Below are 54,926 nucleotides of genomic sequence, written 5' to 3' on the forward strand. Positions count from 1 at the left end.
GCTGGCGCGTGTCATTCGGGCTGCTCAGGCACGTCGTCGATCTCTGAAGTCGCCGGCTCCGCCGGGGGGGCGGGGGGGCGGGGTTGCTCGGACGGTTACTTCAATGGCCAGGAGCGTTTCGGGCGCAATGAATACGGCGGTCGCCGAGAACAGATGCGGCCGGCTGCGACCGATCTCTGCCGCGAGGCCGAGCAGGCTCGGCTCGGCCTCGAGCTGCTGGCGCAAGCGCTCAGGGTCGAGGCTTCGGCAGTCGCAACCGTGGTTGATCGCAGTGGCCAAGTCGAGCGCACCAACCTGCCGGGTGAAGCTGAAATCGGCTGAGTCCATGCCCATGCTCACTGCGCGGCTTCAAGGCGCAAATACGCCCGGCTCACGTTCCCCCGATGCAACTCTTCGTAGTTGGCGAGGCGGGCGGCCCTGGTTCGTCACGAGAGCTTCACTCTGTCCTTACATGCTCGCCTCTACGTTTCAAGAGTTCTATAAGTATCATTATAATTGCTTCCGATGCGCTCGTCGGTTCGTAGGTGATGCTGCTGATCTGCTGGATGGTGATGCCGCCCCGTCACGATGCCGCCTAGGTGGGGCCCTGAGCGGCGCCCTGAGCGATGGACCCGGAGAACAAAATATGGAAAAGAACGCCGCACTGCCGATCTTCGAGGCCCTGTCCTCGGGCATCCGCCTGGACGTCTTCCGCCTGCTCGTGCGAGTCGGCCCTGCGGGCATGGTGGCGGGCGAGCTGTCGGCCGCGCTCGACGTCCCGCCCACGAATCTGTCCTTCCACCTCAAGACGCTGACCCACGCCGGCCTGGTGTCGGCGGAACAGGAGGGCCGCTTCCAGCGCTACCGCGCCAACATGGCGCTGATGCGCGAACTGATCGCCTACCTCACCGAAGAGTGCTGCACCGGCATGCCCGAGCTGTGCGGCGTCGATGCCTGTGCTTCGGGACTGAATTGCTGAGCTGAACGATCGCCCAGCCCGGGCTCATAACGACAGATAGGCCTCCAATGTCCGACAAGATCTACAACGTGCTCTTTCTGCGCTCGGCCAAGCCGCGCCGGTCCCCACTTGACCATATCGGCCAGACGCCGACAGAGGGCTGAGATGGGGCTGTTCGAACGTTACCTGACGGTCTGGGTCGGGCTGGGGATTCTCGCCGGCGTCGGCCTGGGGCTGGTCGCGCCGGGCGCGTTCCAAGCCATCGCCGGCCTCGAGTTCGCCCAGGTCAATCTGGTGGTGGCCGTGTTCATCTGGGTGATGATCTACCCGATGATGATCCAGATCGACTGGCATGCGGTGAAGGACGTCGGCAAGAAGCCGCAGGGCCTGCTCCTGACCCTGGTGGTCAATTGGCTGATCAAGCCCTTCACGATGGCGGCGCTCGGCGTGCTGTTCTTCCAGCATCTGTTCGCGCCCTGGGTCGATCCGGCTTCGGCCAGCGAGTACATCGCCGGCATGATCCTGCTCGGCGTGGCGCCGTGCACCGCGATGGTGTTCGTGTGGAGCCAGCTGGTGAAGGGCGACCCCAACTACACCCTGGTGCAGGTGTCGGTGAACGACCTCATCATGGTGTTCGCCTTCGCCCCGATTGCCGCCTTCCTGCTCGGTGTCACCGATCTCACCGTGCCGTGGGAGACACTGCTGCTGTCGACGGTGCTCTACGTGGTACTGCCGCTCGTGGCCGGCATGGCGACCCGGCACGTGCTCGAACGCCGCTCGTCACAGGCGGTCGCTGAATTCGTCGGCCGGCTGAAGCCCTGGTCCATCGTCGGCCTGATCGCCACCGTAGTGCTGCTGTTCGGTTTCCAGGCGGGTACGATCGTGGCGCAACCACTGGTGATCGGCCTGATCGCGGTGCCACTGCTGGTGCAAAGCTACGGCATCTTCCTGATCGCCTATGTCGCCGCGAAGGCGATGAAGCTGCCGCACAACGTCGCAGGGCCGGCCTGCCTGATCGGCACGTCGAATTTCTTCGAGTTGGCGGTGGCGGTGGCGATCTCGCTCTTCGGCCTGAACTCAGGCGCGGCGCTGGCAACGGTGGTCGGCGTGCTGGTGGAAGTGCCGGTGATGCTGTCGCTGGTGGCCATCGTCAACCGCACCCGATACTGGTTTCCGGTGCCGCCGAGGCGCGCCGCAACTGAACAAGGACAGAAATGAGCGATATCACGATCTACCACAACCCGCGCTGTGGCACTTCGCGTAACACCCTGGCGATGATCCGCAACAGCGGGGCTGAGCCGGAGGTCATTGAGTACCTCAAGACGCCGCCCACCCGTGAAACGCTGGTTGCGCTGATCGCGGCTGCCGGTCTCGGCGTGCGCGGCATCATGCGCGCCAAGGAGACGCTCTTCACCGAACTCGGCCTTGACGACCCGGCGAAGACCGAGGACGAGCTGATCGATGCGATGATCGCCCACCCCATTCTGATCAACCGCCCGATCGTCGTCACCCCGCTCGGCACGTGCCTTTGCCGGCCCTCCGAAGTCGTGCTCGACATCCTGCCGCAGCCGCAGCCGCAGCCGCAGTGCGGCGCCTTTGCCAAGGAGGACGGCGAGCAGGTGATCGATGCGGAGGGGCGTCGTGTCTGAGTCGCTGCCCGGCACTTCCCTCCCTGATCTGTCCAACATCGAGGCCGCGCTGTTCCGCGTGCCAGATCCCGCGCGATTGCAGGTTCAGCAACCGTCCGTCCATCCGCCACGTATCGCGCTGCTCTACGGTTCGCTACGCGCACGCTCTTTCAGCCGCCTGCTGACCATCCCCAACCAGTCGTCAGTCGCCAAGGCCTTCCTCGAGTTCGACGACCACGGCCGCATGAAGCCCTCGGCCTACTACGACCGCGTTGTGGACGTGATGGAGGAACTGGTGAAGTTCACGCTGCTGACGCGCGACATCGCGCCTTACCTGGTCGATCGCTACAGCGAGCGCAAGGAGAGCGCGGCCGAGTTGTCGGCGCGGGTGAATCAGAAGTCGATCTGACGATGCCAGGAGCGCACGCGTGACGGTCCCACGCTTGCTTGAGGCTTGGTCGGCGCATGAAGCCGAGCTCTTGCGCTACCTGCGGCATCGCCCCTGCCAGCCGGCCGAGGCCGAGGATGTGCTGCATGGTCGGCGGCGGTGGAGTGGCTGATCAGGTATCGCCTGTGGGTCGAGTCGAGCGGATATCAGGTTGCAGGATTCCTTGCTGGAGCGGGTGAAATGGACATGGTGCTTTCCTGGGTGATGCCCGTCCTGTACGGCGGTACGGGTAACCTTGCCGCCTATCTCGCAGCGCATGTTCTGCTCTGCCTGCTGCCCGCGTTCTTCATCGCCGGCGCGATGTCTGCGCTGATTCCCAAAGAGACGGTTACCCGCTTCCTCGGTCGCAACTCCAGCAAGGCGGTGTCGTATCCCGCTGCAGCTGCCGCCGGGTCCTTGCTTGCGGTGCTGAGCCACATCGTCCGTCACCGTCTGAACGAGGACGAGCTGCGCGACTGGCTGTGGGAGTCCTGGCGCTTCGTGAAGCAGATCTTTCCGCTGCTGGTCGTGGGCGTGTTCATCGTCGGCATGATCCGAGTGCTGATCCGCCCCGAATGGATCCAGATGCTGGCGGGCACCAACTCGCTCACCGGCAACATGGCGGGCGTGGTGTTCGGCGTGTTCATGTACTTCCCGACCCTGGTCGAGGTGCCGATCGCCAAGATGTTCCTCGAGCTCGGCATGCATCGCGGCACGCTGCTCGCCTACCTGATGTCCGACCCCGAGCTGTCGCTGCAGAGCATTCTGATCATCTCGGCGATCATCGGTCGCAAGAAGACCTTTACCTACGTCGGGCTGGTGGCGCTCTTCAGTGCCGCCGCCGGCCTCATCTACGGCGCCTGGATCGACGGCGCCTCACTGCTCATGCTCGCGCTCTACCTCGCGGGCTTCATCGCGCTGCTGGCGGTGCTGCTGTCGGTCGCAAGCCGCCACGCGTCCTCACTGAAAGGAGTCTGATCATGCTCGAAATCAAGGTGCTCGGCCCTGGCTGCGCCAACTGCCGCAAGCTGGAAGAACTCGTCCGCGAAGCCCTTGCCACGACGGGGACCGAAGCCAAAGTCCTGAAGGTCACCGCCATGGACGAGATCCTCGCCCATGACGTGCTCAAGACCCCGGGGCTGGTGATCGGTGGCAAGCTAGTTTCGTCAGGGCGGATTCCGACGACGGCGACGATTGCGGAGTGGATACGGGCAGCCTGAAATCGACCGACCGCAACAAACGCGGAGTGATATATGGGCCCCGCTTGACAACTCTTGCCATGTCTCCTGCTCCGATAATGAGGAGACAGGTGTAGCTACCTCTGATCGATTGCAGCAAAAATGCAGCAAAAAAGTCGATCAAACCGGGTCAAGCCCGATGGCGCTACGCAAGTCGTTGTTTTTTAATGGTGCCCGGGACGGGACTCGAACCCGTAAGGCTTGCGCCGGCGGATTTTAAGTCCGCTATGGTTACCAATTTCATCACCCGGGCGCCCGTTGCTTAGCGGTTCTGCTCCGGCAGCACGATGTTGACCTCGAGCACGTCCATGTTGTCCTGCTTGTCGAGTTGGACCTTGATGTCGTCCGGGTTGACGGCGACGTACTTCGAGATGACTTCGATCAGCTCGCGCTGCAGAGCGGGGAGGAAGTCGACGGTTGGCGTGCCGCCGGCGCGTTCGTGGGCGATGAGCAGGGAGAGGCGGTTCTTCGCAATCTCAGCGGTCTTCTTCTTTTCGCCGAAGAGTTTGGAAAGGAAGGACATGTCACTTCCCTCCGAACAGGCGCTTCATCAGGCCGGGCTTCTCGTAGTTGACGAAGCGCAGCGAGCGGTCCTCGCCCAGGAAGCGGCTGACCACGTCCGCGTAGGCCTCGGCGACATCGGTGCCCTTGAGGTGGATGGCCGGCGTGCCTTGGTTGGATGCGTGCAGGACGGATTCGGACTCGGGAATGACGCCGATCAACTGCACGCGCAGCAGTTCCTGCACGTCCTTGTACGACAGCATCTCGCCTTCCTCGACGCGCTTGGGCGAATAACGGGTGATGAGCAGGTGCTCCTTGACCGGCTCGCCGCCGTCGCGCGCGCGCTTCGACTTGCTCTGCAGGATGCCGAGGATGCGGTCGGAGTCGCGTACCGAGGACACCTCGGGGTTGGTGGTGACGATCGCCTCGTCGGCGAAGGTCAGTGCCATCACGGCACCGCGCTCGATGCCGGCGGGGGAGTCGCACACCACGTAGTCGAAGCCCATGTGCTCGAGTTCCTGCAGCACCTTCTCCACGCCTTCCTCGGTCAGCGCGTCCTTGTCGCGCGTCTGCGAGGCGGGGAGGATGAAGAGGTTTTCGCAGTGCTTGTCCTTGATCAGGGCCTGGTTGAGGCGGGCTTCGCCATTGACCACGTTGACCAGATCGTAGACCACGCGGCGCTCGCAACCCATGATCAGGTCGAGGTTGCGCAGACCGACGTCGAAATCGATGACCGCGGTCTTGAAGCCGCGCAGGGCGAGGCCGGATGCGAAGGCTGCGCTGGTGGTGGTCTTGCCGACGCCACCTTTGCCGGACGTAACGACGATGACTCTCACGGTTTCCCCTTGTGGATATGGTGCAGCTGGCTCAGTCGAGCTTCAGCGCTTCGAGGTTGAGTGTATGCTCGGCGCCGGTCAGTCGCACCAGGGTGGGTCTGCCGGCGAAGGTTTCCGGGATGCCGCGCTCGAATGTGCGGTACACCCCCGCGATCGACACCAGCTCCGGGCCGAAATTGCTGCTCATAATGCGCGTCGCATGGTCGCCCTGCGCGCCTGCGATCGCGCGGCCGCGCAACGGACCGTAGCAGTGGATGCTGCCGTCGGCAATGACTTCTGCGCCCGGGCTTACGCCGCCGAGCAGCACGAGATCGGTGCCGCGGGCATAGATCTGCTGCCCGGAGCGCAGGGGGCGGTCGATGAACATCGTGGCGGTCGGGGCGGGCTGCGCAGCGGGTGCCGGGGCCGGCGCATCGGCTACCGGCCTGGGTGTGGGTGCCGGGGCGGTGCTGTTCTCGGCGGGGGGCCGGGCGCCGCTCAGGGCGCCGTCGAGCAGTGCCAGGCCGGCGCGGCGGGCGTCGTCGTGATGCGCTTCGGCCAGTCGCGTCACGCCGATCGGTTGCAGGCGGTAGCGGCGCAGCAGCGATTGCAGGCCGGGCCAGTCGAGGCGCTGGGTCGTGCTGGCGAGACCGCCGCAGTCGAGCACCACGGCTTCGCCATTGAAGAAATCGGGCATTCCGCCAAGCATCTTGTGCAGGGCATCTGCAAGCTCGGCAGGCTCGGCGGCCTGCAGCACTGCGACGGTGACGCCCAGCGTGGTGTTACGGAATTCGATGGGGCGGGTGCTTGCGCTGGCGGCCATGGGTCGGGAGGGCTACAAAATCATGCGAGTGTACTGACCAGCCGGGTTTCGGGCAAGGCGCGCAACGGTGGCGCACAATCGCCGCGCGCATGCAGCGCGGCGCCGGGAGATCGGGGCGGGCGAGAGGCGTAGGGGCAGGGCAGGGGCGAAGCCGCGGGTGCAGGCGTGTTCGCCGCGCGTCCGACCGGGTGGGGGCTGGCGTAGCTGCTCAGTCGCCGTCGATCAGCAACTCTCCGTCCGGCCCCCTGCGGACCTTGGTGATGCCGGGGGATTCCGCCTTGAGCCCGCGCAGTTCGAGCTCCTGCGGGCTGATGCGTCGGGGCATGAGGTTACCTCGGAATGCGCACGAAGACCTGCAGTTGGGGCAGGTTCTCGGCCTCGGCATAGTCGGCGATCTGGCGGATGATGCCGCGTGTGAGCGTGAAGTCCGCGGCCAGCATCAGATAGCCTTGTCTGGACATCAGGTCGCGCGTCAGCACCATGCCCGGCTCGAGCATGTCCACGTTGAGCGCGCGCTCTTCAGTGTTGCTTGCAGGCGCTTCCACGGCGCTGGTGACGGCCAGGAAGGCCTCCACCACGTCCGGGTCGTAGCGCTTGCCGCTGTAGTCGACGATGAGCCGGGTCGCGGCCTCTGCGCTCATGCGGCGCGGGGCGATGGTGCCGATCTGCAGGCTGTCGAAATCGTTGGCGACCGACAGGATGCGCGCGCCGATCGGGATGAACTCGCCGAGAAGGCCGTCAGGAAAGCCCTTGCCGTCGAAGCGTTCATGATGCCCGCGCACCAGCTTCGCCGCGCCGTGCAGGTCTTCCAGCGCCATCAGTGCCTGCTCACCCGTTACAGGGTGCTTCCGATAGAGGTGCGTATCCTCGCCGTTCATGTCGGTCACCGAGCGCGCGAGCAGGGTGTCGGGGAGCCCGATCTTGCCGATGTCGTGGAGCAGGCTGGCGAGGAAGATGTCCTGCACGACCTGCCCCTCCAGCCCCATGTGGCGCGCGATCCGGCGTGCAAGGTCGGCCACCCGGCGCGAATGGCCGACCAGCGGGCCGCCGCGTAGCTCCATGAGGTTGGTGAACACCTTGATCGAGGTGAGGAAGCTTGCCTTCACGCGCTCGTTGGCCTCTCGCAGCGCCTCGGTGCGCTCGATTACGCGTGCTTCCAGGGTGGCGTTGATCTCGCGCAACGCCTCGTTCTGGCGGGTGGTGAGCGCTTCCAGGCGCAGCTTCTCACGCGCAAGCGCCTTGTGTTCCAGCGCCTGGCGCACGGTCATCAGCAGGTCTTCGTCGTTCCACGGCTTGCTGATGTAGCGGAAGATCTGTCCCTTGTTGACCGCGTCGATCGTGGACGTGATGTCCGCGTAGCCGGTGAGCAGGATGCGCATGGTGTCGGGCCAGCGCTGGTGTACCTGCTCGAGGAACTGCGCGCCGTTCATCTCGGGCATGCGCATGTCGGAGATGACGAGGTCGAACGCCTGCGCTTCGAGTGCGGCGAGGCCTTCGGCGCCGCTGTGGGCGATCACGATCGCGTAGCCATGCGGGCGGAACAGGCGGCGCAGCGCCGAGAGGATGTTGGCCTCGTCGTCCACGCACAGTACACGCCACACCTCGGTGGCGAGGGGGATTCCTTCCGCTGCGGCTTCGCTCATTCGCCTTGTTCCTCCCGTGGCTGCGATACCGGGAGGATGACGCGGAAGGTGGTGCCTGCGCCCGGTGCGCTCTCCAGCTCGATGCGTCCGTGGTGCTTCTGCACGATACCGTAGGACAGTGACAACCCGAGGCCGGTCCCCTTGCCGATGGGCTTGGTGGTGAAGAAGGGGTCGAAGATCCGCTTCTGGATGTCCTTGGGGATGCCGCAGCCGTTGTCGCTGACCTCGACGGCCACGTGCGCTTCATCCACGCTGCGGCTGCTGATCCGGATCGTACCCCGGTCGTCGCCCATCGCGTGTGCGGCATTGACCAGCAGGTTCATGAACACCTGGTTGAGTTGGGACGGCAGGCACTCGATGTCGGGAATCGGCCCCAACTCGCGGATCACATCGGCCTTGTACTTGATCTCGTTGTTGACGATGTTCAGCGTGGATTCGATGCCCTTGCGGATATCGACGAACTGCCACTCCTGTGTCACGTCGGCATGGGAGAAGTCCTTCAGGTCCTGCACGATCTTGCGCACGCGGGTGATGCCTTCCTTGGACTCGTGCATCAGGGAGGGAATGTCCTCCTTGAGGAATTCGATATCGACCTCCGCCTTCAGCGCCGCGAGCTGGGCCCGGCGCTCGGGCGAGGCGATGTCGGCCTCGGCGGCCTCGTAGGCATCGAGAAGGCGGAAGAGATCTTCCACGTAGTTGTCCAATGAGCCGATGTTGGAGTGCACATAGCCGATCGGGTTGTTGATCTCGTGCGCCACCCCTGCGGCAAGCTGGCCGATGGAGGCCATCTTCTCGGACTGCACAAGCTGTTCGCTGGTGGATTCGAGCTGCGCAGTGCGCTCCGCGACGAGGCGCTCGAGATCCTGCTGGTGCGCCCGCAGTGCGTCCTCGGCCTGATGGCGGGGGGTGACGTCCTGCAGGGTTTCGACCGCGCCGAGCAGGCGTCCACGGAGGTCGCGGATGGGCGCGGCGGTGAAGTAGAACCAGCGCCCGCCTCCACGCATGCTCGGAAAGTAACCCTCGGCCTCGTAGGCATCTGGAATCAAGCCGGACCGGACCACCCTGTTCTCATAGAGGCTCTCGAACTGCTCTTCCACCACGCCATCGATGATCAGGTCCGCGAGCAATGGACGCTCGCGGTCGTAGATTGGTTGCCAGTGACGGCTGGTGCCGATGACCTCCTGCTTGGGCATGCCGGTGATGGCCTCGCAGGCCTTGTTCCAGTAGGTAACCTGGTGATTCTGATCGATCACCATGATCGGCACGGGGGTCAGATCCACGATCTGGTCGAGCAGGCTGAGAAGGAAGCGCTCGCGCTTTTCAGCCTTGCGACGCATGGTCAGGTCGTACAGGAAGCCAATGATGATCTGCTCGTTTCCGATCTGTACCCGTGTCGCCTGCAGCTCTACCTGACGGACCTCGCCGGTGGTTGATGCGATCCGGATCTCGTACGCGTCGGGGACAGCCGCGCCCCGCAGGCGCGCCGCGGCGCGCGATTGCCAGATTTCGGCATCCTCGTCCACGGCCAGGGCATGAAAAGGCATACCGAGCAGCGTTTCGCGCTTGCGGCCCGTGAGCTTTTCCATCGCTGCATTGGCATAGAGGATGGTGTCGTCGCGGTAGGCCAGCATTGGCGACCCCACGGTGTCGAGCAGCCTGAGCTGGGCGGCGAGCCCGGAGGTGCCCTCGGTGGGATCGGGGTCCGAAACTGCAGACGTTTCTGCTGTCATCATGGCGCGCTCCGGCTCAATGGACCGAGAAGATCTCGCCGTTGGCGGTGATCTGGTCCTGAATGGTTCTGCAAATCGCAAGCGCCTCGGGTTCGGGGGGCATCAGGCGGCGCCAGGCGTCCTCGTCGGGGGGCGCGGCAAACAGCGCGTGCTCGGGCTGAGGTTCGATGACGGCAGCGAGGATGTCGGCGAGGTGGACGCAGGCGGCAAGCGCATCCTGGCCGATGGCGTCCGCATCGTGGTGTCCCCCGATCGCTGCCACCAGCGGCGCGGGGAAGCGCCAATGACCCGTGATGATGCGGCCGAAGTCGGCGTGATCCAGGCCAAGGATCTGCTGCTCTGCTTCGTAGCAAAGGCAGGGCACCTCGGCCATGTGCTGCTGTACGGCCGCGCTGTGTTCCGGGTAGGCGTTGGCGAGGATCAGCCGGCCGATGTCGTGCAGCAGGCCGGCAATGAAGGCCAGATCGGCGGGAAGCCGGTTGCGCCGCGCGAGCTCCTGGGCAGCGATGGCGGTTGCGGTGGAATGGCGCCAGAAGTGCTGCAATGAGAGCCCGGGGCACTCCCTTGGCAGCGCGCCCGACAGGCTGGCGGCGATGGCCAGCGAGCGCACGCCGCGCAGGCCGATCAGCATGATCGCATCGCGGATCGAGTGGATCCGGCCCGGCATGCCATAGAAGGAGGAGTTGGCGATGCGCAGCAGGCGCGCCACCAGGGTCTGGTCGCGCGAGATGATCTCGGCCAGTGACTCGGCGTCCGCCTCCTCCGCATCGAGCGAGGTGATCAGTTCCACCACCACGCTGGGCAGGGCGGGCAGGCGGGCTGCGGCTGCGCGCAGGCTGTCGGTGTCGAGTGGGGGCAGGGGCGCATTCATGGCTCGGCCCCACAGTGCAGCGCCAAGGCGATGCGGTGCAGTTGCACGGCGGCCGGGCCGTCGCCGGCGAGCTGCAGCACGGCCTCGACCTGGCGCCGGGCCGCTTCGCGGCGGGCGGCGGCCTCCTCGGGCGAGATCGCTTCGGCCGGGCGGTGCACGGTCACGTGCGTGACTCCGCGGCGGGCGAGACTGCTCAGGTTGGATTCGGTGAGGGTGGTGCCGTCGGGCAACAGCACGGCGCCGCGCGCATCGGTGACGGGCCGGGCGAGGATGGCGCCCGCTGTGAGCGTATCCAGCGCAAGCTCGATCGTGTCGGATGGAGAAGACATGAGCGCACTATTCCTTCAGCAGGATGATCAGATGCCCCCGTACTGCGCCATGCCTGCCCATGGCGCGGCAGTCGGCACGAAACGCGCCGCCATCCAGCGTCAGCCTTGTGGAGGCGGGATCGGTGCCCCGCATGAGCGGTTGCAGGGGGGCAGGTAGCGCCTCGGCGGCCATGCTGCAGAGCAGGGGTTGGTTGGCCGACAGCAAGCGCTCGGCATGTGCGTTCACGAACACGATCATGCCTTCAGTGTCGACGCCGATGATACCCGCGGGAACTGCGTGCAGCACTTCTCGGGCGACATCGAGCGCGGCATTGTCAATCACCAGTTCATGCTCCTTGGTGGTAAGCAAGGCTTCCAAGCGTGCGTTCGCGGCAGCCAACTCTGCATTCGAGACCCGCAGTGCTTCGGTGAGGCGATGGTTCTCCTGGGCCAGTTCCCTCAGCTTGAAGGCCTCGGCGATGTTCGTACGCAGTTGCTCATCGTCCCAGGGCTTGGTCAGGAACTTGTAGATCGCGCCTTCGTTGATGGCATCGGTGATCGACTTGAGCTCGGTGTAGCCCGACAGCACGATGCGCACCGTGTCCGGGTGTGCCTTTCGCGCCTCGCGCAGGAACTCCACCCCGGTCATGCCCGGCATTCGCTGGTCCGACACGATGACGTCCACCGATTGCTCTGCCAGCCGGGCCAGCCCCTCCGCCCCGGAGTTCGCCGTGAGGATGTCGTAGCGGTCGCGACGCAGCGCGCGCTTCAGTGCCGCGAGGATGTTCTCCTCGTCATCGACCAGGAGCAGGGTGCGGCGGCGTGTCTCCACTGCAGTTGGGGCGGCTTGCTCAGGACGAGTAAGGGTGGACATCTTGCGGCTCCCGGGGATGTGCGGGCGTGGTGGAATCCGTTTCGGCAGACTCCAGGGGTAGTTCGATGCAGACCCGGGTGCCGGCGCCGGGTTGGCTGTCGACGAGGATCTGGCCGCCGTGGTCGCGCACGACGCTCCACGACACACTCATGCCCAGGCCGGTGCCCTTGCCGACGGGTTTGGTGGTGAAGAAGGGTTCGAACACGCGCTCCAGGTCTTCGCTCGCCATGCCGACACCGTTGTCTCCGATCTCGATCCAGGCCCATGGCCCACGGGTACCGGTGCGTACGGTGATGAGTCCGTGTGTCTGGATGGCTTGTGCGGCGTTGACCAGTACGTTGGTGAACACCTGATTGAGTTCGGACGGGCTGCACACCAGGGGCGGGACGATGCCGTATTCGCGGCGCACTTCAGCCTTTTCGAGGACGATGTGCCCGACCAGCCCGAGTGTGCTGTCGATCTCGTCGTGGATGTCCACCGTAAGCCGGCCCTGGCTGCCCGGGCGGGCGTAGTCGAGCAGATTGCGCACGATGCGGGTGATGCGCTGCAGCCCGTCGTCGGACTCGTCGAGCAGCGTGGTCAAGTCTTCGCGGATGAAGGACAGGTCGCGGTCGGCGCATAGCTTGCGCAGTGCCGCCTGTGTCTCGGGAGCCTGAGCAAGGAGCGGCTCGGCCTTGGCGTAGGCGTCGACGATCTCCAGCAGATCGCAGGCGTAGTCACGCAGGGTACTCAGGTTCGAGCGCACGAAGCCGGCCGGGTTGTTGATCTCGTGTGCGACGCCCGCAGCAAGCTGGCCGGCTGCGGCCATCCTCTCGCTGTGCATGAGCCGCGCCTGCGTATCGCTCAGGTCGTGCAGGGCAGCCTCGAGCGCGCGCTTCTCTTCCTGGAGGCGCGCGTTTGCCTGTGCCAGCTCCTGGGTGCGTCGCTGCACCTGCTCTTCCAGGCCCTGGTTGGTTGCGGAGAGTGAGTCGTAGAGATTGTGGATGACATCGAGCAGGGTGCGGACCATGAAGCCGGACTGGTCAGGGTCGGAGGATGCATTGGCGCTCGCTGCAGCCCCATTACCCGAAAGCAGTGGCTTGTCCTCCTGCAGGATGTGGTAGGTGAGCCATGACAGCGTGAAGCGATGGATGGCCTTGAGCTTCTCCCGGTTGGGCAGGGCGGCGCGCCGGATGCGATCAAGGTCGGTGCCGAAGCTTGCGTGACGTGCGTGATGATGTGCGACGGCGCGCGGCGTCACGCCCGCCCGCGTCATGCACGCCTCCTCGTCGGCGAAGTGCTCGAGGGCGTAGCGCTCGAGTTCCGCGCAGAAGTGGCCGCAGCGGGACTCGTCCTTCTCCACGATCGCATCGCCGAGCTCGTTGGCAAGCTCGATCAGGCGCCGGTGTTGGGCATCCACGCTGGCTACCCCCGTTTCGAAATGTTCGCTCCATTCAATGATGCGGGCGGGCATGGGCAGATCCTCAGGAAAGGTGCGGCGAAGGGAGGTGGTCGTTGAAACGGTCGAAGGCCATGCGCACCTCCTGGCGCAGCTCTTCGGGGTTCCACGGTTTGGTCAGGTAGCGGAACACTTCGCCACGGTTGATCGCGCCGGTCACGGAGTCGATGTCGGCGTAGCCTGATAGCACTATGCGCACGACGTCCGGGTAGAGCTTGCGTGCGCGCTGCAGGAACTCGACCCCGGTCATGCGCGGCATGCGCTGGTCGGCGATCAGCACGCCCACCGGGTTGCGCGCGAGCAGGGCAAAGGCCTCGTCCGGATCGGTCGTCGCCAGGATGCGGTAGCCGCTGCGGCGGAGCACGCGATGCAGGGCATTGAGGATTTCCTGCTCGTCGTCGAGCAGCAGCAGGGTGGGGCGGTGTTCTCCGTCGTCCGGGGCGGACTCTGACAGTGCGGCGGCATCGCAGAGGTATTGCGTAGCCTGCGCGGCAGGCAGGGGGCGGCTGACCAGATAGCCTTGGATCTCGTCGCACAGATGCTTGCGCAGGTAGTCGCGCTGGGCTTCTGTCTCCACGCCCTCGGCGATGGCGCGCAGCCCCAGGCTGTGCGCCATGGCGATGATCGCGAGCGAGAGCGAGGCATCACCCGGATCGTTCACCAGGTTCTGGATGAAGCTGCGGTCGATCTTCAAAGTGTTGAACGGCAGGCGGCGCAGATAGCTCAGGCTCGCGTGCCCGGTGCCGAAGTCGTCCAGTGCTAGTGAAACACCCAGCGCGCTGATCTGCTCGAGAATGGCACTTGCACGGTCGATATCGTCCATGACCGCCGACTCGGTGAGCTCGAGCTCGAGCCAACTGGCCGGCAGTGCGTGCCGCGCCAGCGCCGCGGCGACCGCATCGGCCAGCCCGGCTGTCCGGAGTTGGTGGGCGGAGACGTTGATCGCGACGCGGATCGGCGGCAATCCGGCGTCCATCCATTCGCGCGCCTGGCGGCAGGCTTCGTTCAACACCCATTCACCCATGGGCTGCACGAGGCCGAGGGTTTCGGCCAGGGGAATGAACTCGCCCGGCGGCACCAGCCCGCGCTCGGGGTGTTGCCAGCGCACCAGGGCCTCCACACCGCAGATGCTTCCATCGTGCAGATTCAGCTTCGGCTGGTAGTGGAGAACGAATTGTTCGCGCCGCAGCGCATGGTGGAGTTCGTTCTCCTGCGCGAGCAACTGGTGCGAGCGGCGGTCGGAGTCGGGGGAAAAGCAGCAGAACCCGTTGCCGCCGCTGCGCTTGATGCGGTGCATGGCGAGGTGCGCGTTGCGCATCAGGTCGTCCGGGGTCACGCCGTCGTGCGGGTGCACGGCTACCCCGATGCTGGCGGTGAGGAAATACTCGACCTGATTGACCCGGAAGGGCTTTGCGAGCGTGCGCAGTACGGCGTGGGTCGGACGGGTCGGGTCGTCACCCGGACGCAGTCCGTCCAGCACGATGGCGAACTCGTCATCACCCAGGCGCGCAACGGTATCGCCCTCGCGCACGCATTCGCGCAGGCGCTGACCGAACTCGATCAGCAGCTTGTTGCCGGCGAAGTTGCCGAGTTCGTCGTTGATGAGCTTGAAGCGGTCGATGTCGATCAACACCACGGCTGCATGCAGGTCCTGCCGGTCCGAGCGGGTCATGGTCTGCGAAAGCCGGTCGATGAGCAGCGAACGGTTGGCCAGCCCGGTCAGGCGGTCGTGCGTGGCGAGGTAGCTCAGCTGCTCGGACTGTTCGATCCGATCGGTGACGTCGGTCAGGATGCTGACGAAGTGACTGACCGTTCCCGTGTCGTCGTGGACCGGAGCGATGTTCAGGTCGGCCCAGAACAGCCCGCCATCCTTGCGCTGGAAGCGCAGCAGCACCGCGGCGGTCTGCCCCCGGCGCAAGGCGTCGCGCAGCTGGGTGAGGGCGGGCTGGTCGGGGTCGTGGGCGACCAGGAAACGGGCGTTGCGGCCGACAACCTCTGCCGTGCTGTAGCCGGTGATGCGGGTGAACGCGGGGTTGGTGAAGATGATCGGCCGGTCCCCGGCGGTCGAGTCGGAGATCATGATCGCGCTCGCCGACGACAGGACGGCAGTGCGATACATGCGGGCGAGCGTCTCACCGTCGGCACCCCCGTCGGGGTGCGCGATGGTGTTTCGCAAGGCCGTGTTACCTGTCATTACGCTAACCCTTGTGTTCTTGGGCCTGCGTGGCGGTCTTGCGCGAGCGCCTGGACACAGAGCCGGATCGTCCGGCAGATGCTAGGTCGTACGCCCGATCATTGCAGTGGTGGATTTCACGGATGGGGTGAGATCGTGCGGGAGCGGACAGCGGTGGCTCAGTGCAGCGTGGGCGGGCGAAACAGGGCGTCGACGTCGTCTGCGTCGAAACGGTAGGTGTGGTTCGAGAGGTCGTCATGGACCACCACTTCGCCATGTTCGTCGAGGATCGCTCGGACCTCGTCCTCGCCCAGCGCGCGCAGCATGGCCGTGACTTTGTCCGGGTCGGCAGGCCAGTCGTGCGTGACCGGGCGGGCGTCGAAGAGGCGAACGTTTTCTTCCGCGAACAGGCGGCGCAGGATCTCGGCGGCGTCCAGGCCGAGCAGTTCGTCGTCGCGTATGGTGTTTGCGAGCTGCTGAATACGGGACCAGCCGTCCAGATCCTTGAGGTCGGCGCCCGGCAGCTTCTGCACGAAAAGCGCGACTGCGGCGTTGGGGCTGCAGGCCAGCCACAGGCCTGCCGGCTGCTGTTCGGACTGGGCGAGGTAGTGCTCGAAGACTGCGCCGATGCTGTCGCCTTCCAGCGGGACCAGGCTTTGGTAGGGCTGATCCATCGCTTCGATGTCGAGCGAGAGTTGCAGACGGCCGTCGCCGACGAGCTCGGCCAGGGTGCCTTCGGCTGGGGCCGACTCCGCCTTGGCGTATCCGCGCAGGTTGAGCGTTTCGGCGCAATCGATCACGAGCAGGCGCACCGGTCCGTGGCCGCTGATCTGGAAGGTGAGTCGGCCAGGCTGCTTGAGGTTGCCGGCGATCACGGCGGAGACCGCACTCATCTCGCCGAGCAGGTGTGCGACCGCCGGGGGGTAGTCGCGCCCGGCTTGCATGGCCTGCCAGACGTCGGTCAGGCGCACCACGGCGCCGCGGATGTCGAGGTCTTCCAGCAGGAAGCGCTGGATGTAGCTCTTGGGAAGCGTTTCGCTCATCGATGAGGGTCCAGTGTGCGAGGCGGGGTTCAGCGTGCGCTCAGGCGTTCGAATGCTGCGGCATCGAGGCCGACGACCAACTCGCCGCTTGCAAATTCGACGACCGGTCGGCGGATCAGGCTGGGTTGTGCCTGCATGAGGGCGATTGCACCCTCGGGATTGGTGATGCGCTGCTGCTCGGGAGCGAGTTTGCGCCAAGTCGTGCCGCGTTTGTTGATCAGCACTTCCCAGCCGAGTTTGTCGCACCAGCGCGCGAGCGTGGCGGTGTCGATGCCGGCCTTCTTGTAGTCATGAAAATCGTAGGCGACACCGGCCCCTTCGAACCAGGCGAAAGTCTTCTTCATGGTGTCGCAGTTCTTGATGCCGTGGATGATCGGGTTCATGAAGGCGTCCTTTTGTTGGTCGATTCGCGCAGAAGCCGGGCTCCCACGCACAGGGGAGCGATTCTGCCGGCGATGGGCGCCAGGCTGCGGGAGCGGGCTTGCCCACGCACCGTTGCGCTCGATCGGTGCGTTCACTTCCCCCCGCGGGCCCGGGCGAAGGCCTCGGCCAGCGCGTTGCCGGCCGCGGGGCGGGAGGCTTCCTGCCGTGCGCCGCCCTTGCCCTGCGCGGGCGGACGGCGATTGTCGTTGCCGCGCGGGTGCTGCTCGCCACGCGGCTGCTGGCTGCCTTCCGCGCGCCGCGGCGCGCGTTCGTCGCGTCGGGCGCCGGATTCGCCGCGCTTTGGTGCGGCCTCGTCGCCCAGGCGCATGGTGAGCGCGATGCGGTGGCGCGGGATGTCCACCTCCAGCACCTTCACCTTCACCACCTGGCCGGCCTTGACCACGCTGTGCGGGTCCTTGACGAAGGTGTTCGACAGTGCGGAGATGTGCACCAGGCCGTCCTGATGCACGCCGATGTCGACGAAGGCGCCGAAGTTGGTCACGTTGGTGACCACGCCTTCGAGCAGCATGCCGGGCTCCAGATCCTTGAGCGTCTCCACGCCCTCGCGGAAGCTCGCGGTGCGGAACTCGGGGCGCGGGTCGCGGCCGGGTTTCTCCAGCTCGGCGAGGATGTCCTGCACCGTGGGCAGGCCGAAGCGCTCGTCGGTGAACTCCCCGGGCCGCAGGCTCTTGAGGAAGCTGCCGTTGCCCATCAGCTCGCGCACGCTCTTCTGCACCTTGGCGAGGATGCGCTCGACCACCGGGTAGGCCTCCGGGTGGACTGAGGAAGCGTCGAGCGGGTTGTCGCCGCTGGGGATGCGCAGGAAGCCGGCGGCCTGCTCGAAGGTCTTGGGGCCGAGGCGGGGCACGTCCTTGAGCGCGCTGCGGCTGCGGAACGGACCTTTGGTGTTGCGGTACTCGACGATGTTGCCGGCGAGCGTGGCGTTGAGCCCCGAGATGCGCGCGAGCAGCGGCGCCGAAGCGGTGTTCACGTCCACCCCGACCGCGTTCACGCAGTCTTCCACGACCGCATCCAGACTCTTCGCCAGGCGGCCCTGGTTGACGTCGTGCTGGTACTGGCCGACACCGATCGACTTGGGGTCGATCTTGACCAGCTCCGCCAGTGGATCCTGCAGGCGGCGGGCGATCGACACCGCGCCTCGCAGGCTCACGTCCACGTCCGGGAACTCCTTCGCCGCCAGCTCGGACGCCGAGTACACCGAGGCGCCGGCCTCCGACACCATGACCTTGGTGAGCTTGAGCTCGGGGTAGCGCTGCATCAGCTCCGCCGCCAGGGCGTCGGTCTCGCGCGAGGCGGTGCCGTTGCCGATGGCGAGCAGTTCGACCGCATGCTTCTTGGCCAGCGCGGCGATGGTGGCGATCGAGGATTCGCGGTCGCGGCGTGGCTCGAAGGGATACACGGTCGCGGTGTCGACCAGCTTGCCGGTGGCATCCACCACCGCGACCTTCACACCGGTGCGGATGCCCGGGTCGAGGCCGAGGGTGGCGCGCGTGCCAGCGGGCGCGGCGAGCAGCAGGTCCTTCAGGTTGCGCGCGAAGACGCGGATCGCCTCTTCCTCCGCGCGTTCGCGCAGCTCGCTCATCAGCTCGAGCTCGAGGTGGATGGAGATCTTCACGCTCCACGCCCAGCGCGCGGTTTCGGCAAGCCAGCGGTCGGCCGGGCGGCCCTGGTTGCGGATGCCGAAGCGTACCGCGATGCGGCCTTCGCAGGGGTGAGGTGCCTCGGGGTCCGGGCGGTCCACATCCAGCGCGAGGCGCAGCACGCCCTCGTTGCGGCCGCGCAGTAGTGCCAGCGCGCGGTGCGAGGGCATGGTGGCGATCGGCTCGGCAAAGTCGAACCAGTCGCGGAACTTGGCGCCTTCGTTCTCCTTGCCCTCGATCACGCTCGAGCGGACTTGGCCGTGCTCGTGCAGATAGCTGCGCAGTTCGCCGAGCAGGGTGGCGTCCTCGGCGAAGTGTTCCATGAGGATCTGACGTGCGCCGTCGAGCACTGCCTTGGTGTCGGCGAAGCCCGCGTCGGCATTGAGGTACTTCTCCGCCTCGTGCTCGGGTGTCAGCGTCGGGTCGGTGAGCAGGGCCTCGGCCAGTGGGCCGATCCCCGCTTCGCGTGCGATCTGTGCCTTGGTGCGGCGCTTGGGCTTGTAGGGCAGGTAGAGGTCTTCGAGGCGCTGCTTGGTGTCGGCGTGCTCGACCTCTGCGCGCAGTTCGGCGGTGAGCTTGCCCTGTTCCTCGATCGAGGCCAGCACTGTGGCGCGGCGGTCCTCGAGTTCGCGCAGGTAGCCGAGGCGTTCCTCCAGCGTGCGCAATTGGGTGTCGTCCAGGCCGCCGGTGACTTCCTTACGGTAGCGGGCGATGAAGGGTACGGTTGCGCCATCGTCGATGAGCTGGACGGCGGCGATGACCTGGCGCGGCGAGACGCCGAGCTCGTCGGCGATGCGGTGTTCGATCGGGGGGAGCATGGGGCGGAGGCGGTGAAGCGCAAAAGGGAAGGGCGGGATAGTGCAACAGGCTACCGGCCAGGATCAACCCGCCGGCAGCACGATGCCTGGTCCGAAGCCCGGCTGCAGGGTGGAAAAATCACCACCGGAGCGGGCTTGCCCGCGAAAACGGAGGCCGGCGGACCTTTTTCGGAGTCACGCCCTCACAGGCGGGTGCGCCTGCAGGGCAGCCTCAGAGCGCGACCAGGGTCTGCCGGCCCCACCAGGTCCCGCCTGCCGCCAAGCGTATCGGCTCGCGCGCAGCGGCAGCCTCGATGCACAGCATGCGACGGAAACCGTCGTTGGGCAGGTCGGCGAGGGCCGCGCTGCGCTCGACCCAGGGGTTCCATACCACCACGTCGGGGAAACCGTCGGCGTTGATGCCCAGGCTGCGATCGTATTCACGCAGCAGCACCGGGCGGGTGACGTCTTGATAGACGCGGTCGGTCTCGGCCTCGATCAGCACCGCGTCGCCGGAGTCGCGTCGGACGCGGTTGGCGTCGGTCTTGTCGCGGTAGGAGAAGCCGTGCAGACCTTCGATGCGCGACTCCTCGACCTCGCGCACGGCAAGATAGGTATGCAGCGCCGCGGTGAATTCGAAAGGCTGATCACTGGTGTTGCCGATCTCGAGCTCGAGATCCAGCCGGCTGTCCTCGATCAGGATCGAGAGCTCCGCACGAAAGGCATGCGGCCACTGCGCGCGCGTGTCGGCATCATCGGCGAGCTGCAGCCCGATGAGGGCGAAGTCCTCCCCGCAGCGCTCGGTGACGAGCGTCCACGCCCGGTTGCGTGCGAAGCCGTGGGCGGGCAGGGCGCCAAGGTCGGCGAACTGCGGAAAACAGACCGGAATGCCGCCCCGGATCGCGCTGTGCCCGTCGAACAAGGCTCGCGGGCTCAGGTACAGACGCTCTTCCCCGCCGGGCGGCGTCCAGGACAGCACCTGCGCACCCTGCAACGCCACCACCGCGCGTGCGCCCGCGGCGGTCGACAAGCGCAGCGCAGGCTGGCCGTGAAACTCGATGCGCTCGATCGTTGCAGCCATCGCTCAGTCCTGCAGCGCCAGCACGCCCAGCTTGACCGAGCTGTCTTCCGGGTCGCTGCTGAGCACGAAGCCGAGCTTCTGCACGAATTTCAGCATGCGCTCGTTGTTGGCGAGGAAGACCCCGTTCATGTACTGGATGCCGCGGTTGCGCGCGGTCTCGATCAGCACGCCCATCAGCTTGCGGGCGAGGCCGCGGTGCTGCCAGTCATCGGCCACCACGACCGCAAACTCGCAGGATTCGCCGTCCGGATTGACCGCGTAGCGGCACACGCCGATCTCCTTTTCCATGCCGTCGACCGTGAGCGTGGCGACGAAGGCCATCTCGCGGTCGTAGTCGATCTGGGTCAGGCGCGCGACCATGGCGGGCGGCAGCTCGCGCATGGTGTTCATGAAGCGGTAGTACTTGGTCTCGGCCGACAGCGTACGCACGAAGTCGACCTCGAGCTCGGCGTCTTCGGGCTTGATCGGGCGGATCGTCACCGTGGTGCCGTCCGGCACCGTCCAGGTGCTGATCAGGTGCGACGGGTAAGGGTGGATCGCCATGTGGTCGTAGCGGTCCGCGGTGGGCGAGACGTTCTCCACCGTGATGCTGCCATCGACCGCGACCACGCCGTTCTCGTCCACGATCAGCGGGTTGATCTCCATCTCGGTGATCCACGGCAGTTCGCACACCATCTCCGAGATGCGCAGCAGCACCAGTTCCAGTGCGCCCATGTCCACCGCGGGCATGTTGCGGTATTCGCCCAGGCGGGTCGCGATACGCGTGGAGCGGATCATGTCCTTGACGAGGAAGCTGTTGAGCGGGGGCAGTGCCACGGCGATGTCGCGGTTCTCGTCCGCGAGGTTGCCGCCCTCGCCGAAGCTGATCGCGGGGCCGAACACCGGGTCGCGCTTGACCGCCACCACCAGCTCGCGCCCGTTGCGCTTCTGGATCATCGGCTCGATCGCGATGCCGTTGATCACTGCGTCCGGCTGCACGCGCTTGACCTCGTCGATGATCTCCTGATAGGTCGAACGCACCGCGGCCAGGCTGCGGATGTTCAGCCGCACGCCACCCACGTCGGACTTGTGCACGATGCTCGGCGAGTCGATTTTCATCACCACCGGAAGGCCGATTTCGGCCGAGAGCACCATGGCTTCGGCGGCCGAGCGTGCGACCACGGTCTGTGCGATCGGGATGCGGAAGGCGGCGAGCAGGGCCTTCGACTCCATCTCGTTGAGCTTCTTGCGCCGTTCGGACAGCGCCATCTCGATGACCAGACGCGCGCTCTCGATGGAGGGCGAGGGCAGGTGCGAGAGTGAAGACGGCGTCTGCATCAGCAGCTTCTGGTTCTGGTAGTAGGCCGAGATGTGGCTGAACAGCTCGACCGCCGGCTCCGGCGTGCGGAAGTGCGGAATGCCGCCGGCGCTGAACTTCTGCCGCGCTTCGGTGACGAGTTCCTCGCCCATCCAGCAGGTCACGACCGGCTTGTCCGCCGTCTTCTCGAGTTCGATGACGACATCGGCCACCCCTGCCGGATTGCTCATCGCCTGCGGCGTCAGCATCACCAGCACGCCGTCAACGTTGGGGCCTTCGAGTACGGCCTTGAGCGCCTTGCGATAGCGCTCTGGGTCGGCGTCGCCGAGGATGTCCACCGGGTTGCCATGCGACCAGCCCGTGGGCAGGGCGGCGTTGAGTTTCTCGACGGTGCCTTCGGACAGGTTGGCGAGCGGGATGCCGATGTCGGCAGCGCGGTCGGCCGCCATGACGCCCGGCCCGCCACCGTTGGTGATGATGGCGAGGCGGTTGCCGCGCGGGCGGAAGTGCGAGAACAGCGCGTTTGCCGCGGCGAAGAGCTGGCCCATGTTGTACAGGCGTATGACGCCGGCGCGGCGCAGCGCGGCGTCGAACACCGCGTCGTCCCCCATGGGTGCGCCGCTGTGCGACAGGATTGCGCGCGAGGCGTCGGGATGACGGCCGGCCTTGATCAGCAGCACGGGCTTGACGCGCGCCGCGCCGCGCAGGGCGCTCATGAAGCGGCGTGCGTCGCGGATACCCTCGACGTAGAGGAAGATGCTCTCGGTGCGCGGGTCCGAGATCATGTACTCGAGCACTTCGCCGAAGTCGATGTCCGACGAAGAGCCGAGCGACACGACCGAGGAGAAGCCCACATTGTTCGGCTTGGCCCAGTCGAGGATGGCCGCGCACAGCGCGCCCGATTGCGAGATCAGGCCGATGCTGCCCTTGAGCGCGCTGGCATGGGCGAAGGTGGCGTTGACGCCCAGCTGCGGACGCATGATCCCCAGACAGTTGGGGCCGAGCAGGCGGATGCGATGGCGGTGCGCGGCTTCGATGACCTGGCGCTCCATCAGCGCGCCGCGCGGCCCGGCCTCGGAAAAGCCCGAGGACAGGATGATCGCGGCCTTTACGCCGGCGCGTCCGCACGCGTCCATGATCGCGGGTGCCTTCTCGGCGCGCACGGCAATCACCACCAGGTCGAGGCGTTGCGGCACGTCCTCGACGGATTTGTAGCAGACTACCCCGTGCACCTTCTCGTGCTTGGGGTTGATGGCGAACAGCTTGCCCTTGTAGCCGGCCTCGAGCATGTTGCGCATCAGGACATTGCCCAAAGACGCCTCACGTTCGCTCGCGCCGATGATGCCGACCGAGCGCGGTTCCAGCAGCGGAGTCAGATAGTGCTTGTCTTTCATGATGGGAGCCTGGTCATGGTGTGCAGGGTTGGATATGCGATTTGCAACATGTCTGTCATCTCATCCGGCGGAGAAGGCGCGGGGGGACTGGACGCGATCTGATTATACTGCAGTGCACAATCGCGGGACGGCCACCTGTCGCTTTTTGTGCACTTTACGACAGTACGTGCGAATTCGCAGGCCGTAGAAGCACGCACGCGGAAGCACATGGAGGCTGTCCCGTGCCGCGCCAACCGGGTTGCTGCGGCGCTAGAATGGCCTCGGCCTTCAACCCGAACCGAGCGAATCCATGCACCCGGCGCCTTCTCCGATTTCGAGCCACGACGCGCATCTCCCGACCGGTGAGCCATCGCCATGGGTCGTCCGCTTCACGCCCTTGCTGCCCCCCGGAGGGCGGGTGCTGGACCTGGCCTGCGGATCGGGCCGCCACACGCGCTGGTGTGCCGCGAACCGCCTGAAGGTGGTGGCGGTGGACCGGGATGTCGAGGCACTGTCGCACCTGCAGGGACTCGAGGGCGTGGAAACCCGGGTTCTGGACCTGGAGGCCAAGGCCTGGCCGCTGGATGGGGAGTCGTTCGATGTCGTGCTGGTGAGCAACTACCTCTTCCGGCCGCATTTTGAGGCGCTCCTCGCATCGGTGCGCCCGGGCGGCGTTTTGCTGTACGAGACCTTCATGCGTGGCAATGAGCGCTTCGGCAAGCCCTCCAATCCGGATTTCCTGCTGCGACCGGGAGAGCTGCTGCAGCGCGTGGATGAGGCATGGACCGTGGTCGCCTTCGAACAGGGAGAGGTTGCCCGTCCACGGCCCGCCGTGGTGCAGCGTCTGTGCGCGGTGCACGCAGGTGGTGGCGGAGAGGGATACAGGCTGCCCGCGCTGCCGTGAGTCTGCGCAGTTGCCGTGCTCCCGGCGCGCAGTTTCAGCCTGCGTCCGGAGAGGTGGGCGGTGCGGCGTGCTGCGCCAGGATGCGTTGTGCGATTTCGCGGATGCCTCCATCACCGAGATCGGCACTCTGCACCCGCAGGGCGTCGGCGTAGCCGGCGTAGTTTGTGTGCTGCGAGCGGTTGTAGAGCGGGTCGTAGTGCAGGTCGATGAGTTCGCCGAAGAGTTCGGGCAGCGCGTGGGTTGCGGCGAGCGCCTTCCAGCGCTCCAGGGTTTCGCGGCTCTGGTGTTCGCGCAGCCGGTGCAGTTTGTCCTGCAGCGCGGCGACATCGTCACCGAGGTAGGCGTAGTCACGGACCAGGAACGCGAGCCTCGCCTCGCGCGTGGCGTCGACCAGGATGCACGGTGCGCGGCGCATGGCCAGGATCAGCGGCTCGGGCACGAAGACAAGGCCGATCTTGCGGCTCTCGGCTTCCACGAACACCGGCTGTGCCGGGTCGAGCCGGCGCATCCTGTCCCACAGCAAGGTTTCGAAGCGCTTTTGCGCAGGCTGCGGGCGGTCGGGCAGGGCGCCGAGCACCGAGCCCTTGTGCGCGGCCAGGTCTTCGAGGTCAAGCACCTGTGCGCCTTCGGCGGCGAGCGCCTCGAGGATGCGCGTCTTGGCGCTGCCGGTGGGGCCGCTGACGATGCGCAGGTCGAGCTGCGGGGTGATGCGCTCGATCTCGGCGATGACGTGGTGGCGGAAGGACTTGTAGCCGCCCTCGAGCTGGCATGCATCCCAGCCCACCATGCGCAGCCAGGTGGTGAATGAGCCGCTGCGCTGGCCGCCGCGCCAGCAGTAGATCAACGGGCGCCAGTTCTTCGGCTTGTGCTGGAGTTTCTCCAGCATGTGGCGCGAGATGTTTGCCGCCACCAGCGCGCCGCCAAGGCGGCGCGCGTCGAAGGCCGACTGCTGCTTGTACATCGTGCCCACCACGATGCGCTGCGCGTCATCGAGCACGGGCAGGTTGATTGCGCCGGGAATGTGATCCTCTGCGAACTCCGCAGGCGTGCGCGCATCGATGATCTCGTCAAACCCGGACAGCTGTGCTACGTTCGCCACGCCTTTCTGCATGATGCTCACGCGGCTGCGGGCGCCTTGCGCGCAGTCAGCCGCTTTCTCCTTTTCAGAACATGAATCAGATCAAACTGACCGAATTCTCCCATGGCGGCGGCTGTGGCTGCAAAATCGCGCCCGCCGTGCTCTCCGAACTGCTCGCCAGCATGCCGGCCGGGCTGGTGCCGCCCGAGCTGCTCGTGGGCACCGATACCGCCGACGACGCCGCGGTGTACAAGCTCAACGAGCGCCAGGCCATCGTCGCTACCACCGACTTCTTCACCCCCATCGTCGATGATCCGCGCGATTTCGGCCGCATCGCCGCCACCAACGCGCTTTCCGACGTCTACGCGATGGGCGCGACCCCCATCCTCGCGCTCGCGATCGTCGGCATGCCGCTGGACAAGCTGCCGGCGGAGGTGATCGGCGAGATCCTGAGGGGGGGCGCGGACGTGTGCCGCGACGCGGGCATCCCGCTCGCGGGCGGGCACTCGATCGATGTGCTGGAGCCGATCTACGGGCTCGTGGCGCTGGGTGTTGTCGACCCCGAGCGGGTGCGTACCAATGCGGGGGCGAAGCCGGGCGACGTGCTGATCCTCTCCAAGCCGCTTGGCATCGGCATCCTGTCCGGTGGCCTGAAGAAGGGCATGCTGTCCGCTGAGGGCTACGCGCAGATGGTGCGCTGGACGACGACGCTGAACCGCGCCGGCGGCAAGCTCGCGGACATCGATGGCGTGCATGCGGTGACCGACGTCACCGGCTTCGGACTGGCCGGTCATTTGCTCGAGATGTGCCGCGGCGCTTCCCTGACGGGCGTGGTGCGATTCGATGCGCTGCCAGTGATCGACGAGGCGCGTGCGCTGGTCATGGCGGGCGTGGCCACCGGCGCGTCGACGCGCAACTGGGCGAGCTACGGCACGGGGGTCGAACTGGCCGCGGATGCGCCGGAATGGCAGCGCAAGCTGATCACCGACCCGCAGACCTCGGGCGGACTGCTGATCGCGTGCGCGCCCGGGGCGGTCGAGGCGGTGCAGGCCGCAATCGTGGAAGCGCAGGGCGAGCCGGGGGTGGTGATCGGCGAGATGCAGGCGGGCGTGGCGCGGGTAGTGGTCCGCTGAAGGTAGCCGCGCGGCCGATGTGCCTTGGAGGCCTCCCGCGCGGCAACTTCAGCGGGCTTTCGCGTGGGGGCTAGAGAGCATCGGCTGCAATCCTGCCCAGACGGTGTCCAGGATCAGCGTCTGCGCCTCGGCCGTGGGGTGGATGCCGTCGGCCAGGAACAGCTCCGGGCGGTCGGCGAAGCCGTCCATCAGGAAGGGAACGAAGGGTACGTCCTCTTTTTTGGCCAGGTTCTGGTAGACGGCAGCAAAGCGGCGGGTATAGAAGGGGCCGTAGTTGGGGGGCATCTGCATGCCGACGAGCAGCACACGGGCGCCGGCCTCGCGTGCCTCGGTGATCATCGCGCGCAGGTTGTCCTCCAGCACTTGCGGCTGGAGGCCGCGCAGTCCGTCGTTGGCGCCGAGTTCGAGGATCAGGATGTCGGGGGCGTGCTCGGCAAGTGCGGCGGGCAGGCGCGAGCGGCCGCCGGAGGAGGTCTCGCCCGAGACGCTGCCGTTGGCGACCTGATGATTGAAACCTTTCTCGGCCAGGCGCGTCTGCAACAGGGCTGGCCACTCCTGGCCCCTTTCCAGTCCGTAGCCGGCCGACAGGCTGTCGCCCCACACGAGGATGGTCGCCGCCTGAACGGTGGCGGCGAAGAAGAACATGAACACGAAGGTAGCGATGAATCGCAGCGGCATTGAGCACTCCAGTCCGGTCATCGAGGTCGATGGCCTGAGCAAACAGGTGAGGCTGGCCGATGGCCAGGGCGACCTGCATATTCTGCAGGACATCCGGTTTGCGGTGTCCGCGGGCGAGTCGGTCGCCATCGTGGGCGCCTCCGGTTCGGGTAAGTCGACGCTGCTGGGATTGCTCGCCGGGCTGGATGTTCCCGCCCGCGGCACGGTGCGCTTGCAGGGGCAGGACCTGTTCGCGCTCGACGAGGATGCGCGCGCCGCGTTGCGCGGCGAGGCGATCGGCTTCGTGTTTCAGTCCTTTCAGCTACTGCCGGCGCTGACCGCGCTGGAGAACGTGATGCTGCCGCTGGAGCTGGCCGGTGCGGATGCGGCACGCACGGTGGCCACGCAGTGGCTCGAGCGGGTGGGCCTGGGCAGCCGGCTTCGCCACTATCCGAAGCACCTTTCCGGTGGTGAGCAGCAGCGCGTCGCCCTGGCGCGCGCCTTTGCACCCAATCCGCGCGTGCTGCTGGCCGACGAACCCACCGGCAACCTCGATGCGGAGACCGGCAAGTCGATCATCGAACTCATGTTCAGCCTCAACCGCGAGGCGGGGACCACGCTGATCCTCGTCACCCACGACGAATCGCTCGCGCGCCGCTGCGGGCGCATGCTGCGCATGCAGGCCGGGCGCTTGATGGAGGAGGGGCACTGAGGCAGGGGGGCTGAGGCAGGGTGCGCGCTGAGGCGGATTGCGCTGCCCACGAAACGCCCGTCGCGCGCGAGCGTCAGCCGCCGAAAATGTCGAGGATGCCGTCGAGCCCGGTGTGATCCAGGCAGCAGTGCGCCACGTCACGCAGCACGGGTTTGGCGCGGAAGGCGACGCCGAAGCCCGCTGCACGCAGCATGGGGATGTCGTTGGCTCCGTCGCCCGCTGCGATCACCTGCTCGGGTTTGAGCCCGAGCTCGTCGCGTACGCGCTCCAGATGGGCCGCCTTGGCCTCGCCATCGATGATGTCGCCAACGACCTTGCCGGTGAGCTTGCCGTCGATGATCTCAAGCTCGTTGGCATAGGCGTGATCGAAGCCCAGCCGCGCCTTCAGGCGCTCGGTGAAGTAGGTGAATCCGCCCGAAACCAGTACGGTGCGGATGCCGGCGCGCTGCAAGCCCTGCAGCAGGCGCTCGGCGCCCGCGTTCAGCTGCAGACGGTGATCGAACACCTCGGCCAGCGCCGTCTCCGGCAGCCCGGCGAGCAGCGCCACGCGGCGGGTGAGTGATTCGCGGAAATCGATCTCGCCCTGCATTGCGGCCTCGGTGATCGTCGCAACCTCGTGCTTGAGACCCTGCATGTCGGCGATCTCGTCGATGCACTCGATGTTGATCAGGGTCGAGTCCATGTCGGTGACGAAGAGGCCGAAATCGCTTAGCTTGCGACCTTCGGGCAGCCACACGTGGTCCAGTCCGCCCTCGGCGCATGCGGCCACCAACCCCTCGTGGGGCTTTGCGCCCACGAGGCGGAAGGAGCGCGTGGTGATCTGCTCGACCTCGCGTGCCTCGGTGAGCTTGGCGATGTTCTTCAGCGCGGCGCTGTCGACGTCGCCGGCCAGCACGACCAGGTTCATGCGTGTCGCTCCGCGCGGGGCAGCACGTCGCGCAGTACGGCCGCGGCGTTGCGGATCATCTCTTCGGTGGTTTCCCAGCCCACGCAGGCGTCCGTGACCGAGCAACCGTACTTGAGCTGCGATAGATCAGCCGGGATGGGCTGGTTGCCCGCCTCGAGGTTGCTCTCGATCATCAGCCCGACCACGGATTGGTTGCCTTCGCGGATCTGGTGCATCACGTCTTTCATCACCAGCGGCTGGAACTCCGGTTTCTTCCACGAGTTGGCGTGCGAGCAGTCGACCACGATGTTCTTTGGCAGCTTGGCCTTGGCCAGCGCTTGCTCGGCGAGCGAGATCGACACGGTGTCGTAGTTGGGGCGGCCGCCACCGCCACGCAACACGGCGTGGCCGTACCGGTTGCCGCGGGTGCGGGTGATCGCCGACTGTCCCTTGCCGTTGATGCCGAGGAAACTGTGCGGGCTGCCCGCCGAGAGGATCGCGTTGATCGCCACCTCGAGGTCGCCGTCGGTGGCGTTCTTGAATCCGACCGGCGTCGACAGGCCCGAAGCCATCTCGCGGTGGGTCTGCGATTCCGAGGTTCGCGCGCCGATCGCGGTCCACGAGATCAGGTCGCCGTAATACTGCGGTGCGATCGGGTCGAGCGCCTCGGTGGCGGTGGGCAGGCCGATCTCGCACACGTCGAGCAGAAACCTTCGTGCGCGCTCCATGCCCACGTCGATGCGGAAGGAGTCGTCCATGAACGGATCGTTGATGAAGCCCTTCCAGCCGGTGGAGGTACGCGGCTTCTCGAAGTACACGCGCATCACCAGCAGCAGCACGTCCGAAACCTCGTCGGCCAGCTTCTTCAGCCGGCGCGCGTAGTCGAGGCCCGCCTCGGGATCATGGATCGAGCACGGGCCGACCACCACGAACACCCGCGGATCCTTGCGGTCGAGGATGTCCATGACCGCCCGCCGCCCGGCCACGACCGAAGCGGCCGCGGGCTCGGTGAGCGGCACGTGAGCCTTGATCTCGTCGGGCGAGGGCATGTGGTCGAACGCGAGGACGTTGAGGTTTTCGGTCTGGGTGAGCGGCATTGCTGAGGGCTCCGGATTGCGGCCTGGAAAGCCTGCAATTGTAGCGCCCGCGATGGGCGATGTCGTAGCGGATTTGACGCGGATTTGGCGGCGCCTCGACGCGCGCGCGAGGGTGTCCAGGTGGGTGGGCGCTGGCGGGCCGGATGCGAGGTATGTGCCTTTGGGATAAAGTTCAGCCCTCATTGGGGCGAGTGGCCGCCCTCCCGGGGCTGTGCCGGAGCGGAGCAGCCTGCCAGTCGATCATGAAGGGAATGCCGTGCATATCTGGGTAGACGCCGACGCCTGTCCCGCCGTCATCAAGGACATCCTGTTCAGGGCCGCCGAGCGCACCGGAGGTGCGCTCACTCTGGTCGCCAACCAGTACCTGCGCGTACCCGCCTTGCCCCAGGTCCGTATGATTCAGGTGCCCGGCGGCTTCGATGAGGCCGACAAGTACATCGCCGCCCACGTGCACGCTGGCGACCTGGTGATCACGTCCGACATCCCGCTCGCTGCCGACGTCGTCGCCCGCGATGCCCACGCCCTGTCGCCCAAGGGCGAGCTGTATGGCAAGGAGAACATCCGCGAACTGCTCGACCTGCGCAACTTCATGGACACCCTGCGCAGCACCGGGGTCGATACCGGTGGCCCCCCGCCGTTCAGCATGGCCGACCGGCAGAGCTTCGCGAACCGCCTCGATCGCCTGCTGCATGCATCGGCGCAGCGCAGGGGCTGAGCGCCCCACAGGATCGCCTCGCTTCGTTTCCGGAGAGATCTACCATGTCCCAACGCTGCGCCTGGTGTGGCACCGACCCCCTGTACGTCGCTTATCACGACGCCGAGTGGGGCATGCCCAATCACGATGACCGCCACCTGTTCGAGATGCTGGTGCTCGAAGGGGCGCAGGCGGGGTTGAGCTGGATCACGATCCTGAAGAAGCGGGCCCACTATCGCCGGGTTTTCGACGATTTTGACGCCGAATGCGTCGCACGATACACGGAAGAGGATGTGGCGCGGCTGCTTGCCGACCCGGGGATCGTGCGCAACCGGCTGAAGATCGAGGCGGCGATTGCCAATGCACGGGCAACGCTCGCGGCGCGTGAGCGTTTCGGTTCGCTCGATGCGCTTCTTTGGCGCTTCGTTGATGGCGTGCCACAGGATGGTGCGCGGGAGGCGCTCGCCGACGTGCCGGCCGAGACGGCCGAATCGAAAGCCATGAGCCGCGAGCTCAAGCGGATGGGCTTTCGCTTCGTCGGGCCGACCGTTTGCTACGCTTTCATGCAGGCGGTGGGCATGGTCAATGACCACGTGGTGGATTGTTTCCGCCATGATGAGATCCGGGCGCTGCATGCCGCAGGCGAATGGTGAGCCTGTGGCCGCGCGCTATACTCCGCGGCGGATTTCCTGCTCGCCATGACCGTAGAACAGAGCCTCTTCGCCTTCACGCTTGCCGCCCTCGTGCTGGCGGCGACGCCCGGCATCGACACCGCGCTGGTATTGCGCATGTCGATTTCTGCCGGTGCGCGGCGCGGACTGGGCGCAGCGCTCGGGATCGCGGCCGGCTGCCTGCTCTGGGGGGCGGTCGTGGCGACCGGGCTGGGGGCGCTGCTGGCGGCGTCGGACACGGTGTTCACCATCGTGAAGCTGCTCGGTGCCGCCTACCTCGTGTGGCAGGGCGTGCTGCTGCTGCGGAGCCGGGGCTTGCGAGCCGACGCGCCTGCGCTTGCGGCAAGTGGTGAGACCGTGGGCTCGGCCTTCGCCAAGGGTTTCCTGACCAATGCGCTCAATCCCAAGGTCGGCATCTTTTATCTGACCCTGCTGCCGCAGTTCGTGCCGGCAGGGGCAGGCATGGCTGGGTTCAGCTTCCTGCTCGCGGCGATCCATGTGGCGATGTCGGTGCTGTGGTTCGTGCTGCTGATTGCACTTGCACGGCGCTCGGTCCGCTTCCTGCAGAAGCCTGCCGTAGTTGCCGCGCTTGATCGGCTCGCCGGCGTCGTGTTCCTCGGCTTCGGGCTCAAGCTGGCGGTGTCTCAGCCAGGCTAGTGTTTCGTACCCCGTGCGCCAGGGCGCATGACGAAGTGCCTCAGGCCGAGAGTGTCCGATTTGCGCACTTGTTGGTGTGTAGCCCAAGGCATGGCCTCGGCGTTGAGCAAGCGCCCCACGCATCAAGGGAGGCAACTCGGCGTGCAGTGCTGCGGTCTTTCTACAGCCACTTCGCCTTGCGGAAGCGCCACCAGAGAAATGCGCTTGCGCTGGCGATGATGCCAAGGCCGAACAGGTAGCCGTATCTCCACTCAAGCTCGGGCATGTGGGCGAAGTTCATGCCCCAGATGCCGGCGAAGGCCGTGGCGACCGCGAAGATGCCGGCCCAGGCTGCGAGCCGCTTGCTGATCTCGGTCTGGTCGATCGTGACCATGGACAGGTTCACCTGGATTGCGGTGCCGATGGTCTCACGGATGCTTTCGAGCGAGGCGTTGATGCGGGCGAGGTGGTCGTACACGTCGCGGAAATAGTGCCGGCTCTTGGCGCAGACTTCGGGTACGCGCCCGCTGTGCAGCTTGCCGGCGGCTTCCAGCAGCGGCATCACCGCATGCTTGAGCATCGTGACCTTGCGCTTGAGCCGGTAAAGGCGCCGGATGTTGGAGCGGGCCGCGCCCTTGGTGAAGATCCGGTCCTCCAGTGTCTCGACCTCGGTCTCGAGCCTTTCGATGAGCGGGAAATAGCCGTCGACCACGGCGTCCATCAGCGCGTAAAGCACGTAGCCGGGGCCCTTGGCGAGCATCTTCGGCTCGCGCTCGCAGCGTGCCCGCACGCCGAGGAAGTCGCGCGCATGGTTGTTGCGCACCGAAAGGACGTAGTTGGCGCCGACGAAGACGTGCACCTCGCCGACCTCGAGCTTGCCTTCCTTCTCCTCGATCAGATGCATGACCGCGAATAGTTCGTCGTCGTACTCCTCGACCTTGGGGCGCTGGTGGCGGTGGTTTGCATCCTCGATGGCGAGCTCGTGCAGGCCGAACTCTTCCTTCATCCGCGCAAGCTCTTCCGGCGTGGCGTCCTTGAGCGCGACCCAGACAAAGGTGTCGCCCTGCTGGAGGGTTTCGCGGATGGCTTCGACCGGGATGTCGGCGAGCTTGTGGCCGCGCTGGTAGGCGGTACAGTTGATGAGCATCGAACGGGTGTGCGCGTGTGTCAGGCCGGGGCGGCGCACCCTGGTTGCGTGGCGCCCGTCAGTGGCGGGCAACTCTCCGGGAGAAAATGACCAGGGTGCTTGAGGTCCTGCAGGATCAGCATCTCGGCCTGGGAGGCCGTGACCGGGCGCGAGTACATGAAGCCTTGGACATGGCTTGTGCCGAGCGCGTGCAGGAGGGTTTCCTGCTCGACGCGCTCGACACCTTCGCAGATCACCTCGAGGTTGAGCTGCCGGGCGAGACTGAGGATGGTCTCGACGAAGCTGCGGTCGGTGGCGCGGGTGTCGATGTGCTCGATGAAGGAACGGTCGATCTTCAGCGCATCGATCGGCAGTCGGTGAAGGTAGGACAGCGAGGAATATCCGGTGCCGAAATCGTCGAGCAACAACTTCAAGCGCGAACGCTTGAGCGCAACGAAGAGTTCGATGGCACGCTCGGCGTCATCCATCATCGCGCTTTCGGTGATCTCCAGCTTCAGATGGCGCGGTGCGAGCCCGCTTTGGCGCAGACTCTGGCGGATGTCCTTGAGCAGGTCGGGATAGGCAATCTGGCGCGCGGCAAGGTTCACGCTGACGGTCAGCGCCGGGCGGCGAGGATGCGCGGTCTGCCAGCGCTTGAGGTCGGTACAGGCGCGCTCCAGGATCCAGCGCCCGATCGGTACGATGAGGCCGCTTTCCTCGGCCAGCGGGATGAAGCGGGCCGGCGCGATGAGGCCTCGTTCGGGGTGGTTCCAGCGTGCCAGGGCCTCGAAGCCCACCAGCCGCCGGTCTCTCACCCGTACGATGGGCTGGTAATACACCTCGATCTGGTTGCGCTCCAGGGCGCGTCGCAGATCGAGTTCGAGATCCAGCCGGTTGAACGCCTCTTCATGCAGCTTGCGATCGAAGATCACATGGGCGCCACCTCCTTGCGTCTTGGCGCGCTTGAGGGCCATGCCCGCGTCGCGCAGCATTGCATCGGCCTCCTCATACTCCGGTGCGGACAGGGTCATGCCCGCCGACAGGCTGGCGACGACCTCCTGCGCGTGGAGTTCGAAGGGCAGCGTGCACTGCGCTTGCAGGCGCTTGATCACGCGGATGGGCGAGGTCTCGTCGCGGATGTCCTCGAGCAGGACGCCGAACTCGTCGCCACCCAGCCGGGCCACCATGTCGGTGGGTCGAGTGGAGCGCCGCAGCAGGTTCGCGAGTTCGACCAGCAGCAGATCGCCGACGCGGTTGCCCAGGCTGTGATTGATGACGCTGAAGCGGTCGATGCCGCAATGGATGACGGCAAATCGGGAGTCGTTGTCCCGCCGGGCACGCTGGATGGCGTGCCCGATGCGATCGACGAAGAGCCCGCGGTTGGGAAGCCCTGTGAGGCCGTCGATCAACACCTCCGGCAGGCCGCCCGCATCGGTGCTCAGGCGCACGCCGGTTTCGTGCGCGGAGACATAGTAGAGACGGTGTTCGCGGTCGAGATTGACGCTCCAGGCGAGGCCGACGTAGTGGCCATCGGCGTGGCGGCAACGGCAGGAGAAACGCAGGGTGGTCTTCTTCTCGTCGAGTTGCGAGAGGCGGTCACGGACGCCGTTGCGGTCAGCGTCGTGGATGAGTGCGGCAAATGGGCGCCAGCGCAGGGCCGTCTGATCGATTCCGAGGACATCGTTCCAGGCCTCACTCATCATCTGAACGTTCCAGTCCTCGTCCAGGACCATCAGCAAGGTGCCGGGCAGGCGGAAGAAGGCGCTTTCTGTAGGGAAGGCTTGAGGTGGTTTGCGGTAGACCTTGATCATCGGGGGCGCACCGGTGCGCAACGAAACGGTAACGCCGCGATGTTAAGCGCTTCCCGCCGGGTCCGGCTAGCAAATGGTGTCAGAGAGCGTGGCTCTGGGAAGGGGGGGCGGGTCCGATGCGTGCCCTCATCCGCAGTGTCTGCCAGGCGCCAGACCGGCGCCTGCGCCCGGGCTATCCCGCCTTCACCGCATCCAGCAGGTCCTTCACCGCCTTCACCCGCTCCTTGAGGTTAGGCAGGCTGGCGCGACGCACCAGCTTTTCGGGGCCGGCCATCTTGGTGCTGCGGTCCTTCTGGATCAGGAAGATGACCTTGACCGGGTCGATCGGCGCGTCCTTGGCGAACTGCACGCTGATCTGCGCGTCCGAGGCGTCGAGCTTGTTCACCCCGTAGTCCTTCACCAGCATGCGCAGGCGGTGGGTTTCGATGAGTGCGGCGGTCTGCGGCGGCAGCTCGCCGAAGCGGTCGATGAGTTCCTCCTGCAGCGCACGCAGGTCTTCGTCCACCTCGCAGTTGGCCAGGCGCTTGTACAGCGTCAGGCGCTCCTGCACATCGGGGCAGTAGTCCGTGGGCAAGAGCGCCGGGGTGTGCAGGTTGATCTCGGACACCACCTCCAGCGGCTGCGACAGGTCGGGCTCCTTGCCGGCCTGCAGGTCCTTGACCGCGCGCTTGAGCATTTCGGTGTACAGGCTGAAGCCGACCTGCTGGATCTCACCCGACTGGTTCTCGCCCAGCACCTCGCCGGCGCCGCGGATCTCGAGGTCGTGCATCGCCAGGTAGAAGCCCGAGCCGAGGTCTTCCATCATCGCAATTGCTTCTAGCCTTTTCTGCGCCTGCGCGGTGGGCTTGGCGCCCGGCATGGTCAGCAGGTAGGCGTAAGCTTGGTGGTGGCTGCGGCCGACGCGGCCGCGCAGCTGGTGTAGCTGCGCCAGGCCGAAGCGGTCGGCGCGGTTGATGAGGATGGTGTTGGCGGTGGGAATGTTGATGCCGGTCTCGATGATGGTGGTGCACAGCAGCAGGTTGGCGCGCTGCTGGGTGAAGTCGCGCATCACGCGCTCGAGTTCGCGCTCGGGGAGCTGGCCGTGGCCGACGACGATGCGCGCCTCGGGCAGCAACTCCTCGAGGTCGTCCTTCATGTTGTCGATGGTGTCGACCTCGTTGTGCAGGAAGTACACCTGCCCGCCGCGCTTGAACTCGCGCAGCACCGCCTCGCGGATCACGCCGCGGGTCGACGGCTGCACGAAGGTCTTGATCGACAGGCGCTTCTGCGGCGGCGTGGCGATCACCGAGAACTCGCGCAGGCCCTCCATCGCCAGGCCCAGCGTGCGCGGGATCGGGGTGGCGGTGAGGGTCAGGATGTCGACCTCGGAGCGCAGCTGCTTCAAGGCCTCCTTCTGGCGCACGCCGAAGCGGTGCTCCTCGTCGATGATCACCAGTCCGAGGCGCTTGAAGAGGACGTCCTTCTGCAGCAGGCGGTGGGTCCCGATGATGATGTCGACCTTGCCTTCGGACAGTTGCTGCAGGGCTTCGGCCTGTTCCTTGGCGGACTTGAAGCGCGACAGCTCGGCGAGCTTGATCGGCCAGTCGGCGAAGCGGTCGGCGAAGGTCTGGTAGTGCTGCTCGGCGAGCAGCGTGGTCGGGCACAGCACCACCACCTGCTTGCCGTCGGCGACTGCGATGAAGGCGGCGCGCAACGCGACCTCGGTCTTGCCGAACCCGACGTCGCCGCACACCAGGCGGTCCATCGGGCGGCCGGACTTCATGTCGCTCACCACCGCGTCGATGGCCGACTGCTGGTCGGGTGTGGTCTCGAAGCCGAAGCCCTCGGCGAAGGCCTCCAGGTCGTGCTGCTTGAAGTCGAAGCGGTGGCCCGGGCGCGCGGCGCGCTGGGCGTAGAGCGCGAGCAGCTCGGCGGCGGTGTCGCGCACCTGCATCGCCGCCTTCTTCTTCGCCTTCTCCCACTGGCCCGAGCCGAGGCGGTGCAGGTCCACGGCCTCTGGGTCGGCGCCGGCGTAGCGGGTGATCACGTGCAGCTGCGACACCGGTACGTAGAGCTTGTCGCCGCCGTTGTACTCCAGGTGCAGGAACTCGGTGTCGCCCTCGCCCAGGTTCATGTGGATGAGGCCGAGGTAGCGGCCGATGCCGTGCGAGACGTGCACCACAGGGTCGCCGACCTTCAGCTCCGACAGGTCGCGCAGCCAGCCCTCCATGGTGGCGGCCTTGCGCGCGTCGCGGCGCACGCGGCTGCGCGCGGTGGCCGCGTAGAGCTCGGTCTCGGTCAGCACCGCGAGCTTGGCAGCCGGCAGCACGAAGCCGCGCGCGAGCGGCGCGACGCCGAGCGCGAGGCGGGCGTCGCCATCGAGGAAGGCGCCGAAATCGGTGCTGGCCTTGGGCTTGACGCCGTATTCGGCAAAGAACTCGGCCATGGTCTCGCGCCGGCCGGGCGAGTCCGATAGCAGCAGCACGCGGCCGTCGAAGCCGTCGAGGAAGGTCTTCAACCTGTGCAGCGGGTCGGTGGCCTTGCGCTCGACCGCGACCGCGGGCGGGGGCAGGGCGAGCGCATCGGGGGTTTCGGCGCTCGCCTCGGCACCGATGCTCAGGCGCGAAAGGTTCTTCAGCGCGACGAAGAACGCCTCGTCGGTGAGGAAGAGCTGCTCGGGCGCCAGCACGGGGCGGGTACGGTCGCCCTTCAGCAGGTCGTGGCGCGAGCGTGTGTCCTTCCAGAACTCGGCGATCGCCGCCGGTACGTCGCGGTGCAGCAGCACCGGTGTCTCGGCGGGCAGGTAGTCGAGCAGGGTCGCAGTCTCGTCGAAGAACAGCGGCAGGTAATACTCGATGCCGGCGGGCGCGATGCCGTTGGAGACGTCCTTGTAGATCGAGGCGCGCGTCGGGTCGCCCTCGAAGGTCTCGCGGAAGCGGCTGCGAAAGCGCGTGCGGCCCTTGTCGTCGAGCGGGAACTCGCGCGCCGGCAGCAGGCGGATCTCCTTGGTCGGGTAGACCGTGCGCTGGGTGTCGGGGTCGAAGGTCTTGATGCTCTCGACCTCGTCATCGAAGAGGTCGATGCGGAAGGGCAAGGGCGAGCCCATCGGGAAGAGGTCCACCAGCCCGCCGCGCACCGAGAACTCGCCCGGGCTCACCACCTGCGTCACGTGTGCATAGCCGGCGAGCGCCATCTGTGCCTTGAACTGCTCCACATCCAGCCGCTCGCCCTGCTTGAGGAAGAAGGTGTAGGCGGCCAGATAGTTCGGCGGCGCCATGCGGTAGAGCGCGGTTGAGGCCGGCACCAGCACGAGGTCGGTCTCGCCGCGGCTGATCGCGTAGAGCGTCGACAGGCGCTCGGAGATCAGGTCCTGGTGAGGGGAGAAGTTGTCATAGGGCAGGGTCTCCCAGTCGGGCAGCACGTGCGCGCGCAGGCCAGGGGCGACCCAGGCGATCTCGTCCTGCAGGCGCTGGGCGTCGAGCGGGTTGGCGGTGATCACTACCAACATGCGGCCGCGGCTGGCGAGCTGGGCGATCGCGAGCGCGTCGGCGGAGCCTGCGAGCGGAGCAAGGTCCAGGCGGGCGCCCGGCTTGGGCAGCTTGTCGGTGGCGAGGCGTGACAGGAGAGAGTCGAGGGTGTTGGGCATGAGGGCTGCGTCTAAAGCACGGCACGACGCCCGCGTAGGGCGCGGGGGTCGTGCGATCGGAATGCGCAATTATAGGAGAGCCACAGCTCGTTCATGCGCGATTGCGCGTCCCGCCCTCCACCTCACGCTCACCGCCTCACGCTCACGTTGACGTGAACGGCATGTAGACACACCATAGGTCCTCGCGCCAAGAAGGCTTTCATTCATCACAGGCTCAACGAGAGATTGCAATCATGACCACTCCGCTTCAGTCCGCCGTCGACCAGGTCATCGACAGCCGCCATTCCTGCCGCGCCTTCCTGCCGCGCACCGTTCCGAAAGAAACCATCGCCGAGATTCTTGCCGTGGCCTCGCGTGCGCCCTCGGGCACCAACATCCAGCCCTGGAAGGCCTGGGTGCTGACGGGCGACGCCAAGGCGAGGGTCACGGCCAGACTGCTCGCGGCCTTCGACGACCCTGAAGAGGCGGCCACCCACACCGATCCGTACCAGTACTACCCGAAGCAGTGGATCTCCCCCTACATCGACCGTCGGCGCAAGGTCGGCCTCGATCTGTATGGCTTGCTCGGGATCCAGAAGGGGGATGCGAAGCGGATGCACGAGCAGTTCGCGCGCAACTACAAGTTTTTCGATGCGCCGGTCGGGCTGATCTTCACGGTCGATCGTGTCATGGAACAGGGTTCCTGGCTCGACTACGGCATGTTCCTGCAGAACGTGATGCTGGCTGCCAAGGCGCGCGGCCTCGATACCTGCCCGCAGGCGGCGTTGATCCAGTTCCACCGCATCCTTCGCCCGGAACTCGGAATTCCCGACAACGAAACCCTGATCTGCGGGATGTCCCTGGGCTACGCGGACCCGGACGCGCCCGAGAACAGGCTCAGAACGGAGCGTGCGCCGCTCGACGAGTGGGTGGTGTTCCGCGACTGAGGTCCGGCTCAGTCCGGGGCGGCACCTTCCTCCGGAGGCAGGTGCTGCCGCAGCCAGGTCGCGGCTGCTCTCGCGGCAAACAGCTCCTGCTCGTGTGCATCTCGTGCCGGTGGAAGGGCGAGCCAGTGGTGGGCGCCCCTCATCAAAGGGTAGGCCGTTTCCAGGATGTTCGCCTCCGCGCTGCCGGGGCGGATGATCAGGCGCACGGGCGTGCGCACCGCGCGCAGGGGCTCTGCACCGGCCAGATCGGCGCGGCCATCCAGGCAGGCGATCGCGATGAAGGCGTCCGGGGCCCGCACCGCAGCGCGTACCGCGGCGGCGCAGCCTGTGCCGCTGGCGACCAGGCCGAACGGCAGGCCGACCAGGGGCGGCTGATGCGCAGCCCATTCGACCGCGGAGAGGATGCGATCGGTGAGGCGGGGAATGTTGTAGGAGGCATCCGCGTCGCGCATCGCCTCCTGCCGTGTGAGCAGATCCACCGTCATGGTGGCAAAACCCGCTGCCTGCAGCGCAAGTTCGAGCGGGCGCGGCGGCGCATCGGGCGAAGGGTGGCCGAGCGAATGGATGCACAGCGCGAGTCCGCGAACGTCCGGCGCATGGGCGAGCACGCCGTCGAGCCAGGCGCCGTTCGATGAAATGCTGACCGGGGTGTGGCGAAGTTTCACGAAAGCTGCCTGCCAGCGCTGGGCTGGCGGTGGATGGAGACGGGGATGCGGCGGGCGCCGAAGGCTTCGTCTATCGCTGCGCCGACCGGGCCGAACCGGCCTGCGAGCCGCTCGCCGCAGCGGGGGCAGGCGCCCTGCGCGTTCAGGCGGTAGCTGCGAATCTCGTACCAGTCGCGCACGATCACGGGCTCACCGCAGGCGGCACAGCGAGTGGTGTCGCCCTCCGTGTCATGGACGTTGCCGGTGTAGACATGGCGAAGGCCGGCATCGAGCGCGATCTGCCGCGCCCTGCGCAGGGTTGCGGGTGGCGTGGGGGGAAGGTCGACCATCTTGAAGTCGGGGTGGAAGGCGCTGAAGTGCAGTGGCACCTCGGCCCCGAGTTCGTCGTGCACCCATTTCGACAACGCCCGCAACTCGGTATCGGAATCGTTCTGTCCCGGAATCAGCAGGGTGGTCAGTTCCACCCACACGTCGGTCTCGTGACGCAGCCAGACCAGCGTGTCGAGCACCGGCTGCAGGTGCGCGCCGCACAGCTTCACGTAGAAGTCGTCGGTGAAGCCCTTGAGGTCGACGTTGGCTGCGTCCATACGCGAGAAAAAATCCTTGCGTGCGCATTCGCTGATGTAGCCTGCCGTCACGGCTACGGTCTGCAGCCCGACCGCATGGCAGGCGTCGGCTACATCCATGGCGTACTCGGCGAAGATCACCGGGTCGTTATAGGTAAAGGCGACGCTGTGGCAGCCCCAGTGAAGCGCGGTATCGACGATCTCCTGCGGTGAGGCCTGGTCCATCAGTGTGTCCATGTCGCGAGACTTGGAGATGTCCCAGTTCTGACAGAACTTGCACGCCAGGTTGCAGCCCGCCGTGCCGAAGGAGAAGACCTTGCTGCCGGGGTAGAAGTGGTTGAGCGGTTTCTTCTCGATCGGGTCGATGCAGAAGCCCGAGCTGCGGCCGTAGGTGGTGAGCAACATCACGTCACCTACGCGCATGCGCACGAAGCAGGCACCGCGCTGGCCGTCGTGCAGCTTGCACAGGCGCGGGCACAGGTCGCACTGGAAGCGGCCGTCGTCCAGACGTTGCCAGTAGCGCGCAGGAAAACGGCTGCCGATCACGTTGGCAGGCTCGGGCTGGGTGTTCATGAGGCCTCCTGTTCGGTCTCCTTCCATTTCTGTACGTGGTAGCGCGCGGCCATCAGCTCGACCACCTCGCGGTCCATCGGCAGGCCGGCCTTGTGCTTGAGCGCAGCGAGGAACTGGCGTGGCTCGGGCAGTTGATCCCACACCTGTGGCAGGAAGGTCGCGCTGCGGCAGCCGGAGAAGATGATCAGGCCGTCTTCGCCTGGGCGCAGTTGGGCGAGGAGTTCCTCTTCACCGAAGAAGTCGAGGAACTCCGGCTCGGACAGGACCGACACCTCGATCGTGATGGCGCTGAACTCGTCCGTGCCGAGCGGCCCGAAGCGCGTGTCTTCCATGGCGGCGGCCACCGCGTTGGCGATCACGTCCTCCCCCAGTTCGCGCGAGCGGCGCAGGCTGCCAATGCAGCCGCGCAGTTCGCCGTCCTTGAGCAGGGTGATGAAGGTGGCGCCTTTCTCGTGCAGGCGCGGATCTTCGGGGACTGCCGGCGCGGGACCAAGCCCCAGGCGGTGTGCGATGGCCGCGCGGGCAAGTCGCAGCAGGATGGAGCCGAAATCAGTGTCGGGCATGGCTGGGGGGTTCCAGTTCACAAAAGGCGATGCTGGTGTAGCCGACGACCTGGGAGCGGTCGCCGGCCGTGTCGCCGGAGTTGCGCAGGTCCAGCAGATGGGCCCGCAGGGGATGGCTGTGTGCTGCGAGCAGCAAGCCGTTGATCGGGGTGGCGCCGCAGGCCTGTTGGTGGTCGAGCCCGGGTCGTAGTGCCAGCACTTGCTCGACGGCGGCACGGTCGGATGCCTGCGCTTCGCGGTAGCCGAGATAGTGGGAGAGATCGGAGCTGATGAGGATCAGCGTCTCGGGACCGCCCCAAAGGCTGTCGAGCACGCTGGCGGTCGCCTCGGTGCTGGCGTCGCCCACCAGTACCGGAACAATCTCGAAGCGCTCGAGCACCATCTGCAGGAAGGGCAGCTGTACCTCGAGACAGTGCTCGAAGGCGTGCGGGCGGTCGTCCACGATCACGTCGCGCCGGGCTTGCAGCGCGAGCCATGCCTGGCGAGAGAGCGGCACTTCGCCGAGCGGGGTGGCGAATACCTGCGCGGCGGGCAGGGCGAAGCCTGGCACGGCCATGCGGTGCGTGGGGCCGAGCATGACGACGCGGCGGATACGCTCGCGCAACGGCGCGAGCAGCGCGTACGCGCTTGCTGCGACCGGGCCGGAATAGATGTAGCCCGCGTGCGGCACGATGATCGCCTTGGGTGCGCCGGGAGCGTCCAGCCCCACTGCAGTGTTGAGCAGTTCGGCGAGTTGGGTGCGCAGCACGCGTTCGTCACGGGGGTAGAACTGGCCGGCCACCGCCGGCGGCCGGATCGCTGCGAGCGCCATGATGGATCCTGCGGAAGGTTGCCTGAATGAAAACGGGGTGTTCGTGCCCATTATAGGCGCGCCGCGCGCGATCGCTCGCGTGCGCGGCTAGAATGCGCGCCATGCAGAATCATCGCCCCCGCCACTACGCCATTGTGCCTGCCGCCGGTAACGGTTCGCGCATGGGCTCGCCGCAGCCGAAGCAGTATCTCGAACTGCTCGGCCGCCCGCTCATCCATCACACCCTTTCGGTGCTGTGCGAGGCGCCGGAGATCGACGTGGTCTACGTCGTGCTCTCGGTCGATGACGCGCAATGGGCCCACTACGACTGGTCGGCGCTCGGATCCAAGCTCAGGCCGTTGTTCTGCGGCGGCGCCACGCGTGCCGACAGCGTGCTGGGCGGCTTGCGCGCGATTGCCGCCGAGGCCGCGCCGGGTGACTGGGTGCTGGTCCATGATGCGGCGCGCCCCTGCCTGGCCGCTTGGCATGTGGACAAGCTGATACGAGAACTCGCGCACGAGGACGTCGGCGGGCTGCTCGCCGTGCCGGTGGCCGATACGCTCAAGCGCGCCGATGCGCATCGGCACGTGCTCGAGACCGTGGCGCGCGACAGCCTGTGGCAGGCGCAGACGCCGCAGATGTTCCGCTATGTGATGCTGCGTCGGGCGCTGGAGGCGCACAAGGACGTGACCGACGAGGCGAGCGCGATCGAAGCTGCCGGCCTGCGCCCGCGCCTCGTCCAGGGCGATGCGACCAACCTGAAGGTGACTTATCCCCTCGACCTGCATCTGGCCGAGTGGATTCTCCAGAACCGAAGAGGCGATACCCCATGAATGTTCCATTCCGGGTCGGACAAGGTTTCGACGTGCATGCCTTGGTGCCGGGGCGCGCGCTGATCGTCGGCGGGGTGACCATCCCCTTCGAGCGTGGCCTGCTGGGCCACTCGGATGCGGACGTGCTGCTGCATGCGCTGACCGATGCCATTCTCGGCGCGGCCGGGCTGGGCGACATCGGGCGCCTGTTTCCGGACACCGATCCCGCGCATGCGGGTGCGGACAGCCGGGTGCTGCTGCGTGAGGCGTTTGCGCGCGTGCGCGATGCAGGCTGGAAGGTGGTCAACGTGGACGCCACGCTGATCTGCAAGGCCCCGCGCATCCTCCCCCATGCACCGGCCATGGTCGCGAACATCGCGGCCGACCTCGCCATGGATGCCGCAGCGATCAACATCAAGGGCAAGACCACCGAGAAGCTCGGTTTTACCGGGCGGGGCGAAGGCATCGCAGCCCAGGTGGTCGCCTTGCTTGCCCGCACGCAGGATGCCTGAGGGCGGCGCCGGCAAGGCGTCCCGGACCAGACGGGAGGCCGCGCCGGCAGCGCAGGCATCCGAGCGGGAGCGGCCGGGCGTCCGCCGTGTTTCCGTATGCCTGCGGCTTTTTCTCGCGCTGTGGCCCGCCGCCGCCACCGCCGCTGCGCTCTACGCACGCGGACGCGGCCTGCAGGAGGACTGCGGCGGACGGCTGATGCGCCGCGACACCCTGCATCTGACCCTGGCCTTCCTGGGCGACGTACCCGCGGATTCGGTCATGCGCATCGAGGCGGCGGTCTCGGGCGTGCGGGGAGAGTGCTTTGCGATCGAACTCGATTGCGTCGGAAGCTGGCACGGACATCGCGTACTGTGGACCGGCACGTCCCGCACACCCGCGGCGCTTGCGAAGCTGGCAGACGATCTCGCTGGCCGCCTGCGCGCCGCCGGCTTTTCCCTCGAGGCGCGCGGGTTCACGCCTCATGTGACGCTGGTCCGCAATGCCCGTCGCGCTCCGGTGACCGAAGTGGTGGCGGGCTTGCGCTGGCCGGTCGACAGTTTCGTGCTGGTGTCCTCCGAGCGGCTGCCCAGCGGGGCGCACTACCGCGTCCTGCAGCGCTGGCCGCTTTCCTCCTCCAGCGGCGGGGAGGCTTCGTCGGAGCAAGGTGTAAACGGGTGACGGGGCGCCCAGCGCCCCGTCCGGATCGGCCCGATCGGCCGGTGTCTCACGAGTGGAGACATGATCACCCTTCAGGTGTTGTTCACTTCAGTGAAGATTCAGCCTCTGCGCTACCTTCAAACACGTCCTCCTTTGCACCGGCCCGTGGCCTGCAGCATGTGGTCCATGAAGTTCGAAGCGTTCGCGAGTCCCTCCCTCACAGAAAAATGGTGGAACCAAGGTGCTTCCCGAGTTCTCCTTCGGGCGTCTTGGTGTAGTCCTTTTCGAAACGGTCGGTGACCATCTGCGCGGTCGGGCCGTCGAGGACGGCGTTGAGCAGCCCCATGAATGCGGGCGGTGCGATCAGGATGGCACGCTTGAATGCATTGGCGGTACGGCCGTCGTAGAGCGTTTGGGCAATCTCCTGTGCAAAGACCTTGGCCTCGTGCTGCTTGGGTAGCGTCTGCGGCTGCATCGAGCCGCCGCCTCCGTTACCGGCCATCGCGCCTGCGCGGTCCGAGACGAGATCGCCGTTTTTCTGCCTGCTTTCCGGGTGGATCAGTTCCTTCACCAGCTGCAACCCCTTGTTGGGGCCATGATTCGCATAGAGCTTCGCCAGGCTGGCGTTGGCAACCAGAATCCAGGTGATGGCCATAAGACCTCCTTCGTTGCTGAAAGACCGTTGCATTCGACCTCGGGTGCCGCCCGGGGACGAATACGGTTCAAGCTTAGGCCAGCGATGTCCGGTGTGCAAAGGCGAATTGTGACGAACCGGTGACGACGGTCGTCCGAGGTGTGCGCCGCGGGGGCTGGCCCTCAGAACACACCCATCGCCAGTCCTGCCGCCATCGCCTCGCCGAGCGCCTCGGCCTGCAGCAGATCCCCGGTGCTGACGCCCTTGCGCACGATCAGCGGCTCGGCGACCGTCTTCCAGCCATACCCCCGGGCGATCCGGTCGATCTCGCGCACGGCGCCGGTGCCGTCGTTGCCTGCGCTGACGAAAACCGCGTAAGGCAAGCCGGTGAGGCGGCCTTCGCAGGGGTAGTAGGTGCGGTCGAAGAAATCCTTGAGCGCGCCCGACATGTAGCCGAAGTTCTCCGGGGTTCCCAGGAGCAGGCCGTCGCACGCCAGCAGGTCGTCGGTGCCGGTGTCGAAGGCGCGCTTGAGCTGCGATTCACATTCCTCGACCCGTTGCGCACCACGCAGCACGGCCTCGGCGAGCCGACCAGTGTTGCCTGACTGAGTGTGATGGACGATCAGCAGGCGTTTGCGTGTAGGTTGGAAGCTCATGGGCGCGCGTGGTCCAAGGTGCGTGCTGCGGGATCGAGGCCGTACAAGAGCGCGAGCTGTGAATGGACCTGTGGGAAGCGGTCGCGGAGTACTTCCGGTGCTTCGAAGAAGACTTCGGACGCAACCGCGAAGAACTCGCCAGGGTCTTCCGCAGCATAGGGGTCGATGGCCGTGTCGACACCGCGTTCGACCTCGGCGCAGAACGCCTCGTAGGCGCTGGCGAAGGCGCTTGCCCAAGCCTTGCGGGCCATGCCGGGGCGCAGTCGGGGCAGGCCGTCGACGCCGCCGTTCTCCATGTCGAGCTTGTGCGCGAATTCGTGGATCACGACGTTCACGCCCTCCGGCCCGTCGTCCTCTTCGAACCAGGACAGCAGGACCGGGCCGCCCTCCCAGGCCTCCCCGAGCACCTCGTCGTCGTACTCGTGCAGTATGCCGGCTTCGTCCACCTCCTGGCGGGGGATCACGAAGTCGCCGGGATAGATGATCACGCCCACCCAGCCGTCGTAGGCCTGCAGTCCGATGTTGAGCACTGGCAGGCAGGCTTGCAGGGCAATCGACAGCAGCATGTCGTCTTTCAGCGCCAGACCTTGGGCGCCGTGAAACTCCTTGCGCTGGAGAAACTCGAGCGCCATCGTGCGCAAGCGTTCCCGCTCGTCCGCTGTCAGGCGGGCGAGGAAGGGCAGGCGGGCCTCGACCCGCGCCCATTGGTCGGAGCAGACCTCGGGCGGGGCAGGCCGCAAACCGAGCAGGGAGCGGAGCATCTTCAGCATCATGCGGGCGGGCCGTCGGCAGGCACGAATCCGGGAAAGGTTCCGAGTGGCTGACCGGTATGCTACCGCAGCGCTTCCGGATGCCCAATGTGGGATAATCGGCGCCATGGTTTCCGTGACGCATGCCATCGCCCAGGGCGATACCGCACCGCCCATTGACAAGCTCGCCGACGGCCTCGCGCCGATCGAGCGTGACCGCCTTGAATCCGCATTGGAGTGGATTGCCGAACTGTACGAGGGCAAGGTCCTCGGTACCGGCGAATCGACCTGGACGCATGCGATCGGGGCAGCCCTGATCGCCGCGTCGCTGCGCCTCGATGCGGAGACGCGGCTGGCGGCGCTGCTGTTTGCGGCATGGGATGAGCTCGATGAGCCCGCCGAGGAGATCGGCGGGCGCTTCGGCAGTGCGGTTGCCGATCTGGTGCGTGGCCTGCACCGGCTGAACGGCTTGCGTGTGCTGACCCGGCTCACGACCAATGCCACCGCACCCGAGATCCGCGCACAGACCGAAGTGCTGCGCAAGATGCTGCTGGCGATGGTCGAGGATATCCGCGTGGTGCTGGTTCGCCTGGCCTCGCGCACGCAGACGCTGCGCTTCCACACCGATCTGCCGGGGGACGCCCGGGTCGAGATTGCGCGTGAAAGCCTCGATATCTATGCGCCGCTCGCCAACCGGCTCGGGGTGTGGCAGCTCAAGTGGGAGCTCGAGGATCTGTCCTTCCGCTTCATCGAGCCAGAGACCTACAAGCGCATCGCGAAGATGCTCGACGAGCGCCGCATCGAGCGCGAGCAGTTCATCCAGGATGCGATCGAGCGCCTGCGCAGCGAGCTCGCCGGCGTCGGCATCCAGGCCGAGATCACCGGGCGCGCCAAACACATCTACAGCATCTACAACAAGATGCGGAAGAAGCGGCTCGATTTCTCGCAGGTGTTCGACATCCGTGCGCTGCGGGTGCTGGTGGACGACATCAAGGACTGCTACACGGTGCTGGGCATCGTGCATCAGATCTGGCAGCCGATCGCCAAGGAATTCGACGACTACATCACCAAGCCCAAGGGCAACAACTACCAGTCGCTGCATACCGCGGTGCTGGCGGGCGACGGTCGGGCGCTCGAGGTGCAGATCCGTACCTATGACATGCACCGTCATGCAGAGCTCGGTGTGGCCGCGCACTGGCGCTACAAGGAAGGTGCGAAGGAGGGGGGTGACTACGACGAGAAGATCGCCCTGCTGCGCAACCTGCTTTCGTGGCGCGACGAGGTCACGGACTCCGCGCACTGGATGGAGCAGTTCAAGCGTGCCTCGCTGGACGACACGCTGTACGTGCTGACCCCGCAGGGCAAGGTGATCGACATGCCGCGCGGCGCGACCCCGGTCGATTTCGCCTACCGGCTGCACACCGACCTCGGTCATCACTGTCGTGGCGCCAGGGTCGATGGCCACCTGGTGCCGCTGAACACGCAGCTCGAGAGCGGACAGACGGTCGAGATCGTCGCCGCCAAGGAAGGCGGCCCGTCGCGCGACTGGCTCGATGTGCGCCAGGCCTATGTCGCCACCTCGCGTGCGCGCAACAAGATCAAGCAGTATTTTGCCCAGCTCGACGAGGAAGAGCTGCTGTCGCGCGGGCGCAGCTTCGTGACCCGCGAGATGCAGCGCGACGGCCACGGACAGGCCAACATCGACGGCCTGGCCGAGCGCCTGGGCTTCAAGAACGCAGAGGCGCTGTATCTGGCCGCCGGACGTGGAGAGGTGGGCCCGAGGGCGGTGCAGACCGCGCTGCGCGAGGGCAGCGCACCCGAAACTCCGGCCGGGAACGAGCCGGAGTTCGTCGTCAGCCGCAGCCGTTCCGGCGACAACCAGGACAAGATCCTGATCGTGGGCGTGGGCAAGCTGATGACTTCGCTCTCGCGCTGCTGCAAGCCCGCGCCGCCGGATGCAATCGAAGGCTTCGTCACGCGCGGGCGTGGCATCTCCATCCACCGTGTCGATTGCGCCGACTTCCAGACACTCGCCCGCCAGCACCCGGAACGGGTGATTCCGGCCGAGTGGGGCGAGAAGGCGAACGACACCCGGACTGCGCTGTACCAGGTCGACATCAACGTGCAGGCGGGGGACCGTCAGGGCCTGCTGCGCGACATCTCCGAGGTGCTGTCGCGCGAGAAGCTGAACGTGATCGCCGTCAACACCCTGACCAAGAAGGGCACGGCCTACATGCGCTTCACCATGGAAGTGGGGGGCATCAAGCAGGCGCAGCGGGCGATCACGCTGATCCGCGAAGTGCCGGGGGTGATCGACGCGCAGCGCAAATGAGCCGCGCGCCCACCGGACTCGCTGTTGCGGCGGGCCCGGCCTGCGGTGCCGCGCTCAGCTGCTGGCGGCGAGTTCGTTGAGCAGGATCAGCTGCGCGGAGCGGCGCACGGTGCGCGCGTGCTTGCGCCGGTACTTGCCGTCCGGCAGCATCTCCCAGGCTTGGCAGTTGTCGCCGAGGTAGGGGCGCAGGCCTTCCTTCATCACGCGACGCTTCAGGCGCGGATCGAGCACCGGGAAGGCGATCTCGATGCGGCGGAAGAAGTTGCGGTCCATCCAGTCGGCGCTCGACAGATACATCAGATCCTTGCCGTCGGCATGGAAGTGGAAGATGCGGTGGTGTTCGAGGAAGCGGCCGACCACCGAGCGCACGCGAATGTTCTCCGACAGGCCCGGCACGCCTGGACGCAGCGCGCAAGGCCCGCGGATGATCAGGTCGATTTCCACGCCTGCCTGTGAGGCCTCGTACAGCGCTTCGATGGTTTCCGGCTCGAGCAGCGCGTTCATCTTGGCGATGACGCGCCCGCGCCGCCCCTCGCGCGCGATCTCCGCCTCGCGGCGGATCGCCTCCACCACCCTGGGCTGGAGCGCGAACGGCGCCTGCCAGAGGTGACGGAGTTCGCTCGCCCTGCCCAGTCCGGTGAGCTGCTTGAACACCGTCGCCACCTCGTCGCCGATTTCGGCGTTGCAGGTCATCAGGCCGAAGTCGGTGTAGAAGCGGGTCGTGCGCGGGTGGTAGTTGCCCGTGCCCATGTGCACATAGCGCCGCAGCCCGTCTTCCTCGCGGCGCACGACCATGAGCAGCTTGGCGTGGGTCTTGTAACCGAAGACGCCGTACACCACGTGCGCGCCGACCTCCTCGAGCCGGTTGGCGAGCGTGATGTTCGCCTCCTCGTCGAAGCGCGCCATGAGCTCAAGCACGACGGTGACTTCCTTGCCCTTCTGTGCGGCGCGCGCGAGGTGCTCCATCAGCACCGAGTCGGTGCCGGTGCGATACACCGTCATCTTGATCGCGAGCACCTGTGGGTCGTCTGCGGCGGTGCGCAGCAGGTCGATGACCGGTGCGAAGCTCTGGAAGGGGTGATGAAGCAGGATGTCGCCACTGCGGATGGCGGTGAAGATGTTGCGCCGCTTGTCGAGCGTCTTGGGCAGGCCCGGCACGAAGGGCGTGTATTTGAGGACGGGGCGATCCACCCAGTCCGGTACCTGGATCAGGCGCACGAGGTTCACAATGCCCGGGGTGCGGTACAGGTCGTCGGGGGTCAGATGGAAGTGCTGCAGCAGGAAGCTCGCCATCTCATCGGAGCAGTTGTCGGCGACCTCGAGCCGCACCGCATCACCGAAGTGGCGCTGCTGCAGTTCGCCCTTGAGCGATGCGCGTAGATCCTTGACCTCCTCCTCGTCCACGAAAAGGTCCGAGTTGCGGGTGACGCGGAACTGGTAGCAGCCGAGCACGCGCATGCCGGTGAAGAGCTCGCTGACGTGAGCATGCAGCACGGACGACAGGAAGACGAAGCAGTATTCCTGCTCGCAGAGTTCGCGGGGCAGGCGGATGACACGGGGCAGGGCGCGTGGTGCCTGCACGATGGCGGCGCCGGAGTCGCGCCCGAAGGCGTCGCGCCCCTCCAGTTCTACGGCGAAGTTCAGGCTCTTGTTGAGCACGCGCGGGAAGGGGTGGGCGGGGTCCAGTCCGATCGGCGTGAGCACCGGCATCACCTCGCGCATGAAGTAATCGCGGATCCACGCACGCTGTGCCTCCGACCACAGGCTGCGGCGGAGGAATACGACACCTTCCTGCTCCAGTGCGGGAAGGATGTCGTCATTCAGCATCTCGTACTGGTCGGAGATGATCTCATGCACCTCATCGGAAACGCGGGCGAGCAACTCGTTGGGGGTGATGCCGTCTTCGCCCGATTTCCGGCTGCCGACGCGGATCTGCTCCTTGATGCCCGAGACGCGAATCTCGAAGAATTCGTCGAGGTTGCTCGAAACGATGCAGACGAAACGCAGGCGCTCGAGTAGCGGCACGTCGGGGTCGGCAGCCTGCGCCAGAACCCGGCGCTGGAACTGCAGCAGCGACAGTTCGCGGTTGAGGAAGTGTTCGGCGGGGTGGGTAAGCGGCGTGTTTCGGACGATGTACATGGCGTTTTCCGGGGCGGTGCGTGCTTCGGGATTATGTGACACTTTCGTTGCATCTTCATGACGATGATTTCCGCTCCAGGCGAGATCGGGCGCGGCTTCGAAGAAGTTTTGCACGCAACGATCCAGCGGCCCGCGGTGATAGAATCCGGGCCTCGCGTCCCTGGGGACGCCTGCAGACGGGATAACGATGCGAGATCTGATTGCAGCGATCGATTTGGGTTCGAACAGCTTCCGCCTGCAGGTGGGGCGTATCGTCAACGACCAGATCTATCCGCTCGACGGGCTGAAGGAGGCCGTTCGCCTCGCCGCCGGTCTATCGCCCGACAAGAAGCTCGACCTTGCCTCGCAGCAGCGCGGCGTGCTTGCCCTGCAGCGCTTCCACGAGCGCCTGCGCGATTTCCCCCCCGGGCGCGTGCGTGCGGTGGCAACCAATACCCTGCGGGTGGCGAAGAACGCACCCGAGTTCCTGATCCGCGCCGAGGCGGCGCTCGGCTTCCCGATCGAGGTCATCGCCGGGCGCGAGGAGGCGCGGCTGATCTATGTCGGCGTTGCGCACACGCTGCCCGATCCGCACAAGCAGCAGCTGGTGGTCGACATCGGCGGCGGCTCGACCGAGTTCATCGTCGGCAAGAGCTTCGAGCCGCTGCTGCTGGAGTCGCGCTACATGGGCTGCGTCGGCTTCAGCCTCAGGTTTTTCCCCGATGGGCGCATCGACAAGCGCGGAATGAAGGAGGCGGAACTTGCGGCGCGGCGTGAACTGCAGACGATCTCTGCCGCCTATCGCGAAGCGGGCTGGGAGGAGGCCGTCGGTTCGAGCGGCACCGCCAAGGCGCTGGCCGAGATTCTGGAGCAGAACGGTTTGTCGTCCGGCGGGATCACGCGCGAGGGCCTCGAGAAGCTCAAGGCCCTGCTGTTGCGCGCGGGCAGCATCGACGCGCTCGATCTGGCCGGGCTCAAGGGCGACCGGTTGCCGGTGATCCTCGGCGGCTTCGCCATCATGAGCGCGGTGTTCAAGGAGTTCGCGCTCGAGCAGATGGTGTTCTCCGAAGGCGCCTTGCGCCTCGGCGTGCTTTACGACCTGCTCGGACGTTACCACCACCATGACCTTCGCGACGCGACGATCAGCGCCTTCGTGCGCCGCTATGGCGTCGATGTGCGGCAGGCGCAGCAGGTTGCAGACACCGCTTGTCATCTGCTTGCGCAGCTCGAGCCCGGAATGAGCGACCCGGAAGGGGACGACCAACGCTTCCTGCGCTGGGCGGCGATGGTGCACGAGATCGGCATTTCGGTTGCGCACTCCAGCTATCACAAGCACAGCGCCTACATCGTCGGCAATGCCGACATGCCGGGCTTCTCGCGCATGGACCAGGCGCGCCTGGCCCGGCTCGTGCTGGCGCATCGGGGCAAGCTGGAGCGCGTGGCCTCGGCGATCGATCCGGGCAGTGTGGACTGGCTGTTGATCGCCTGTCTGCGCCTCGCGGTGGTGATCCACCGGGCGCGCGACGCACGGGGCTTGCCGCCAGTGACCTTCTTGCGCGAGGGCAGGGGGTTCAGCCTGACCGCCGCGCCAGGCTGGCTGCAGAAACTTCCCCTGACCGCGGTGGCGCTGGAAGAGGAGCGCCGCCAGTGGCAGGGCGTAGGGCGCTCGCTCTACATCCGCGCACTGAGCCTGCGCACCCCGGTCGCCCCCTGAACGGCCGCGGGCACGCGCATGAACCGGGTGCTCGTGGTCGATGAGACGGGTGCCCGCCTCCGGGGCGACTGGACCCTGCGCGGCCTTGCGCCACATCTGCCTGCGCTGCGCCAGCGCCTGGCCTCCGTTCCTCGAGGCACGGCCTGGTCCTTGCTGGAGCTTGCACGCCTGGACAGCTTCGGTGCCACGCTGATCTGGCAGGCTTGGGGGCGCGCCTGGCCTGCGCGCCTGCAGGCGAGTGAGGCTCAGCGCACGATCATCGCTCGCATCGCGCAGGCGGATGCACACCCTCTACCCGTGGCGAGGCGAGGCGGTCCCGTAGAGGCGATACGCCTGCTCGGGGAGACGCTGATCGCATTCCTCGCGCACCTGCGTGCATTCCTAGCACTGCTCGGGACGCTGTTTCTCGATTTGCTGCATCTGCTGCAACACCCACGCCAGTGGCCGCTGCTGGAGATCTCGGCGACGGTGCACAAGGTCGGCGTGAAAGCGATGCCGGTGTCCGCGCTGGTGGGCTTCCTGATCGGGGTAGTGCTGTCCTACCTGTCCTCGCTGCAACTCAGGACCTTCGGTGCAGATGCCTTCATCGTGGATATCCTCGGGATGGGTATCATCCGTGAGCTTGGACCGGTGCTGGTGTCCGTGCTCGTGGCCGGGCGCTCCGGCTCCGCGATGACGGCCCAACTCGGTGTGATGCGGGTGACGGAGGAGATCGACGCGCTTGCCGCGATGGGCGTGTCGCGCTCGCTGCGGTTGGTGCTGCCAAAGGTGCTCGGGCTCACCCTCGCCATGCCGCTGCTGGTGTTGTGGACCTCGGCCATGGCCTTGCTGGGCGGCTGGGTGTCCGCATGGGTTGAGCTTGACCTCAGTTTCCAGTATTTCGTCACCGCGCTGCCCGATGCGGTGCCGGTGGCGAACCTGTACATCGGGTTGGCGAAGGGCGCGGTGTTCGGGCTGCTGATCGCGCTCATCGCCTGCCACTTCGGCCTGCGCGTGCAGCCCAACACCGAAAGCCTGTCTTCGCACACCACGGCCTCGGTGGTGTCGGCGATCACGGTGGTGATCCTGGTCGATGCCGTGTTCGCGATCGCCACCCGGTCGATCGGCCTTCCGGTATGAGGGCGGCAATGAGCGAGCGGGTCGTATCCCTGCGCGGCATCCTTACCCGCTTCGGGCGCAACGTGGTGCACGAGGCCCTGGACCTCGACATCCGACGTGGCGAGATCGTTGCGCTGGTCGGCGGGTCGGGTAGCGGCAAGACCACGCTGCTGCGCCACATCATCGGGCTCACCCGGCCCCAATCGGGCGAGGTCGAACTGTTCGGCGAACCCCTGCACGCGGGCAGCGAGGCCGAACGCCTGGCACGGCGCCAGCGCTTCGGTGTGCTCTTTCAGCAGGGGGCGCTGTTCTCGGCCTTCACGGTGTTCGAGAACATTGCCTTTCCCCTGCGTGAACTTGGTATGGTCAGTGAGGCCGAAATCCGCGATCTGGTCGCGCTCAAGCTTGCGATGGTGGAGATGGAGCCCGAGCACGCCCTGCTGATGCCAGCCGAACTCTCCGGCGGCATGGTCAAGCGCACCGCGCTGGCACGGGCGCTGGCGCTGGAGCCGGAGCTGCTGTTGCTCGACGAACCCACGGCCGGGCTCGATCCCGATCGCAGTGTGGCCTTCGTGCGCCTGATCCGCTCGCTGCATGCGGAGCTGGGGCTGACCGTGGTGCTGGTCACACACGACCTCGACACCCTGGCCGCCATGGCGACCCGGGTCGCCGTGCTGGCCGAGCGCCGCATCGTGAGCTTTGCCACGCTGGAAGAGACGTTGAAGGTGGATCATCCTTTCGTGCAGCGCTTCTTCCTGGGCGAGAATGGACGCCGGGCGCTGGAGCGCGTCAGGGGAGTGCATTGAGATGGAAAACCGGGCATACGCCTTCGCTGCCGGTCTGTTTGCCCTCGTGCTGGGGGCAGGGGTGGTGTTCGCGGTGTGGTGGTTCTCCCAGGAACGGGAGGCGACGCGGGAGTTCGTGCTCGTGGCGCGAGGGGACATCAACGGGCTGGCCGAGCAGTCGCGGGTGCGCTTTCGCGGTCTTGCGGTCGGCAATGTGCGCGCCATCCACATCGACCCGGAGGATCCAGGCAATCTGATCATCCGTGTGCGCGTGCGCGCAGACGTCCCCGTCACCCGCGGCACCACGGCCTCGCTCGGCACCATGGGGGTGACCGGCCTGGCCTTCGTCCAGCTCGATGATCGGGGGGACGATCCGCGGCCGCTCGCTGAAGGAGAGGGTGCGGATGCCCGCATTACCCTGCGCCCCGGTCTGGTCGACGTGCTCGGGGTGCGCGCGATCGCCGCCCTGGAGCAGATGCAGACGCTGGGCGAACGCATCAATGCGCTGCTGGACGACGAGAACAGCGCGCGCCTGCGCAATACCTTGGCGAGGCTCGAATCGGCTGCAGTTGGCCTCGATCGTAGTGTCGGCGAACTGCCGGAGACGCTCGCCTCCCTGCGGCGCGTGCTGAGCGAGGACAACGTCGCCCGGCTTTCATCGCTGCTGTTGCGGGCGGATGCTGCG

The 54,926-nt window shown here is 66.4% G+C and carries 53 protein-coding genes and 1 tRNA gene (1 of these 54 running past the window's edge); 23 read left to right on the forward strand and 31 right to left on the reverse strand.

Annotation, left to right across the window (positions count from 1 at the left end; translation table 11 throughout):
* The 8 genes from ACPT9U_RS02625 to ACPT9U_RS02660 all read left to right on the forward strand — a co-directional run.
* The coding region (locus tag ACPT9U_RS02625) for a hypothetical protein (RefSeq protein WP_435749785.1) at positions 1-321 on the forward strand (321 nt) is incomplete at its 5' end.
* A gap of 304 nt (positions 322-625) precedes the next feature.
* Positions 626-958, forward strand: a complete 333-nt coding sequence (locus ACPT9U_RS02630; protein ID WP_418362632.1) for an ArsR/SmtB family transcription factor — start codon at positions 626-628, stop codon at positions 956-958.
* A 144-nt stretch (positions 959-1,102) separates the two neighbouring features.
* A complete protein-coding gene (arsB, locus tag ACPT9U_RS02635) occupies positions 1,103-2,155 on the forward strand; it encodes an ACR3 family arsenite efflux transporter (protein ID WP_435749786.1) in 1,053 nt (350 codons plus the stop codon).
* A complete protein-coding gene (gene arsC / locus ACPT9U_RS02640) occupies positions 2,152-2,586 on the forward strand; it encodes an arsenate reductase (glutaredoxin) (RefSeq protein WP_435749787.1) in 435 nt (144 codons plus the stop codon). The genes arsB and arsC overlap by 4 nt, the downstream gene beginning before the upstream one ends.
* On the forward strand, positions 2,579-2,974 hold the full coding sequence (locus ACPT9U_RS02645) for a hypothetical protein (protein ID WP_435749788.1): 396 nt from the start codon (positions 2,579-2,581) through the stop codon (positions 2,972-2,974). The genes arsC and ACPT9U_RS02645 overlap by 8 nt, the downstream gene beginning before the upstream one ends.
* A 19-nt stretch (positions 2,975-2,993) precedes the next feature.
* On the forward strand, positions 2,994-3,125 hold the full coding sequence (locus tag ACPT9U_RS02650; protein ID WP_435749789.1) for a hypothetical protein: 132 nt from the start codon (positions 2,994-2,996) through the stop codon (positions 3,123-3,125).
* Positions 3,126-3,193: 68 nt separating this feature from the next.
* Complete coding sequence (locus ACPT9U_RS02655; RefSeq protein WP_435749790.1) at positions 3,194-3,970, forward strand: permease; 777 nt, start codon at positions 3,194-3,196, stop codon at positions 3,968-3,970.
* Between the two features lie 2 nt (positions 3,971-3,972).
* Complete coding sequence (locus tag ACPT9U_RS02660) at positions 3,973-4,212, forward strand: thioredoxin family protein (protein ID WP_435749791.1); 240 nt, start codon at positions 3,973-3,975, stop codon at positions 4,210-4,212.
* A gap of 186 nt (positions 4,213-4,398) precedes the next feature.
* On the opposite strand, the gene ACPT9U_RS02665 is transcribed toward ACPT9U_RS02660, so the two are convergent.
* From ACPT9U_RS02665 to ACPT9U_RS02740, 16 genes are all read right to left on the reverse strand, one after another.
* Positions 4,399-4,483, reverse strand: a tRNA-Leu gene (locus ACPT9U_RS02665).
* Between the two features lie 9 nt (positions 4,484-4,492).
* On the reverse strand, positions 4,493-4,753 hold the full coding sequence (gene minE / locus ACPT9U_RS02670; protein WP_418362636.1) for a cell division topological specificity factor MinE: 261 nt from the start codon (positions 4,751-4,753) through the stop codon (positions 4,493-4,495).
* Position 4,754: 1 nt separating this feature from the next.
* Positions 4,755-5,567, reverse strand: coding sequence for a septum site-determining protein MinD (minD, locus tag ACPT9U_RS02675; protein ID WP_435749792.1), 813 nt, complete (start codon positions 5,565-5,567; stop codon positions 4,755-4,757).
* Positions 5,568-5,598: 31 nt separating this feature from the next.
* Complete coding sequence (gene minC, locus ACPT9U_RS02680; protein ID WP_435749793.1) at positions 5,599-6,369, reverse strand: septum site-determining protein MinC; 771 nt, start codon at positions 6,367-6,369, stop codon at positions 5,599-5,601.
* A 329-nt stretch (positions 6,370-6,698) separates the two neighbouring features.
* Positions 6,699-8,012, reverse strand: coding sequence for an HD domain-containing phosphohydrolase (locus ACPT9U_RS02685; protein ID WP_435749794.1), 1,314 nt, complete (start codon positions 8,010-8,012; stop codon positions 6,699-6,701).
* Entirely contained in the window at positions 8,009-9,745 is a 1,737-nt protein-coding gene (locus ACPT9U_RS02690; RefSeq protein ID WP_435749795.1) for a PAS domain S-box protein, read from the reverse strand. The genes ACPT9U_RS02685 and ACPT9U_RS02690 overlap by 4 nt, the downstream gene beginning before the upstream one ends.
* Positions 9,746-9,758: 13 nt before the next feature.
* Positions 9,759-10,613 carry an HDOD domain-containing protein gene (locus tag ACPT9U_RS02695; protein WP_435749796.1) on the reverse strand — a complete coding sequence of 285 codons (855 nt, stop codon included), beginning with the start codon at positions 10,611-10,613 and terminating at the stop codon, positions 9,759-9,761.
* Positions 10,610-10,942 carry a hypothetical protein gene (locus ACPT9U_RS02700; protein WP_435749797.1) on the reverse strand — a complete coding sequence of 111 codons (333 nt, stop codon included), beginning with the start codon at positions 10,940-10,942 and terminating at the stop codon, positions 10,610-10,612. Before ACPT9U_RS02700 ends, ACPT9U_RS02695 begins: the two co-directional genes overlap by 4 nt.
* Positions 10,943-10,949: 7 nt before the next feature.
* Positions 10,950-11,795, reverse strand: a complete 846-nt coding sequence (locus ACPT9U_RS02705) for a response regulator (RefSeq protein WP_435749798.1) — start codon at positions 11,793-11,795, stop codon at positions 10,950-10,952.
* Positions 11,773-13,248 (reverse strand): hemerythrin domain-containing protein, encoded by a 1,476-nt coding sequence (locus ACPT9U_RS02710; RefSeq protein WP_435749799.1) that lies wholly within the window; start codon positions 13,246-13,248, stop codon positions 11,773-11,775. The genes ACPT9U_RS02705 and ACPT9U_RS02710 overlap by 23 nt, the downstream gene beginning before the upstream one ends.
* A 10-nt stretch (positions 13,249-13,258) precedes the next feature.
* Positions 13,259-15,409 carry an EAL domain-containing protein gene (locus tag ACPT9U_RS02715; protein ID WP_435749800.1) on the reverse strand — a complete coding sequence of 717 codons (2,151 nt, stop codon included), beginning with the start codon at positions 15,407-15,409 and terminating at the stop codon, positions 13,259-13,261.
* A 176-nt stretch (positions 15,410-15,585) separates the two neighbouring features.
* Positions 15,586-16,449: an Hsp33 family molecular chaperone HslO gene (locus ACPT9U_RS02720; RefSeq protein ID WP_418362642.1), complete on the reverse strand. Its 864-nt coding sequence runs from the start codon at positions 16,447-16,449 to the stop codon at positions 15,586-15,588.
* A gap of 29 nt (positions 16,450-16,478) precedes the next feature.
* Positions 16,479-16,832 (reverse strand): arsenate reductase, encoded by a 354-nt coding sequence (locus tag ACPT9U_RS02725; protein ID WP_418362643.1) that lies wholly within the window; start codon positions 16,830-16,832, stop codon positions 16,479-16,481.
* A 131-nt stretch (positions 16,833-16,963) separates the two neighbouring features.
* The gene (locus tag ACPT9U_RS02730) at positions 16,964-19,351 is read right to left on the reverse strand and encodes a Tex family protein (protein WP_435749801.1); all 2,388 of its coding nucleotides are present in this window, start codon (positions 19,349-19,351) and stop codon (positions 16,964-16,966) included.
* A gap of 211 nt (positions 19,352-19,562) precedes the next feature.
* Positions 19,563-20,411 carry a D-hexose-6-phosphate mutarotase gene (locus ACPT9U_RS02735; RefSeq protein ID WP_418362645.1) on the reverse strand — a complete coding sequence of 283 codons (849 nt, stop codon included), beginning with the start codon at positions 20,409-20,411 and terminating at the stop codon, positions 19,563-19,565.
* A gap of 3 nt (positions 20,412-20,414) precedes the next feature.
* Positions 20,415-23,102, reverse strand: coding sequence for a bifunctional acetate--CoA ligase family protein/GNAT family N-acetyltransferase (locus ACPT9U_RS02740; protein WP_435749802.1), 2,688 nt, complete (start codon positions 23,100-23,102; stop codon positions 20,415-20,417).
* A 289-nt stretch (positions 23,103-23,391) separates the two neighbouring features.
* Here ACPT9U_RS02740 and ACPT9U_RS02745 point away from each other — a divergent pair, with 289 nt between their 5' ends.
* Complete coding sequence (locus tag ACPT9U_RS02745) at positions 23,392-23,985, forward strand: class I SAM-dependent methyltransferase (protein ID WP_435749803.1); 594 nt, start codon at positions 23,392-23,394, stop codon at positions 23,983-23,985.
* Positions 23,986-24,019: 34 nt separating this feature from the next.
* On the opposite strand, the gene mnmH is transcribed toward ACPT9U_RS02745, so the two are convergent.
* Complete coding sequence (gene mnmH / locus ACPT9U_RS02750) at positions 24,020-25,096, reverse strand: tRNA 2-selenouridine(34) synthase MnmH (RefSeq protein ID WP_435749909.1); 1,077 nt, start codon at positions 25,094-25,096, stop codon at positions 24,020-24,022.
* Positions 25,097-25,155: 59 nt separating this feature from the next.
* Between mnmH and selD the strand changes: the two genes are divergently transcribed.
* The gene (gene selD, locus ACPT9U_RS02755) at positions 25,156-26,196 is read left to right on the forward strand and encodes a selenide, water dikinase SelD (RefSeq protein ID WP_418362648.1); all 1,041 of its coding nucleotides are present in this window, start codon (positions 25,156-25,158) and stop codon (positions 26,194-26,196) included.
* A gap of 48 nt (positions 26,197-26,244) precedes the next feature.
* On the opposite strand, the gene ACPT9U_RS02760 is transcribed toward selD, so the two are convergent.
* Complete coding sequence (locus tag ACPT9U_RS02760) at positions 26,245-26,874, reverse strand: arylesterase (protein ID WP_435749804.1); 630 nt, start codon at positions 26,872-26,874, stop codon at positions 26,245-26,247.
* On the opposite strand from ACPT9U_RS02760, the gene ACPT9U_RS02765 reads away from it, so the two are divergent.
* Entirely contained in the window at positions 26,858-27,565 is a 708-nt protein-coding gene (locus ACPT9U_RS02765) for an ABC transporter ATP-binding protein (protein ID WP_418363339.1), read from the forward strand. The two genes, ACPT9U_RS02760 and ACPT9U_RS02765, sit on opposite strands and share 17 nt — an antisense overlap.
* 73 nt (positions 27,566-27,638) lie before the next feature.
* Here the strand turns inward: ACPT9U_RS02765 and serB are convergent, their stop codons facing one another.
* Positions 27,639-28,472, reverse strand: a complete 834-nt coding sequence (gene serB / locus ACPT9U_RS02770; RefSeq protein ID WP_418362650.1) for a phosphoserine phosphatase SerB — start codon at positions 28,470-28,472, stop codon at positions 27,639-27,641.
* Positions 28,469-29,548 (reverse strand): 3-deoxy-7-phosphoheptulonate synthase, encoded by a 1,080-nt coding sequence (locus ACPT9U_RS02775; RefSeq protein ID WP_435749805.1) that lies wholly within the window; start codon positions 29,546-29,548, stop codon positions 28,469-28,471. Before ACPT9U_RS02775 ends, serB begins: the two co-directional genes overlap by 4 nt.
* Positions 29,549-29,804: 256 nt before the next feature.
* On the opposite strand from ACPT9U_RS02775, the gene ACPT9U_RS02780 reads away from it, so the two are divergent.
* The 3 genes from ACPT9U_RS02780 to ACPT9U_RS02790 are packed head-to-tail and all read left to right on the forward strand — an operon-like array spanning position 29,805 to position 31,570.
* Positions 29,805-30,263: a YaiI/YqxD family protein gene (locus ACPT9U_RS02780; protein WP_435749806.1), complete on the forward strand. Its 459-nt coding sequence runs from the start codon at positions 29,805-29,807 to the stop codon at positions 30,261-30,263.
* Between the two features lie 44 nt (positions 30,264-30,307).
* Positions 30,308-30,895: a DNA-3-methyladenine glycosylase I gene (locus ACPT9U_RS02785; protein WP_435749807.1), complete on the forward strand. Its 588-nt coding sequence runs from the start codon at positions 30,308-30,310 to the stop codon at positions 30,893-30,895.
* Between the two features lie 45 nt (positions 30,896-30,940).
* Positions 30,941-31,570, forward strand: coding sequence for a LysE family translocator (locus ACPT9U_RS02790; RefSeq protein ID WP_418362654.1), 630 nt, complete (start codon positions 30,941-30,943; stop codon positions 31,568-31,570).
* 160 nt (positions 31,571-31,730) lie between these two features.
* Here ACPT9U_RS02790 and corA read toward each other — a convergent pair whose 3' ends face one another.
* The 3 genes from corA to mfd all read right to left on the reverse strand — a co-directional run bounded on the left by corA (position 31,731) and on the right by mfd (position 38,111).
* Positions 31,731-32,696, reverse strand: coding sequence for a magnesium/cobalt transporter CorA (gene corA, locus ACPT9U_RS02795; RefSeq protein ID WP_418362655.1), 966 nt, complete (start codon positions 32,694-32,696; stop codon positions 31,731-31,733).
* 20 nt (positions 32,697-32,716) lie between these two features.
* Positions 32,717-34,486, reverse strand: a complete 1,770-nt coding sequence (locus ACPT9U_RS02800; RefSeq protein WP_435749808.1) for a putative bifunctional diguanylate cyclase/phosphodiesterase — start codon at positions 34,484-34,486, stop codon at positions 32,717-32,719.
* A gap of 172 nt (positions 34,487-34,658) precedes the next feature.
* On the reverse strand, positions 34,659-38,111 hold the full coding sequence (gene mfd, locus ACPT9U_RS02805) for a transcription-repair coupling factor (protein ID WP_435749809.1): 3,453 nt from the start codon (positions 38,109-38,111) through the stop codon (positions 34,659-34,661).
* A gap of 233 nt (positions 38,112-38,344) precedes the next feature.
* Between mfd and ACPT9U_RS02810 the strand changes: the two genes are divergently transcribed.
* Positions 38,345-39,037 carry a nitroreductase gene (locus ACPT9U_RS02810; RefSeq protein WP_418362658.1) on the forward strand — a complete coding sequence of 231 codons (693 nt, stop codon included), beginning with the start codon at positions 38,345-38,347 and terminating at the stop codon, positions 39,035-39,037.
* An 8-nt stretch (positions 39,038-39,045) separates the two neighbouring features.
* On the opposite strand, the gene ACPT9U_RS02815 is transcribed toward ACPT9U_RS02810, so the two are convergent.
* From ACPT9U_RS02815 to amrB, 4 genes are read right to left on the reverse strand one after another with little or no spacing between them, the layout of a single operon-like run.
* Complete coding sequence (locus tag ACPT9U_RS02815) at positions 39,046-39,702, reverse strand: alpha/beta hydrolase (RefSeq protein WP_418362659.1); 657 nt, start codon at positions 39,700-39,702, stop codon at positions 39,046-39,048.
* Entirely contained in the window at positions 39,699-40,841 is a 1,143-nt protein-coding gene (gene amrS, locus ACPT9U_RS02820; RefSeq protein ID WP_418362660.1) for an AmmeMemoRadiSam system radical SAM enzyme, read from the reverse strand. The genes ACPT9U_RS02815 and amrS overlap by 4 nt, the downstream gene beginning before the upstream one ends.
* A complete protein-coding gene (gene amrA, locus ACPT9U_RS02825) occupies positions 40,838-41,404 on the reverse strand; it encodes an AmmeMemoRadiSam system protein A (RefSeq protein ID WP_418362661.1) in 567 nt (188 codons plus the stop codon). Before amrA ends, amrS begins: the two co-directional genes overlap by 4 nt.
* On the reverse strand, positions 41,391-42,215 hold the full coding sequence (amrB, locus tag ACPT9U_RS02830) for an AmmeMemoRadiSam system protein B (RefSeq protein ID WP_418362662.1): 825 nt from the start codon (positions 42,213-42,215) through the stop codon (positions 41,391-41,393). Before amrB ends, amrA begins: the two co-directional genes overlap by 14 nt.
* Positions 42,216-42,316: 101 nt before the next feature.
* Here amrB and ispD point away from each other — a divergent pair, with 101 nt between their 5' ends.
* The 3 genes from ispD to thpR are packed head-to-tail and all read left to right on the forward strand — an operon-like array spanning position 42,317 to position 44,176.
* The gene (gene ispD, locus ACPT9U_RS02835; protein ID WP_435749810.1) at positions 42,317-43,027 is read left to right on the forward strand and encodes a 2-C-methyl-D-erythritol 4-phosphate cytidylyltransferase; all 711 of its coding nucleotides are present in this window, start codon (positions 42,317-42,319) and stop codon (positions 43,025-43,027) included.
* Positions 43,024-43,518 carry a 2-C-methyl-D-erythritol 2,4-cyclodiphosphate synthase gene (gene ispF / locus ACPT9U_RS02840; RefSeq protein WP_418362664.1) on the forward strand — a complete coding sequence of 165 codons (495 nt, stop codon included), beginning with the start codon at positions 43,024-43,026 and terminating at the stop codon, positions 43,516-43,518. Before ispD ends, ispF begins: the two co-directional genes overlap by 4 nt.
* Positions 43,496-44,176 (forward strand): RNA 2',3'-cyclic phosphodiesterase, encoded by a 681-nt coding sequence (gene thpR / locus ACPT9U_RS02845; RefSeq protein ID WP_435749811.1) that lies wholly within the window; start codon positions 43,496-43,498, stop codon positions 44,174-44,176. Before ispF ends, thpR begins: the two co-directional genes overlap by 23 nt.
* A 196-nt stretch (positions 44,177-44,372) precedes the next feature.
* On the opposite strand, the gene ACPT9U_RS02850 is transcribed toward thpR, so the two are convergent.
* The 3 genes from ACPT9U_RS02850 to ACPT9U_RS02860 all read right to left on the reverse strand — a co-directional run bounded on the left by ACPT9U_RS02850 (position 44,373) and on the right by ACPT9U_RS02860 (position 46,215).
* The gene (locus tag ACPT9U_RS02850; RefSeq protein WP_418362666.1) at positions 44,373-44,810 is read right to left on the reverse strand and encodes a host attachment protein; all 438 of its coding nucleotides are present in this window, start codon (positions 44,808-44,810) and stop codon (positions 44,373-44,375) included.
* A 161-nt stretch (positions 44,811-44,971) separates the two neighbouring features.
* Positions 44,972-45,445 (reverse strand): flavodoxin family protein, encoded by a 474-nt coding sequence (locus tag ACPT9U_RS02855; protein ID WP_418362667.1) that lies wholly within the window; start codon positions 45,443-45,445, stop codon positions 44,972-44,974.
* Positions 45,442-46,215 carry a zinc-dependent peptidase gene (locus tag ACPT9U_RS02860; protein ID WP_418363340.1) on the reverse strand — a complete coding sequence of 258 codons (774 nt, stop codon included), beginning with the start codon at positions 46,213-46,215 and terminating at the stop codon, positions 45,442-45,444. Before ACPT9U_RS02860 ends, ACPT9U_RS02855 begins: the two co-directional genes overlap by 4 nt.
* 106 nt (positions 46,216-46,321) lie before the next feature.
* On the opposite strand from ACPT9U_RS02860, the gene ACPT9U_RS02865 reads away from it, so the two are divergent.
* Entirely contained in the window at positions 46,322-48,526 is a 2,205-nt protein-coding gene (locus ACPT9U_RS02865) for a RelA/SpoT family protein (RefSeq protein WP_435749812.1), read from the forward strand.
* Between the two features lie 54 nt (positions 48,527-48,580).
* On the opposite strand, the gene ppk1 is transcribed toward ACPT9U_RS02865, so the two are convergent.
* A complete protein-coding gene (ppk1, locus tag ACPT9U_RS02870) occupies positions 48,581-50,665 on the reverse strand; it encodes a polyphosphate kinase 1 (RefSeq protein WP_435749813.1) in 2,085 nt (694 codons plus the stop codon).
* A 187-nt stretch (positions 50,666-50,852) separates the two neighbouring features.
* On the opposite strand from ppk1, the gene ppx reads away from it, so the two are divergent.
* The 4 genes in view from ppx to ACPT9U_RS02890 are tightly spaced (at most 18 nt apart) and all read left to right on the forward strand, a layout consistent with a single transcriptional unit that may run on beyond the window.
* On the forward strand, positions 50,853-52,358 hold the full coding sequence (ppx, locus tag ACPT9U_RS02875) for an exopolyphosphatase (protein WP_418362670.1): 1,506 nt from the start codon (positions 50,853-50,855) through the stop codon (positions 52,356-52,358).
* An 18-nt stretch (positions 52,359-52,376) separates the two neighbouring features.
* Positions 52,377-53,477: an MlaE family ABC transporter permease gene (locus tag ACPT9U_RS02880; RefSeq protein WP_418362671.1), complete on the forward strand. Its 1,101-nt coding sequence runs from the start codon at positions 52,377-52,379 to the stop codon at positions 53,475-53,477.
* Positions 53,478-53,485: 8 nt separating this feature from the next.
* Positions 53,486-54,262, forward strand: a complete 777-nt coding sequence (locus tag ACPT9U_RS02885; protein WP_418362672.1) for an ABC transporter ATP-binding protein — start codon at positions 53,486-53,488, stop codon at positions 54,260-54,262.
* Position 54,263: 1 nt separating this feature from the next.
* A protein-coding gene (locus ACPT9U_RS02890) for an MlaD family protein (RefSeq protein ID WP_418362673.1) crosses the window boundary here: on the forward strand, positions 54,264-54,926 show its 5' portion. Its footprint extends 276 nt past the window's final position; the window shows 663 of its 939 coding nt (coding positions 1-663); its start codon is at positions 54,264-54,266; its stop codon lies off the right edge, out of view.

Source organism: Thauera sp. AutoDN2 (assembly GCF_051280715.1).
Taxonomy (GTDB): Bacteria; Pseudomonadota; Gammaproteobacteria; order Burkholderiales; family Rhodocyclaceae; genus Thauera.

Excerpts from the sequence above, each read along its gene's own strand:
- ACPT9U_RS02630 (WP_418362632.1), top strand. The coding sequence starts at position 626 with ATGGAAAAGAACGCCGCACTGCCGATCTTCGAGGCCCTGTCCTCGGGC.
- arsB (WP_435749786.1), top strand. The coding sequence starts at position 1,103 with ATGGGGCTGTTCGAACGTTACCTGACGGTCTGGGTCGGGCTGGGGATT.
- arsC (WP_435749787.1), top strand. The coding sequence starts at position 2,152 with ATGAGCGATATCACGATCTACCACAACCCGCGCTGTGGCACTTCGCGT.
- ACPT9U_RS02655 (WP_435749790.1), top strand. The coding sequence starts at position 3,194 with ATGGACATGGTGCTTTCCTGGGTGATGCCCGTCCTGTACGGCGGTACG.
- ACPT9U_RS02660 (WP_435749791.1), top strand. The coding sequence starts at position 3,973 with ATGCTCGAAATCAAGGTGCTCGGCCCTGGCTGCGCCAACTGCCGCAAG.
- minE (WP_418362636.1), bottom strand. The coding sequence starts at position 4,753 with ATGTCCTTCCTTTCCAAACTCTTCGGCGAAAAGAAGAAGACCGCTGAG.
- minC (WP_435749793.1), bottom strand. The coding sequence starts at position 6,369 with ATGGCCGCCAGCGCAAGCACCCGCCCCATCGAATTCCGTAACACCACG.
- ACPT9U_RS02685 (WP_435749794.1), bottom strand. The coding sequence starts at position 8,012 with ATGAGCGAAGCCGCAGCGGAAGGAATCCCCCTCGCCACCGAGGTGTGG.
- ACPT9U_RS02690 (WP_435749795.1), bottom strand. The coding sequence starts at position 9,745 with ATGATGACAGCAGAAACGTCTGCAGTTTCGGACCCCGATCCCACCGAG.
- ACPT9U_RS02695 (WP_435749796.1), bottom strand. The coding sequence starts at position 10,613 with ATGAATGCGCCCCTGCCCCCACTCGACACCGACAGCCTGCGCGCAGCC.
- ACPT9U_RS02700 (WP_435749797.1), bottom strand. The coding sequence starts at position 10,942 with ATGTCTTCTCCATCCGACACGATCGAGCTTGCGCTGGATACGCTCACA.
- ACPT9U_RS02705 (WP_435749798.1), bottom strand. The coding sequence starts at position 11,795 with ATGTCCACCCTTACTCGTCCTGAGCAAGCCGCCCCAACTGCAGTGGAG.
- ACPT9U_RS02710 (WP_435749799.1), bottom strand. The coding sequence starts at position 13,248 with ATGCCCGCCCGCATCATTGAATGGAGCGAACATTTCGAAACGGGGGTA.
- ACPT9U_RS02720 (WP_418362642.1), bottom strand. The coding sequence starts at position 16,449 with ATGAGCGAAACGCTTCCCAAGAGCTACATCCAGCGCTTCCTGCTGGAA.
- ACPT9U_RS02725 (WP_418362643.1), bottom strand. The coding sequence starts at position 16,832 with ATGAACCCGATCATCCACGGCATCAAGAACTGCGACACCATGAAGAAG.
- ACPT9U_RS02730 (WP_435749801.1), bottom strand. The coding sequence starts at position 19,351 with ATGCTCCCCCCGATCGAACACCGCATCGCCGACGAGCTCGGCGTCTCG.
- ACPT9U_RS02735 (WP_418362645.1), bottom strand. The coding sequence starts at position 20,411 with ATGGCTGCAACGATCGAGCGCATCGAGTTTCACGGCCAGCCTGCGCTG.
- ACPT9U_RS02740 (WP_435749802.1), bottom strand. The coding sequence starts at position 23,102 with ATGAAAGACAAGCACTATCTGACTCCGCTGCTGGAACCGCGCTCGGTC.
- ACPT9U_RS02745 (WP_435749803.1), top strand. The coding sequence starts at position 23,392 with ATGCACCCGGCGCCTTCTCCGATTTCGAGCCACGACGCGCATCTCCCG.
- mnmH (WP_435749909.1), bottom strand. The coding sequence starts at position 25,096 with ATGCAGAAAGGCGTGGCGAACGTAGCACAGCTGTCCGGGTTTGACGAG.
- selD (WP_418362648.1), top strand. The coding sequence starts at position 25,156 with ATGAATCAGATCAAACTGACCGAATTCTCCCATGGCGGCGGCTGTGGC.
- ACPT9U_RS02765 (WP_418363339.1), top strand. The coding sequence starts at position 26,858 with ATGAATCGCAGCGGCATTGAGCACTCCAGTCCGGTCATCGAGGTCGAT.
- ACPT9U_RS02760 (WP_435749804.1), bottom strand. The coding sequence starts at position 26,874 with ATGCCGCTGCGATTCATCGCTACCTTCGTGTTCATGTTCTTCTTCGCC.
- serB (WP_418362650.1), bottom strand. The coding sequence starts at position 28,472 with ATGAACCTGGTCGTGCTGGCCGGCGACGTCGACAGCGCCGCGCTGAAG.
- ACPT9U_RS02775 (WP_435749805.1), bottom strand. The coding sequence starts at position 29,548 with ATGCCGCTCACCCAGACCGAAAACCTCAACGTCCTCGCGTTCGACCAC.
- ACPT9U_RS02785 (WP_435749807.1), top strand. The coding sequence starts at position 30,308 with ATGTCCCAACGCTGCGCCTGGTGTGGCACCGACCCCCTGTACGTCGCT.
- ACPT9U_RS02790 (WP_418362654.1), top strand. The coding sequence starts at position 30,941 with ATGACCGTAGAACAGAGCCTCTTCGCCTTCACGCTTGCCGCCCTCGTG.
- corA (WP_418362655.1), bottom strand. The coding sequence starts at position 32,696 with ATGCTCATCAACTGTACCGCCTACCAGCGCGGCCACAAGCTCGCCGAC.
- ACPT9U_RS02800 (WP_435749808.1), bottom strand. The coding sequence starts at position 34,486 with ATGATCAAGGTCTACCGCAAACCACCTCAAGCCTTCCCTACAGAAAGC.
- mfd (WP_435749809.1), bottom strand. The coding sequence starts at position 38,111 with ATGCCCAACACCCTCGACTCTCTCCTGTCACGCCTCGCCACCGACAAG.
- ACPT9U_RS02810 (WP_418362658.1), top strand. The coding sequence starts at position 38,345 with ATGACCACTCCGCTTCAGTCCGCCGTCGACCAGGTCATCGACAGCCGC.
- amrS (WP_418362660.1), bottom strand. The coding sequence starts at position 40,841 with ATGAACACCCAGCCCGAGCCTGCCAACGTGATCGGCAGCCGTTTTCCT.
- amrA (WP_418362661.1), bottom strand. The coding sequence starts at position 41,404 with ATGCCCGACACTGATTTCGGCTCCATCCTGCTGCGACTTGCCCGCGCG.
- amrB (WP_418362662.1), bottom strand. The coding sequence starts at position 42,215 with ATGGCGCTCGCAGCGATCCGGCCGCCGGCGGTGGCCGGCCAGTTCTAC.
- ispD (WP_435749810.1), top strand. The coding sequence starts at position 42,317 with ATGCAGAATCATCGCCCCCGCCACTACGCCATTGTGCCTGCCGCCGGT.
- ispF (WP_418362664.1), top strand. The coding sequence starts at position 43,024 with ATGAATGTTCCATTCCGGGTCGGACAAGGTTTCGACGTGCATGCCTTG.
- ACPT9U_RS02850 (WP_418362666.1), bottom strand. The coding sequence starts at position 44,810 with ATGGCCATCACCTGGATTCTGGTTGCCAACGCCAGCCTGGCGAAGCTC.
- ACPT9U_RS02855 (WP_418362667.1), bottom strand. The coding sequence starts at position 45,445 with ATGAGCTTCCAACCTACACGCAAACGCCTGCTGATCGTCCATCACACT.
- ACPT9U_RS02860 (WP_418363340.1), bottom strand. The coding sequence starts at position 46,215 with ATGCTGAAGATGCTCCGCTCCCTGCTCGGTTTGCGGCCTGCCCCGCCC.
- ACPT9U_RS02865 (WP_435749812.1), top strand. The coding sequence starts at position 46,322 with ATGGTTTCCGTGACGCATGCCATCGCCCAGGGCGATACCGCACCGCCC.
- ppk1 (WP_435749813.1), bottom strand. The coding sequence starts at position 50,665 with ATGTACATCGTCCGAAACACGCCGCTTACCCACCCCGCCGAACACTTC.
- ppx (WP_418362670.1), top strand. The coding sequence starts at position 50,853 with ATGCGAGATCTGATTGCAGCGATCGATTTGGGTTCGAACAGCTTCCGC.
- ACPT9U_RS02880 (WP_418362671.1), top strand. The coding sequence starts at position 52,377 with ATGAACCGGGTGCTCGTGGTCGATGAGACGGGTGCCCGCCTCCGGGGC.
- ACPT9U_RS02885 (WP_418362672.1), top strand. The coding sequence starts at position 53,486 with ATGAGCGAGCGGGTCGTATCCCTGCGCGGCATCCTTACCCGCTTCGGG.